Source organism: Mycolicibacterium arabiense, from assembly GCF_010731815.2.
Taxonomy (GTDB): Bacteria; Actinomycetota; Actinomycetes; order Mycobacteriales; family Mycobacteriaceae; genus Mycobacterium; species Mycobacterium arabiense.
Genome location: NZ_AP022593.1, coordinates 2,812,972 through 2,868,433, shown reverse-complemented (window position 1 = coordinate 2,868,433; position 55,462 = coordinate 2,812,972). Strand labels below are relative to the sequence as shown.

The 55,462-nt window shown below is 68.6% G+C and carries 61 protein-coding genes (2 of these 61 running past the window's edge); 39 read left to right on the top strand and 22 right to left on the bottom strand.

The genetic code is table 11. The annotated features are described in order from the left end of the window. On the top strand, nucleotides 1-747 hold the 3' portion of the coding sequence (locus G6N61_RS15500; RefSeq protein WP_163919317.1) for an HAD-IIA family hydrolase. 66 nt of this gene lie to the left of the window's left edge; only the last 747 of its 813 coding nucleotides appear in the window; its start codon lies off the left edge, out of view; its stop codon occupies nucleotides 745-747. On the opposite strand, the gene G6N61_RS15495 is transcribed toward G6N61_RS15500, so the two are convergent. Further along, nucleotides 742-1,203: a GNAT family N-acetyltransferase gene (locus G6N61_RS15495; protein WP_163919316.1), complete on the bottom strand. Its 462-nt coding sequence runs from the start codon at nucleotides 1,201-1,203 to the stop codon at nucleotides 742-744. The genes G6N61_RS15500 and G6N61_RS15495 overlap by 6 nt on opposite strands. Next, the gene (locus tag G6N61_RS15490) at nucleotides 1,203-1,931 is read right to left on the bottom strand and encodes a Type 1 glutamine amidotransferase-like domain-containing protein (protein WP_163919315.1); all 729 of its coding nucleotides are present in this window, start codon (nucleotides 1,929-1,931) and stop codon (nucleotides 1,203-1,205) included. The genes G6N61_RS15495 and G6N61_RS15490 overlap by 1 nt, the downstream gene beginning before the upstream one ends. 73 nt (nucleotides 1,932-2,004) lie before the next feature. Here G6N61_RS15490 and G6N61_RS15485 point away from each other — a divergent pair, with 73 nt between their 5' ends. Next, nucleotides 2,005-2,478, top strand: a complete 474-nt coding sequence (locus tag G6N61_RS15485) for an SRPBCC family protein (RefSeq protein ID WP_163919314.1) — start codon at nucleotides 2,005-2,007, stop codon at nucleotides 2,476-2,478. 96 nt (nucleotides 2,479-2,574) lie between these two features. Continuing rightward, the gene (locus G6N61_RS15480) at nucleotides 2,575-3,408 is read left to right on the top strand and encodes an endonuclease domain-containing protein (protein ID WP_163919313.1); all 834 of its coding nucleotides are present in this window, start codon (nucleotides 2,575-2,577) and stop codon (nucleotides 3,406-3,408) included. A 171-nt stretch (nucleotides 3,409-3,579) separates the two neighbouring features. Here G6N61_RS15480 and G6N61_RS15475 read toward each other — a convergent pair whose 3' ends face one another. Further along, a complete protein-coding gene (locus G6N61_RS15475; protein ID WP_163919312.1) occupies nucleotides 3,580-5,313 on the bottom strand; it encodes a DEAD/DEAH box helicase in 1,734 nt (577 codons plus the stop codon). Between the two features lie 220 nt (nucleotides 5,314-5,533). On the opposite strand from G6N61_RS15475, the gene G6N61_RS15470 reads away from it, so the two are divergent. After that, a complete protein-coding gene (locus G6N61_RS15470; RefSeq protein WP_163919311.1) occupies nucleotides 5,534-8,071 on the top strand; it encodes an excinuclease ABC subunit UvrA in 2,538 nt (845 codons plus the stop codon). On the opposite strand, the gene G6N61_RS15465 is transcribed toward G6N61_RS15470, so the two are convergent. Further along, nucleotides 8,053-8,553, bottom strand: a complete 501-nt coding sequence (locus tag G6N61_RS15465; protein WP_163919310.1) for a cupin domain-containing protein — start codon at nucleotides 8,551-8,553, stop codon at nucleotides 8,053-8,055. The two genes, G6N61_RS15470 and G6N61_RS15465, sit on opposite strands and share 19 nt — an antisense overlap. A gap of 18 nt (nucleotides 8,554-8,571) precedes the next feature. Beyond that, nucleotides 8,572-9,465 (bottom strand): SDR family NAD(P)-dependent oxidoreductase, encoded by an 894-nt coding sequence (locus G6N61_RS15460; RefSeq protein WP_163919309.1) that lies wholly within the window; start codon nucleotides 9,463-9,465, stop codon nucleotides 8,572-8,574. Nucleotides 9,466-9,560: 95 nt separating this feature from the next. Between G6N61_RS15460 and G6N61_RS15455 the strand changes: the two genes are divergently transcribed. The 4 genes from G6N61_RS15455 (at nucleotide 9,561) to G6N61_RS15440 (ending at nucleotide 13,887) form a co-directional block, all read left to right on the top strand. Beyond that, entirely contained in the window at nucleotides 9,561-10,121 is a 561-nt protein-coding gene (locus tag G6N61_RS15455) for a TetR/AcrR family transcriptional regulator (RefSeq protein ID WP_235887557.1), read from the top strand. Between the two features lie 214 nt (nucleotides 10,122-10,335). After that, the gene (gene groL, locus G6N61_RS15450; RefSeq protein ID WP_163919308.1) at nucleotides 10,336-11,961 is read left to right on the top strand and encodes a chaperonin GroEL; all 1,626 of its coding nucleotides are present in this window, start codon (nucleotides 10,336-10,338) and stop codon (nucleotides 11,959-11,961) included. 96 nt (nucleotides 11,962-12,057) lie between these two features. Continuing rightward, entirely contained in the window at nucleotides 12,058-13,065 is a 1,008-nt protein-coding gene (locus tag G6N61_RS15445; protein WP_163919307.1) for a zinc-binding alcohol dehydrogenase family protein, read from the top strand. Between the two features lie 9 nt (nucleotides 13,066-13,074). Beyond that, nucleotides 13,075-13,887, top strand: a complete 813-nt coding sequence (locus G6N61_RS15440; protein WP_163919306.1) for an SDR family NAD(P)-dependent oxidoreductase — start codon at nucleotides 13,075-13,077, stop codon at nucleotides 13,885-13,887. Here the strand turns inward: G6N61_RS15440 and G6N61_RS15435 are convergent. Together G6N61_RS15435 and G6N61_RS15430 are read right to left on the bottom strand one after the other, a co-directional pair. After that, entirely contained in the window at nucleotides 13,873-14,433 is a 561-nt protein-coding gene (locus tag G6N61_RS15435) for a carboxymuconolactone decarboxylase family protein (RefSeq protein WP_163919305.1), read from the bottom strand. The two genes, G6N61_RS15440 and G6N61_RS15435, sit on opposite strands and share 15 nt — an antisense overlap. Next, nucleotides 14,430-16,151, bottom strand: a complete 1,722-nt coding sequence (locus G6N61_RS15430; RefSeq protein ID WP_163919304.1) for an N-acyl-D-amino-acid deacylase family protein — start codon at nucleotides 16,149-16,151, stop codon at nucleotides 14,430-14,432. The genes G6N61_RS15435 and G6N61_RS15430 overlap by 4 nt, the downstream gene beginning before the upstream one ends. 63 nt (nucleotides 16,152-16,214) lie before the next feature. On the opposite strand from G6N61_RS15430, the gene G6N61_RS15425 reads away from it, so the two are divergent. Then, nucleotides 16,215-16,595, top strand: a complete 381-nt coding sequence (locus G6N61_RS15425) for a VOC family protein (protein WP_163919303.1) — start codon at nucleotides 16,215-16,217, stop codon at nucleotides 16,593-16,595. Here G6N61_RS15425 and G6N61_RS15420 read toward each other — a convergent pair. Continuing rightward, a complete protein-coding gene (locus G6N61_RS15420; protein WP_163919302.1) occupies nucleotides 16,592-17,038 on the bottom strand; it encodes a hypothetical protein in 447 nt (148 codons plus the stop codon). The two genes, G6N61_RS15425 and G6N61_RS15420, sit on opposite strands and share 4 nt — an antisense overlap. A 30-nt stretch (nucleotides 17,039-17,068) precedes the next feature. Here G6N61_RS15420 and G6N61_RS15415 point away from each other — a divergent pair, with 30 nt between their 5' ends. The 5 genes from G6N61_RS15415 (at nucleotide 17,069) to G6N61_RS15395 (ending at nucleotide 21,586) form a co-directional block, all read left to right on the top strand. Further along, entirely contained in the window at nucleotides 17,069-17,611 is a 543-nt protein-coding gene (locus G6N61_RS15415; protein WP_163919301.1) for a mycothiol transferase, read from the top strand. Further along, complete coding sequence (locus G6N61_RS15410; protein ID WP_179973633.1) at nucleotides 17,612-18,199, top strand: phosphatase PAP2 family protein; 588 nt, start codon at nucleotides 17,612-17,614, stop codon at nucleotides 18,197-18,199. A gap of 9 nt (nucleotides 18,200-18,208) precedes the next feature. Beyond that, entirely contained in the window at nucleotides 18,209-19,738 is a 1,530-nt protein-coding gene (locus tag G6N61_RS15405; RefSeq protein WP_163919300.1) for an aldehyde dehydrogenase family protein, read from the top strand. Nucleotides 19,739-19,813: 75 nt separating this feature from the next. After that, nucleotides 19,814-20,677 (top strand): polyphosphate kinase 2, encoded by an 864-nt coding sequence (gene ppk2, locus G6N61_RS15400; protein WP_179973632.1) that lies wholly within the window; start codon nucleotides 19,814-19,816, stop codon nucleotides 20,675-20,677. Between the two features lie 36 nt (nucleotides 20,678-20,713). Beyond that, nucleotides 20,714-21,586, top strand: a complete 873-nt coding sequence (locus G6N61_RS15395) for a hypothetical protein (RefSeq protein WP_163919299.1) — start codon at nucleotides 20,714-20,716, stop codon at nucleotides 21,584-21,586. 6 nt (nucleotides 21,587-21,592) lie between these two features. Here the strand turns inward: G6N61_RS15395 and G6N61_RS15390 are convergent, their stop codons facing one another. The 4 genes from G6N61_RS15390 to G6N61_RS15375 all read right to left on the bottom strand — a co-directional run bounded on the left by G6N61_RS15390 (nucleotide 21,593) and on the right by G6N61_RS15375 (nucleotide 25,050). Further along, nucleotides 21,593-21,817: an anti-sigma factor family protein gene (locus G6N61_RS15390; RefSeq protein WP_163919298.1), complete on the bottom strand. Its 225-nt coding sequence runs from the start codon at nucleotides 21,815-21,817 to the stop codon at nucleotides 21,593-21,595. Continuing rightward, nucleotides 21,818-22,453 carry an RNA polymerase sigma factor gene (locus G6N61_RS15385; protein ID WP_163919297.1) on the bottom strand — a complete coding sequence of 212 codons (636 nt, stop codon included), beginning with the start codon at nucleotides 22,451-22,453 and terminating at the stop codon, nucleotides 21,818-21,820. 32 nt (nucleotides 22,454-22,485) lie between these two features. After that, on the bottom strand, nucleotides 22,486-22,968 hold the full coding sequence (locus G6N61_RS15380) for a YkgB family protein (RefSeq protein ID WP_163919296.1): 483 nt from the start codon (nucleotides 22,966-22,968) through the stop codon (nucleotides 22,486-22,488). A gap of 63 nt (nucleotides 22,969-23,031) precedes the next feature. After that, nucleotides 23,032-25,050: a prolyl oligopeptidase family serine peptidase gene (locus tag G6N61_RS15375; RefSeq protein ID WP_235887556.1), complete on the bottom strand. Its 2,019-nt coding sequence runs from the start codon at nucleotides 25,048-25,050 to the stop codon at nucleotides 23,032-23,034. 36 nt (nucleotides 25,051-25,086) lie between these two features. On the opposite strand from G6N61_RS15375, the gene G6N61_RS15370 reads away from it, so the two are divergent. Genes G6N61_RS15370 through G6N61_RS15350 form a run of 5 tightly spaced genes read left to right on the top strand, consistent with a single transcriptional unit; the run spans nucleotide 25,087 to nucleotide 28,044 of the window. Next, the gene (locus G6N61_RS15370; RefSeq protein WP_163919294.1) at nucleotides 25,087-25,590 is read left to right on the top strand and encodes a DUF779 domain-containing protein; all 504 of its coding nucleotides are present in this window, start codon (nucleotides 25,087-25,089) and stop codon (nucleotides 25,588-25,590) included. 28 nt (nucleotides 25,591-25,618) lie between these two features. Then, nucleotides 25,619-25,897, top strand: coding sequence for a putative holin (locus G6N61_RS15365; RefSeq protein WP_163919293.1), 279 nt, complete (start codon nucleotides 25,619-25,621; stop codon nucleotides 25,895-25,897). Then, entirely contained in the window at nucleotides 25,890-26,330 is a 441-nt protein-coding gene (locus G6N61_RS15360; protein ID WP_163919292.1) for a hypothetical protein, read from the top strand. Before G6N61_RS15365 ends, G6N61_RS15360 begins: the two co-directional genes overlap by 8 nt. 45 nt (nucleotides 26,331-26,375) lie before the next feature. Beyond that, nucleotides 26,376-27,770 carry a dihydrolipoyl dehydrogenase gene (gene lpdA, locus G6N61_RS15355; protein WP_163919291.1) on the top strand — a complete coding sequence of 465 codons (1,395 nt, stop codon included), beginning with the start codon at nucleotides 26,376-26,378 and terminating at the stop codon, nucleotides 27,768-27,770. Between the two features lie 4 nt (nucleotides 27,771-27,774). Continuing rightward, nucleotides 27,775-28,044, top strand: a complete 270-nt coding sequence (locus tag G6N61_RS15350; RefSeq protein ID WP_163919290.1) for a hypothetical protein — start codon at nucleotides 27,775-27,777, stop codon at nucleotides 28,042-28,044. A gap of 43 nt (nucleotides 28,045-28,087) precedes the next feature. Here G6N61_RS15350 and G6N61_RS15345 read toward each other — a convergent pair whose 3' ends face one another. Together G6N61_RS15345 and ramB are read right to left on the bottom strand one after the other, a co-directional pair. Then, nucleotides 28,088-28,654 carry a carboxymuconolactone decarboxylase family protein gene (locus G6N61_RS15345; RefSeq protein WP_163919289.1) on the bottom strand — a complete coding sequence of 189 codons (567 nt, stop codon included), beginning with the start codon at nucleotides 28,652-28,654 and terminating at the stop codon, nucleotides 28,088-28,090. Between the two features lie 10 nt (nucleotides 28,655-28,664). Then, nucleotides 28,665-30,080 carry an acetate metabolism transcriptional regulator RamB gene (gene ramB / locus G6N61_RS15340; RefSeq protein ID WP_163919288.1) on the bottom strand — a complete coding sequence of 472 codons (1,416 nt, stop codon included), beginning with the start codon at nucleotides 30,078-30,080 and terminating at the stop codon, nucleotides 28,665-28,667. A gap of 122 nt (nucleotides 30,081-30,202) precedes the next feature. Here ramB and G6N61_RS15335 point away from each other — a divergent pair, with 122 nt between their 5' ends. From G6N61_RS15335 to G6N61_RS15315, 5 genes are all read left to right on the top strand, one after another. Continuing rightward, nucleotides 30,203-30,979 (top strand): acyl-[acyl-carrier-protein] thioesterase, encoded by a 777-nt coding sequence (locus G6N61_RS15335; protein ID WP_163924850.1) that lies wholly within the window; start codon nucleotides 30,203-30,205, stop codon nucleotides 30,977-30,979. A 259-nt stretch (nucleotides 30,980-31,238) separates the two neighbouring features. Then, nucleotides 31,239-32,525, top strand: coding sequence for an isocitrate lyase (gene aceA, locus G6N61_RS15330; protein ID WP_163919287.1), 1,287 nt, complete (start codon nucleotides 31,239-31,241; stop codon nucleotides 32,523-32,525). An 85-nt stretch (nucleotides 32,526-32,610) separates the two neighbouring features. Next, the gene (locus tag G6N61_RS15325; protein ID WP_163919286.1) at nucleotides 32,611-33,465 is read left to right on the top strand and encodes a 3-hydroxybutyryl-CoA dehydrogenase; all 855 of its coding nucleotides are present in this window, start codon (nucleotides 32,611-32,613) and stop codon (nucleotides 33,463-33,465) included. Nucleotides 33,466-33,474: 9 nt separating this feature from the next. Then, complete coding sequence (locus G6N61_RS15320) at nucleotides 33,475-33,723, top strand: hypothetical protein (RefSeq protein WP_163919285.1); 249 nt, start codon at nucleotides 33,475-33,477, stop codon at nucleotides 33,721-33,723. A gap of 73 nt (nucleotides 33,724-33,796) precedes the next feature. Beyond that, nucleotides 33,797-35,119 (top strand): MFS transporter, encoded by a 1,323-nt coding sequence (locus tag G6N61_RS15315; protein ID WP_163919284.1) that lies wholly within the window; start codon nucleotides 33,797-33,799, stop codon nucleotides 35,117-35,119. A gap of 24 nt (nucleotides 35,120-35,143) precedes the next feature. Here the strand turns inward: G6N61_RS15315 and G6N61_RS15310 are convergent, their stop codons facing one another. Further along, nucleotides 35,144-36,010 carry a polyphosphate kinase 2 family protein gene (locus tag G6N61_RS15310; RefSeq protein ID WP_163919283.1) on the bottom strand — a complete coding sequence of 289 codons (867 nt, stop codon included), beginning with the start codon at nucleotides 36,008-36,010 and terminating at the stop codon, nucleotides 35,144-35,146. 4 nt (nucleotides 36,011-36,014) lie between these two features. Further along, the gene (locus G6N61_RS15305; RefSeq protein ID WP_163919282.1) at nucleotides 36,015-36,716 is read right to left on the bottom strand and encodes a TetR/AcrR family transcriptional regulator; all 702 of its coding nucleotides are present in this window, start codon (nucleotides 36,714-36,716) and stop codon (nucleotides 36,015-36,017) included. A gap of 88 nt (nucleotides 36,717-36,804) precedes the next feature. On the opposite strand from G6N61_RS15305, the gene G6N61_RS15300 reads away from it, so the two are divergent. The 6 genes from G6N61_RS15300 (at nucleotide 36,805) to deoC (ending at nucleotide 40,928) form a co-directional block, all read left to right on the top strand. Beyond that, the gene (locus tag G6N61_RS15300) at nucleotides 36,805-38,145 is read left to right on the top strand and encodes a DUF445 domain-containing protein (RefSeq protein ID WP_163919281.1); all 1,341 of its coding nucleotides are present in this window, start codon (nucleotides 36,805-36,807) and stop codon (nucleotides 38,143-38,145) included. A gap of 91 nt (nucleotides 38,146-38,236) precedes the next feature. Beyond that, nucleotides 38,237-38,668: a helix-turn-helix domain-containing protein gene (locus G6N61_RS15295; RefSeq protein WP_163919280.1), complete on the top strand. Its 432-nt coding sequence runs from the start codon at nucleotides 38,237-38,239 to the stop codon at nucleotides 38,666-38,668. 60 nt (nucleotides 38,669-38,728) lie between these two features. Beyond that, nucleotides 38,729-39,451, top strand: coding sequence for a heparin-binding hemagglutinin (locus G6N61_RS15290; protein WP_163919279.1), 723 nt, complete (start codon nucleotides 38,729-38,731; stop codon nucleotides 39,449-39,451). A gap of 51 nt (nucleotides 39,452-39,502) precedes the next feature. Next, a complete protein-coding gene (locus tag G6N61_RS15285) occupies nucleotides 39,503-39,787 on the top strand; it encodes a DUF2516 family protein (protein ID WP_163919278.1) in 285 nt (94 codons plus the stop codon). Nucleotides 39,788-39,792: 5 nt separating this feature from the next. Beyond that, nucleotides 39,793-40,209: a DUF2599 domain-containing protein gene (locus G6N61_RS15280; RefSeq protein WP_163919277.1), complete on the top strand. Its 417-nt coding sequence runs from the start codon at nucleotides 39,793-39,795 to the stop codon at nucleotides 40,207-40,209. After that, nucleotides 40,209-40,928, top strand: a complete 720-nt coding sequence (gene deoC, locus G6N61_RS15275) for a deoxyribose-phosphate aldolase (RefSeq protein WP_163919276.1) — start codon at nucleotides 40,209-40,211, stop codon at nucleotides 40,926-40,928. The genes G6N61_RS15280 and deoC overlap by 1 nt, the downstream gene beginning before the upstream one ends. A 4-nt stretch (nucleotides 40,929-40,932) precedes the next feature. Here the strand turns inward: deoC and G6N61_RS15270 are convergent, their stop codons facing one another. The 5 genes from G6N61_RS15270 to G6N61_RS15250 form a co-directional block, all read right to left on the bottom strand. Beyond that, on the bottom strand, nucleotides 40,933-42,153 hold the full coding sequence (locus tag G6N61_RS15270; RefSeq protein ID WP_163919275.1) for a TerC family protein: 1,221 nt from the start codon (nucleotides 42,151-42,153) through the stop codon (nucleotides 40,933-40,935). 68 nt (nucleotides 42,154-42,221) lie between these two features. Further along, nucleotides 42,222-43,151 (bottom strand): LmeA family phospholipid-binding protein, encoded by a 930-nt coding sequence (locus G6N61_RS15265; RefSeq protein WP_163919274.1) that lies wholly within the window; start codon nucleotides 43,149-43,151, stop codon nucleotides 42,222-42,224. Further along, entirely contained in the window at nucleotides 43,148-43,963 is an 816-nt protein-coding gene (locus G6N61_RS15260) for a carbon-nitrogen hydrolase family protein (protein ID WP_163919273.1), read from the bottom strand. Before G6N61_RS15260 ends, G6N61_RS15265 begins: the two co-directional genes overlap by 4 nt. Nucleotides 43,964-43,983: 20 nt before the next feature. Further along, a complete protein-coding gene (locus tag G6N61_RS15255) occupies nucleotides 43,984-44,772 on the bottom strand; it encodes a class I SAM-dependent methyltransferase (protein WP_163919272.1) in 789 nt (262 codons plus the stop codon). Nucleotides 44,773-44,878: 106 nt separating this feature from the next. Continuing rightward, nucleotides 44,879-45,385, bottom strand: a complete 507-nt coding sequence (locus G6N61_RS15250; protein WP_163919271.1) for a DUF2505 domain-containing protein — start codon at nucleotides 45,383-45,385, stop codon at nucleotides 44,879-44,881. 26 nt (nucleotides 45,386-45,411) lie between these two features. Here G6N61_RS15250 and G6N61_RS15245 point away from each other — a divergent pair, with 26 nt between their 5' ends. Both G6N61_RS15245 and G6N61_RS15240 read left to right on the top strand, forming a co-directional pair. Continuing rightward, a complete protein-coding gene (locus G6N61_RS15245) occupies nucleotides 45,412-46,461 on the top strand; it encodes a UDP-N-acetylmuramate dehydrogenase (protein WP_163919270.1) in 1,050 nt (349 codons plus the stop codon). Nucleotides 46,462-46,476: 15 nt separating this feature from the next. After that, nucleotides 46,477-47,766, top strand: a complete 1,290-nt coding sequence (locus G6N61_RS15240; protein ID WP_235887555.1) for a L,D-transpeptidase — start codon at nucleotides 46,477-46,479, stop codon at nucleotides 47,764-47,766. A gap of 5 nt (nucleotides 47,767-47,771) precedes the next feature. Here the strand turns inward: G6N61_RS15240 and G6N61_RS15235 are convergent, their stop codons facing one another. Further along, on the bottom strand, nucleotides 47,772-48,521 hold the full coding sequence (locus G6N61_RS15235; protein WP_163919269.1) for an SDR family NAD(P)-dependent oxidoreductase: 750 nt from the start codon (nucleotides 48,519-48,521) through the stop codon (nucleotides 47,772-47,774). A 192-nt stretch (nucleotides 48,522-48,713) separates the two neighbouring features. Here G6N61_RS15235 and G6N61_RS15230 point away from each other — a divergent pair, with 192 nt between their 5' ends. The 7 genes from G6N61_RS15230 to G6N61_RS15200 form a co-directional block, all read left to right on the top strand. Further along, a complete protein-coding gene (locus G6N61_RS15230) occupies nucleotides 48,714-50,039 on the top strand; it encodes an ROK family transcriptional regulator (protein WP_163919268.1) in 1,326 nt (441 codons plus the stop codon). A gap of 71 nt (nucleotides 50,040-50,110) precedes the next feature. Continuing rightward, nucleotides 50,111-51,418: a D-inositol-3-phosphate glycosyltransferase gene (gene mshA / locus G6N61_RS15225; RefSeq protein ID WP_163919267.1), complete on the top strand. Its 1,308-nt coding sequence runs from the start codon at nucleotides 50,111-50,113 to the stop codon at nucleotides 51,416-51,418. Further along, nucleotides 51,415-51,933 (top strand): type III secretion system chaperone family protein, encoded by a 519-nt coding sequence (locus tag G6N61_RS15220; RefSeq protein ID WP_163919266.1) that lies wholly within the window; start codon nucleotides 51,415-51,417, stop codon nucleotides 51,931-51,933. The genes mshA and G6N61_RS15220 overlap by 4 nt, the downstream gene beginning before the upstream one ends. 19 nt (nucleotides 51,934-51,952) lie before the next feature. Continuing rightward, nucleotides 51,953-52,702, top strand: coding sequence for a phosphoglyceromutase (locus tag G6N61_RS15215; RefSeq protein ID WP_163919265.1), 750 nt, complete (start codon nucleotides 51,953-51,955; stop codon nucleotides 52,700-52,702). Nucleotides 52,703-52,847: 145 nt separating this feature from the next. After that, nucleotides 52,848-54,044: a sensor histidine kinase gene (locus tag G6N61_RS15210; protein ID WP_163919264.1), complete on the top strand. Its 1,197-nt coding sequence runs from the start codon at nucleotides 52,848-52,850 to the stop codon at nucleotides 54,042-54,044. Further along, on the top strand, nucleotides 54,041-54,727 hold the full coding sequence (gene regX / locus G6N61_RS15205) for a two-component sensory transduction protein RegX (protein ID WP_163919263.1): 687 nt from the start codon (nucleotides 54,041-54,043) through the stop codon (nucleotides 54,725-54,727). The genes G6N61_RS15210 and regX overlap by 4 nt, the downstream gene beginning before the upstream one ends. 197 nt (nucleotides 54,728-54,924) lie before the next feature. Continuing rightward, nucleotides 54,925-55,462 carry the start of a class I SAM-dependent methyltransferase gene (locus G6N61_RS15200; RefSeq protein ID WP_163919262.1) on the top strand. Its footprint extends 719 nt past the window's final position, so the window shows 538 of its 1,257 coding nt (coding positions 1-538); it begins with the start codon at nucleotides 54,925-54,927; its stop codon lies off the right edge, out of view.

Genomic DNA, 55,462 nt, shown 5'->3' with positions numbered 1-55,462 from the left:
GGCGCCGGGGAGACTTTGCGGACCTTGGCGGACCATCAGATCGCGCGCTCGTACCTCACCAACACCACCACTCGCACCCGCGTGCAGATCGCGAAGTTGCTCGCCGAGGCGGGCATGGACGTCACCGCCGACGAGGTCATCACCGCGGCCGTGCTGACCGCCGACTACGTCCGCGACCGCTATCCCGGGGCCAGGTGCTTCCTGGTCAACAGTGGCGAGATCGGCGAGGACATGCCCGGCATCGACGTCGTCTACTCCCACGACGTCGGGGACGCAGAACCCGAGACCCCGGACGTCGTGCTGCTCGGCGGTGCGGGGCCGGAGTACGACCACGTGACGCTCAGCCGGGTCTACGACTGGATGGCGCAGGGGATTCCGGTGGTCGCCATGCATCGCAGCACGGCGTGGAACACCGCCGCGGGACTGCGGATCGACACCGGCATGTACCTGCTCGGCATGGAGGAGACCTGCGGCCGCAAGGCGGTCGCTGTGGGCAAGCCTGCGCCCGAGGGCTTCCTGGCGTCGGCGAACCGCCTGGGGGTCGATCCCGAGGAGATGTACATGGTGGGCGACGACCTCAACAACGACGTGCTGGCCGGGCAGGTCGTCGGGATGACGGGCGTGCTGGTGCGCACCGGCAAGTTCCGCCAGGACACGTTGGACCGTTGGGCGGCAGATGAATTCGCGATGCAGCCCAACCACGTCATCGACTCGATCGCCGACCTGCCCGAGTTGCTTGGGTTATAGGGACGGCGGGTTCGCGGTCATCGCTATGCGCACCTCCGGATGGGCGCCGTCGCGATGTGTCTCGACGAAACCGAGCCGCTTGTATAGCGCGCGTGCGCGGTGATTGACCTCGAGTACGCGCAGGGTCACCGCCTTCGAATGGCGTCGAGCGCGGACCAGGATGTCACCAATGATTGCGGTCCCGATGCCCCGACCCTGGTGGCTGGGCAGTAGTTCGAGCAGCGCGATGAAGACTCGATCGTCGGACTCCTCGAGGTCGAGCCTGCCGGCGTCGACGCCATCGACCATGACGATCCGGGCGCGGTCGAGGTCGAGGTTCTTGGCCAGGTGAGCCCGTTGCTCGTCGTCCCGCCACCCCCACACCTCGTCGACGTAGGGGCCCAGCGAGGCGCGGTGCAGCTCGAACAGGAACTCGTGGTCAGCGGCATCGACCTGGCGCAAGTCGATTCTCGGCATCACGGCAACCGGCGGGTGTCGAGCCGGGTCTCGAGGACGGCGTCGCCGACCTTCTCCACGAAGTAGGCTGCGGCGCCATCGGTTTCGCCGACGGCCTCGACGAAACCCGTGCCGCGGTAGACGACGCCCACACCGTCGTCGGTCGCGTAGCCGGCGGGAAGCGTGCCGTCGCCGATCAAGCGTTGGAACAGCGGCCGGCGTCGCTCCTCGGTGTCGTAGTGCACCCCGTTGGAGAACGGCACCAGGCCCAGGCCGTCGGTCACCGGACGCAGCTCCGGGCCGAACGAGTCGGTGGTGCCCCCGGCATGCCAGCAGATGGAGCCTGCCGAGACGCCGGTGAGCACGACGCCGGCCTCCCACGCGGTGCGCATCGCGTCGTCGACGCCGTGCAGTCGCCACATCGCGAGCAGCCCGGCCACACTGCCGCCGAACACCCACACCACGTCGTGCTCGAGCAGATGAGCTGTGACGTCGTCGACGTTCGGCATCGGGAACAGGACGAGGTGCGACGTCGCGAACCCCCGCTGTTCGGCCGCCTCGGTGAGGTGGTGCAACGTCGCGCGGTCGTCGCCCATGGCGGTCGCGAGCAGGCAGACCCGTGGCGCCCGCCCACTCGTTCCGGACAGCTCGATGGCGTACTCGGTGAGCGCGGTGAACGCCATCCTGGTGCGCCGCCCCGGCCCGACCCCGCCGCTGGTCGCGAGGATCGTGGGTGAGTCGGCGGCCATGCGGCCGACGGTAGGGCCAGTGCGGCGGTGCGGCAACCGATTAGTTCCGCGCGGTTCGTCAGTCGGTACGCGTATGACCACGGATACCTTGATCACGACCCGCATCGTCAACGCTCCCGTCCAGGCCGTCTTCGAGGTGCTGGCCGAGCCCGCCAATCACGCAGCCATCGACGGCACCGGGTGGGTGCGGGAGTCGCTCGACGGAAAGCCGTTGCAGGAGAAAGACCAGATCTTCCGCATCGCGATGTATCACGACAACCTGCCCGAAGGCCACTACGAGATGGCCAACCGCGTCTTCGCCTTCGAGCCGTCCACGACCATCGCCTGGGAACCCGGTCAGGAGGGGCCCGATGGCGAGATCAAGTACGGCGGATGGACCTGGCGCTACGACCTCGAGCCGGTCGGCGACGGGACCCAGGTGACCATGACGTACGACTGGTCGGGTGTTCCCTCGGAGACGCGGGAGCACATCGAGTTCCCGCCGTTCGCGGTGTCGCACGTGGAGAACTCGCTCGCGAATCTGGCCAAGCTGGCCGAAGGGCGCTGACGCTTCCATCCCCAGTGTGGGGCTTATGCACAGGCCGAGCCTTGAGAGCGTGCTCGAGGCCCACGTTCGTCGGCGGTCGAGGCGACCGTTCTCGGCATGCAACCCTTCATCGGCAGCGCCGCGATACGGCGCGGCGAACTCACCCGACGCGGCCTCGCCCGGGAGCACCAGGCGATCTACCGGGGCGTCTATCTCCACCGTGACGTCGAGCTGACGGCACTCATCCGGGCGCGCGCCGCGTGGCTGGCGACGGGCGCCACGCTGGCCGGCGTCTCGGCTGCGGCGGTCCACGGAACCAAGTGGCTCGACGGGTCCGCGCCGGCCGAGATCGTACGTTCCGATCGGCACGCAGCATCCGGGCTCGTCGTCCACTCGTGGACCCTCGGCGTCGACGAACTATGCGTGGTCGGGGGCGTCGACGTCACCACGGCGGCACGGACCGCGTTCGACATCGGACGGACAAAACCTGCGGCGCAGGCCATTCCGATACTCGACGCACTGTTCAACGCCACTGGGTTGAAGCACCGCGAGGTATCGGCGGTGGCCGATGCCCACTCCGGTGTCCGCGGTGTGGCATCGCTGCGCACCGTGCTGCCGAATGTCGACGGCGGGGCAGAGTCGCCGCAGGAGACCAGGCTGCGGCTGCTGCTGGTAGCCGGTGGACTGCCACGTCCCGAGACGCAGATCCGGTTTCCCGAGTTGCACGTCCGCGTCGACATGGGCTGGCGCGAATGGAAGGTGGCCGTCGAATACGACGGTGTGCAGCATTGGATGGACGCGCGTCAGCGGTCGTGGGACATCGAGCGGATCGCGCTGCTGGAGGCAGCGGGCTGGGTGGTGGTGCGAGTCAGCGCCGACATGATGGCGCGGCCCGATCTGATCGTCGCGCGGGTCCGGGAGAAGCTGCGGGCCAGAGGATGCCCGGTGTGAGGCGCGAGTGTGGGGGTTGTGCACGCGAGAACGGCGAAATGCGTGCATAGGGCCCACGCTCGGCGGCGCGGCGGCGAGGGGTTGTGCGCGAGTGTGGGGGTTGTGTACGCGAGAACGGCGAAATACGTGCATAGGGCCCACGCTCGGCGACGGGGGCGCCGAACCCGACGCCTACCCCCGCAGCGTGCGGACCGCTTCGATGCGCGCGGCGATCTGCTCCGAGTTCGCCGCCGCCACAACGGGTCCGCCGCAGATGCGCCGCAGCTCGTTGTGGATCCAGCCGTGCGGCTTGCCGGTGCGGTGGTGTGCGAGCGTCACCAGTGCGTTGAGTTCGCGGCGCAGGTCGCGCAGCTGCCCGTGCGTGGTCGTCGGCGTCGCGACCGCCGTCTGGCCCTCGCCCGCCGCGCTCTCGCCTGCAGCCACACGGCTCCGGCGACCCAGCTGCTCTTCCTGCCTGCGCGACAACAGGTCTCGCATCTGCGTGGCGTCGAGCAGTCCGGGGATGCCGAGGTAGTCGGCCTCCTCCTCGCTGCCGGCCGGGGTGGCCGTGCCGAACGACGAACCGTCGAAGATCACCTGGTCGAGTTCGGCGTCGGCGCCCAGCATCTCGTAGCCGCGATCCATGTCGCTGGCTTCGTCCTTGGTCTTGTTGGCGTCCTCGAGGGCCTCGTCGTCCCACTCGTCGCCCTGGGACTCGCGGTGCGGCTTGCCCAGCACGTGGTTGCGCTGCGCCTCCATCTGGCTGGCCAGCAGCAGCAGGTTGGGCACCGACGGAAGGAAGATGCTCGCCGTCTCGCCTGCGCGACGCGACCGCACGAACCGGCCGATCGCCTGGGCGAAGAACAGCGGCGTCGACGCGCTCGTCGCGTACACCCCGACGGACAGCCGGGGCACGTCGACGCCCTCGGACACCATGCGTACGGCTACGAGCCAGCGACTGGTCCCCGCCGAGAACTGCGAGATGCGGTCCGAGGAGCCCGGGTCGTCGGACAGCACGACGGTCGGCGCCTCGCCGGTGATCTCGGTCAGCAGCTTCGCGTAGGCGCGCGCAGCCGTCTGATCGGAGGCGATGATCATGCCGCCCGCATCCGGCACGTGCTGACGCTTCTGCTGCAACCGCCGGTCGGCCGCCGCAATCACCGCGGGCATCCACTCGCCGACCGGGTTCAGCGCGGTCTTCCAGGCCCGAGCGGTCTGCTCGGCGGTGAGGGGCTCGCCGAGGCGGGCCGCGTGTTCCTCGCCCGCACTATCCCGCCAGCGCGACTCGCCCGAGTAGGCCAGGAACACCACCGGCCGCACGACGCCGTCGGCGAGGGCGTCGGAGTAGCCGTATACGTGGTCGGCCTGGGAGTGCTTGAGGCCGTCGGGGCCCAGTTCGTAGTTGACGAACGGAATGGGGCTGTCGTCGCTGCGGAAGGGCGTACCGGTCAGCGACAGCCGGCGGGTGGCGTCGTCGAACGCCTCGCGGATCGCCTCGCCCCAGCTCTTCGCGTCGCCGCCGTGGTGGATCTCGTCGAAGATCACCAGCGTCTTGCGGTTCTCGGTGCGCACCCGGTGACGCCCCGGATGGCTGGCCACCTGTGCGTAGGTGACGACGACGCCGTGGTACTCGTCGGAGTTCTGCGCCGACGAGTTACTGAACTTCGGGTCGAGCGCCAGACCGATGCGCTGCGCGGCCTGGGCCCACTGGATCTTGAGGTGCTCGGTCGGCACGACGACGGTGACGCGCTCGACGACACCCTCGGACAACAGCTCGCCTGCGATGCGGAGCGCAAACGTCGTCTTGCCCGATCCGGGGGTTGCGACGGCGAGGAAATCGCGGGGAGCAGCCGTCAAGTACTTCACCAACGCCCGACGCTGCCAGCCCCGCAAAGCCTGGGTGCTGGGCGCTGCATAAGCCCGCACCCGAAGACTCCTATCTGGTCGAAGGCCACTCTAGGGCAATGGGTTCCGTCCGCGCATCTCCATACGGCGTGTCTCGAGTGCGAGCGTGTCGGACACTCCGGACGACGGTACATGGTCGCCGCCGGACGCGGCCACGCCACGGCCACCCGGCACGCGACGCAGTGATTTAGAGCAAACGAAGATGGCGCCCGGACCCGCGGTCGAGGCCCACAATGATGGGATGGACCGCCCCGAGAACGACGTCGAGCACGACCCGTACGTGCGGGTGCTCGGCTCCCGCGTACACAACCTACGTGGCGTCGACGTCGCCGCGCCGCGCGACGCGCTGGTCGCGTTCACCGGCATCTCGGGGTCGGGCAAGTCGTCGCTGGCCTTCGGCACCATCTACGCCGAGGCGCAGCGACGCTACTTCGAATCGGTGGCCCCGTACGCCCGGCGACTGCTCCTTCCGGCCGGCGCGCCCAAGGTCGACGACATCACCGGCCTACCGCCCGCCGTGGCGCTGCAGCAGCGCCGCGGCTCGGCCACGTCGCGGTCGACGGTCGGCACGGTCACGACGCTGTCGAACCTGCTGCGGATGCTGTATTCGCGGGCAGGCACGTTCCCCAAGGGCTTCACCGAGCGCCTGGACTCCGACTCGTTCTCCCCGAACACCGCGATCGGCGCGTGCCCGGAATGCCACGGCCTCGGCCGGATCCACCGGGTCACCGAGGAGACGCTGGTGCCCGACCCGTCGCTGACGATCCGCGAGGGCGCCGTGGCCGCGTGGCCCGGCGCCTGGCAGGGCCAGAACCTGCGCGACATCCTGATCACGCTCGGCTACGACATCGACAAGCCGTGGCATCGGCTGCCGAAGAAGGCACGCAACTGGATCCTGTTCACCGACGAGCAGCCCACCGTCGAGATCCATCCCCACCGCCACAACGTCATCGCCGACTACACCTACAACGGCACCTTCTCCAGCGCCGAGCGGCACGTGCGGCACACGCTGGCCAACTCGCAGAGCGCGATGATGCGCCGACGGGTGCTCAAGTACGTCGACAGCATCGACTGCCCGGTGTGCAACGGCTCTGGTCTGCGGCCAGAGGCGCTCGCCGTCACCTTCGCCGGCCGCAACATCGCCCAGCTGGTGACGCTGCCGCTGACCGAACTCGCCGACGTCCTGCGGCCCGCCGCCGAGCGCACCGACTTCGAGGCCGCCTACGAGTCGACGGAGTCGGGCGAAGGCACCGAGGTGGCCACGATGATCGCGGCCGATCTGGTGGCCCGCATCCAGGTGCTGCTCGACCTCGGGCTGGGGTACCTCGCGCTGAATCGACGCACGCCGACGGTGTCGCCGGGGGAGCTGCAGCGGCTGCGGCTCGCGACCCAGCTGCGCGCCGGGCTGTTCGGCGTCCTGTACGTGCTCGACGAGCCGTCGGCGGGGCTGCACCCTGCCGACGCCGAACCGCTGCTCGACGTCCTCGACCGGCTGCGGCGCGCGGGCAACTCGCTGTTCGTGGTCGAACACGACATGGACGTGGTGCGGCGCGCGGACTGGATCGTCGACGTCGGACCTGGCGCCGGCGAACTGGGCGGCGAGGTGCTCTACAGCGGTCCGGTGCCCGGGCTGGCCGACGTGCCTGCCTCGGTGACGCGCGACTACTTGTTCGACCGGGCGGCACCCGAAGCCCGCGCGCCGCGCACGCCGGTGGGTCGATTGCAGTTGCGTGGCATCGACTTTCACAACCTGCGCGACCTCGCCGTCGACATCCCGCTGGGGACGTACACCGCGGTGACGGGTGTGTCCGGTTCGGGGAAGTCGACGCTCGTCTACAAGGTGCTCGGCGACGTCGTCACCCGCGCGCTGGGCGGTGAGACCACCGAGCCGGAGGCCGATGGCGGTGACGGCGATGCGGAGATCGTCGACTTGGACCACGACGCGAGCATCGGGGTGAGCGCCGAGGGCGTCGACCTCATCGGCAGGCTGGTCGCCGTCGATCAGAAGCCGATCGGCCGCACGCCGCGCTCGACCCTGGCCACGTACACCGGGCTCTTCGACGCCGTGCGCAAGGCGTTCGCCGAGACGCCGGCGGCGCGTCGGCGCAAGTGGAGCGCGGGCCGGTTCTCGTTCAACGTGGCCCAGGGGCGGTGCCCGACGTGTCAGGGCGAGGGCTTCGTCTCCGTCGAACTGCTGTTCCTGCCCGGCACCTACGGGGTGTGCCCGACGTGTCACGGCGCCCGGTACAACGAGGACACCCTGAAGATCCGGTATCGCGACCACACGGTCGCCGACGTCCTCGCGATGACCGTCGACGAGGCCACCCCGTTCCTCGCCGACCTGCCCGCCGCCGCGCGCAGCTTGCGCGCCCTCCAGGAGGTCGGCCTGGGCTACCTGCGGTTGGGGCAGCCCGCGACCGAACTCTCCGGCGGCGAGGCGCAGCGGATCAAGCTGGCGACTGAGCTGCAACGGCCCAGGCGCGGGCACACGCTCTACGTGCTCGACGAGCCGACGACCGGACTGCATCCCGCCGACGTCGACCTGCTGGACCGGCAGCTGCACCGGCTCGTCGACGCGGGCAACACCGTCGTCGTCGCCGAACACGACATGCGGGTGGTGGCGGGCACCGACTGGGTGATCGACCTGGGGCCGGGTGCCGGCGACGCCGGTGGCCGGGTGGTCGCCGCGGGGACGCCCGCAGAGGTGGCGCGCGCTACCGGCAGTCGGACGGCGCCGTACCTGGCCGCCCGGATGGGTGCCTACTCCTCGACGAAGTGATTGTCGTTGGCGATGAACCACTCCCGGCGCTCGTCGTCGGTCATGTCGCCGAGCTGGGCGAGGCCCTCGAAGTAGTGCTCCCGCGGCGCGCCGGGGGCGAACAGCATCAGCATCGACGCGGGGTCGTCCGCCTCGTTGCGGAACCCGTGGATGCCCCCGGGCGGCACGTAGAGGAAGTCGTTCTGCTTGGTCGGCGACCACTGCTTGCCGTCGTAGATCGTCACCGACCCGGACAGTACGAAGAACGCCTCGGACATCGTGCGGTGGAAGTGCGGGCCCGGTCCGCCCGCCTTCGGCGCGAGTTCGACGCGGAACAGGCCGTAGTCGCCGTTGGTTGCCTGCTCGTTCGCCAGGTAGTGGTATTCGACCAGCCCGAACGAGTCGTAGTCCGCCGGCGCGTCACCTGGCCGTACCCAGGCGCTGACCTCGGGATCGTCCTTGGTGTACCTGACTGGGGGATATGGCGGCACGATCAGCGACACGCGGTCAGTCTCTCTCGGTCACACCGGAAAGACCACCCCCGTGAGCTGCTCGGAGACCGTCCACAGGCGGCGCTGGACGGCCACGTCGTGCGACCGCCGGCTCGAGGAGACGGCCTCGGGGTAGCCGCGCATCTCGAACGGGCCACCCGGGCCGACGTACTCGCCTCCTGTCACGGCCGGGTCGACAGCGGCGCGCAGCGTGGGCAGCGCGCCCATCTCGGTGCTCTGTTCCAGGCTGCTGAAGGCCAGCTGGAGCACGCTGGGGACGTATCGCGACAGTTCCGAACTCGAGCCGCCGGGGTGGGCGGCCGTGGCCGTGGTCTCGGTGCCTGCGAGCCTGCGTTGCAGCTCGTAGGTGAACAGCAGGTTGGCGAGCTTCGATTGGCCGTACGCGCCGATGCGGCTGTACCGGCGTTCGGACTGGAGGTCGTCGAACCGGATGCGGCCGAGCCGGTGGCCGATGCTGCTGACCGTCACGACCCGCGAGCCGGGCGCGGCGAGCACCCGGTCGAGCAGCCGTCCGGTGAATGCGAAGTGGCCGAGGTGGTTGGTGCCGAACTGCAGCTCGAAGCCGTCCTTCGTCGTGCCCTTCGGCGTCATCATGACGCCAGCGTTGTTGATCAGCAGGTCGATCCGGTCGAGGTCGGCTCGCAGCTGTCCGGCCGCTTCCTCGATCGAGGCGAGGGAGGTGAGGTCGAGTTCCTGAAGCGATACGTCGGCGCCGGGGGTGCGCCGCAGGATGAGGTCGGCGGCGGCCTTGCCCTTGTCGAGGTTGCGCACGGCCAGTACGACGCGGGCGCCACGGGAGGCGAGCGCGGCGGCCGTCTCGTAGCCGAGCCCGGTGTTGGCGCCGGTCACCACGGCGACGCGGCCGGTCTGATCGGGTGCGTTCGCAACGGTCCAGTTGGTCATCGATGCTCCTTGGGTACGATGGATGCGGAACGTCCGCTCCGGTTTCATCGACTATACGGAACGCTCGCTCCGTTTTGTCAACAGAGGAGTGAGAAGTGACCAGCACTACGCGGCCCATGCGCGCCGACGCCGCGCGCAACCGCGCCAAGGTGCTCGAGGTGGCGTACGAGACGTTCGCCGCCGAGGGGCTCGCCGTGCCGATCGACGAGATCGCCCGCCGGGCCGGCGTCGGCCCGGGCACCGTCTACCGGCACTTCCCGACGAAGGAAGTGCTCTTCCAAGCCGTCATCGAAGATCGCGTGCGCAGCATCGTCGAGCGCGCGCACCAGCTGCTCGCGGCGGACCCCGGCACCGCGCTGTTCGAATTCCTGCGCGAGATGGTCCGGACGGCCGCGGCCGACCACGGTATCGCCGACGCCCTGGCCGGCTACGGCGTCGACCTCGATGCGGCGGCGCCCGGCGCCGAGGCTGCGTTCCTCGGCGTGATGGAGGAGATGTTGGCCGCGGCGCAACGGGCTGGCACGGTCCGACCCGACGTCGGAGGCCCAGAAGTGAAGGCCCTCATGACCGTCTGCAAGTCCACCGACCGCTACGGAGACGGCATCGCCGAACGGGTCGCCGAGATCATCGTCGACGGGTTGCGTTCAGCCCGGTGACGACGGCCGTTTCGGGCCATTCGGCGGCGGCAGTAACCTTGCACTCGTCATGGTCGAGTGCTAAGAATGACGTTGGCACTCGCGATCAGTGAGTGCTAGGTCGGGACGGTGAGGCCGGGGCCGCACCTGCGGAGCACACCCAACGCCGTCCGTCGCGGGCACTGATCCCGACCGAAGAGACGTGCAATTCCCAATCCGGAGGAATCACTTCGCAATGGCCAAGACAATTGCGTATGACGAAGAGGCCCGTCGCGGCCTCGAGCGGGGCCTCAACGCCCTCGCCGACGCGGTAAAGGTGACGTTGGGCCCCAAGGGTCGCAACGTCGTCCTGGAGAAGAAGTGGGGCGCTCCCACGATCACCAACGATGGTGTTTCCATCGCCAAGGAGATCGAGCTGGAGGATCCCTACGAGAAGATCGGCGCAGAGCTGGTCAAGGAAGTCGCCAAGAAGACCGATGACGTCGCGGGCGACGGCACCACCACCGCCACCGTGCTCGCTCAGGCACTGGTTCGCGAAGGCCTGCGCAACGTCGCAGCCGGCGCCAACCCGCTCGGCCTGAAGCGCGGCATCGAGAAGGCCGTGCAGAAGGTCACCGAGACCCTGCTGTCCCAGGCCAAGGAGGTGGAGACCAAGGAGCAGATCGCTGCCACCGCGGGCATCTCCGCAGGCGACCAGTCGATCGGCGACCTGATCGCCGAGGCGCTGGACAAGGTCGGCAACGAGGGTGTCATCACCGTCGAGGAGTCGAACACCTTCGGCCTGCAGCTCGAGCTCACCGAGGGCATGCGCTTCGACAAGGGCTACATCTCGGGCTACTTCGTGACCGACGCCGAGCGTCAGGAAGCCGTCCTCGAGGATCCCTACATCCTCCTGGTCAGCTCCAAGGTCTCGACGGTCAAGGACCTGCTTCCGTTGCTGGAGAAGGTCATCCAGTCCGGCAAGCCGCTGCTGATCATCGCCGAGGACGTCGAGGGCGAAGCCCTCTCGACCCTGGTGGTCAACAAGATCCGTGGCACCTTCAAGTCCGTCGCCGTCAAGGCCCCGGGCTTCGGTGACCGCCGCAAGGCCATGCTGCAGGACATCGCGATCCTGTCCGGTGGCCAGGTCATCAGCGAGGAGGTCGGCCTCTCGCTCGAGACCGCCGACGTCGCGCTGCTGGGCCAGGCACGCAAGGTCGTCATCACCAAGGACGAGACCACCATCGTCGAGGGCGCCGGGGATTCCGACGCCATCGCCGGCCGCGTGGCCCAGATCCGTGCCGAGATCGAGAACAGCGACTCCGACTACGACCGCGAAAAGCTGCAGGAGCGCCTGGCCAAGCTGGCAGGCGGCGTTGCAGTGATCAAGGCCGGAGCTGCCACCGAGGTGGAGCTCAAGGAGCGCAAGCACCGCATCGAGGACGCCGTTCGCAACGCGAAGGCAGCCGTCGAAGAGGGCATCGTCGCCGGTGGCGGCGTGGCCCTGCTGCAGTCGGCTCCGTCGCTGGACGAGCTGGAGCTCACCGGTGACGAGGCAACCGGCGCGAACATCGTGCGCGTCGCGCTGTCGGCCCCGCTCAAGCAGATCGCCTTCAACGGTGGCCTGGAGCCGGGCGTCGTCGCAGAGAAAGTCTCGAACCTTCCTGCGGGTCACGGCCTGAACGCCGCGACCGGCGAGTACGAGGACCTGCTGGCCGCCGGCGTTGCCGACCCGGTCAAGGTCACGCGCTCGGCGCTGCAGAACGCAGCGTCCATCGCGGCGCTGTTCCTCACCACCGAGGCCGTCGTCGCCGACAAGCCGGAGAAGGCGTCCGCACCCGCGGGCGACCCGACCGGTGGCATGGGCGGCATGGACTTCTAAGTCCAAGCACTCAACAAGGGGCCCGGTCTGCTTCGGCAGGCCGGGCTTCTTCGTGTTCGGGGAAGAACCCTGCCGTCGGCGAGGTTGTACCGCGACGTGACCACGATGAGAGCCATCGGTTCCTACGCCGGGGGACCGGTGGGCAGCGACCAGACCCTTCGGGACGTCACGGTCGACGTGCCAGAGCTTCGGGAACGCGACGTGCTGGTGCGCGTACTGGCGGTTTCGGTGAACCCCGTCGACGTCAAGCGCCGTTCCTCGCTCGAGCCCTCGCAGGCCCCGACCATCCTCGGCTTCGACGCCGCAGGCATCGTGGAAGCCGTCGGCGTGCAAGTCACGACGCTCGCCGTCGGGGACGAGGTCTGGTACGCCGGCGACATCACCCGGCCCGGCAGCAACGCCGAATTCCAGGCCGTCGACGAACGCATCGTCTCCCGCAAGCCCGCGAGCCTCTCGTTCGCCGAGGCCGCCGCGCTGCCGCTGACCACGATCACGGCGTGGGAATCGCTGTTCGACCGCTTCGGCCTCACCCAGGACTCGACGGGCGACCTGCTGGTGCTCGGCGCCGCGGGTGGTGTCGGGTCGATCATGATCCAGCTCGCCAAGGCATTGACCGGCGTCCGGGTGATCGCGACCGCCAGCCGCGACGAGTCGCGCCGGTGGGCCACCAGCATGGGCGCCGACGCCGTCGTCGATCATCACGACCTGCGCGCCCAGACGCTCGAGGTCGCGCCCGGGGGCGTCGACTACCTCTTCTCACCACATTCCGCGGGCAACGTCGACGACTACGCGGCGATCGTGAAACCGTTCGGGCACATCACCGCGATCGACGAGCCGCCCGGCCTCGACCTCGTCGGACTCAAGGCCAAGAGCATCGCCTGGCACTGGGAGCTGATGTTCACCCGGGCCATGTTCGAGACGCCCGACATGATCGCTCAGCAGCATCTGCTGGCCGCCGCCGCCGCGCTCGTCGACGACGGAACGCTGCGCACCACCGTCACCAAGACCATCGACGACTACTCCTCGGCCGGGCTCGAGGAGGCCCACCGGGACGTCGAATCAGGCCGCATGACCGGCAAAGTCGTCGTCACCCGCACCAGATAGGTTTCCCACATGTCACTTCCCAAGCCCTCCCCGACCAGCACTGCCGTCGTCACCGGCGCCTCGTCCGGCATCGGGGCCGACCTGGCCCGCGAACTCGCATCCCGTGGATACGGAGTCACACTCGTCGCCCGCCGGGAGGACCGGCTCCGCGACCTCGCGGCCGAACTCGGCAGCACGGTCCGCGTCGAGGTAATCGCCTGCGACGTAGCCGATCCCGCAGCGCGGGCAAGCCTGTTCGACGAGGTCGAACGGCGCGGGCTGACCGTGGACGTCCTGGTGAACAACGCGGGCATCGGCACCATCGGCGCGGTGGTCGACGCCAACGTCGACGACGAGATCGCCCAGGTACGCGTCAACGTCGAGGCCGTCATCGACCTCACCACGCGCGCGGTCGGACAGATGGTGGCACGCGGCCGCGGCGCGATCCTCAACGTGGGTTCGACGGCGGGCTTCCAGCCGTTCCCCGGCCAGGCCGGCTACGCGGCCACCAAGGCATTCGTCCGCAGCTACAGCGACGGCCTGCGCGCCGAACTCGCAGGCACAGGCGTGACGGTCGCGACGCTGCACCCTGGCCCGGTGCGCACCGAATTCCTCCAGGCGGCGGGCATGGACGAGAAGACCTTCGCCGACGCGTTCCCAAAGTTCATGTGGATGCCGTCACGCGCGGTCGCGAAGGTTGGCATCGACGCGCTCGAGCACGACCGGGGCAGCGTGATCCCCGGGCTGGCAAGCCAAGTCAGCACCCGTCTGTTCGGGCTGCTGCCCCAGCGGGTCCTGATGCCGCTGCTCGTCAAGCAGCATCCCGCGCTACGGAGCAACTGAACCGGGCCACGCCCGCATCCAGCCCTCCACGGGTAGGTCGAGGGCATTGCACAGCGTGCAGATCGTGCGATACCAGCCGACGGCGATGAGCAGCTCCATGCGCTGCTCGTCGTCGAGGCTGTCGCCCAACGCATTCCACGTCGCGTCGGACCACGACCCGGTGCGCTCGAGTTCGTCGACGGCGGCGATCAGCACGCGCTCGGCGTCACTCCAGGGCGCGTCGGCGTCGGTGACCAGTGCGTCGCACTCGTCCTCGGAGACCCCTGCGATCGGACCCCAGAACGCGGCTTGCCCACCCCACTCGTAGGCGCACCCGACGAGCCCGCAGATGCGCAGGATCGCGATCGTCCGCACCCGCGGCGGCAGCAGCGTGTCGACGTACAGTGCCTCGCCGAGCTTGCGTAACTTGGCGGCGAGCCGGGGATGGCGCTGAACGCACCGCACCAGGAGCAGCGGTTCATACGTGCGGTCGGGGTGCCCCCAGGCCTCGATGCCCTCGGCGTCCGCGTCGCTCCACGGCGGGGCCAGCGGCGCGACCCGCGTCATACGGGCCCGGCCTGGCGCCCGCGCACCAGCTTTCCCGGCCGGGCATCGGTCGGCACGCCGCGCTCGGCGATGACCTCACCGGCGACGATCGTCACCACGTATCCGTCGGCCGTCTGATCGAGGCGACGGCCCCCGGCAGGCAGGTCGTGGGCGACGACCGGCCGATGCAGCGCCAGCGCCGCGTGATCGATGACGTTGACGTCGGCCTTGTAACCGACGGCCAGCCGCCCCCGGTCGCCCAGCCCCGCCACCCGCGCCGGCGCCGACGTCAACTCGCGGACCGCCTCGGCCACCGACAACCGGCCCGAGGCACGGTCGCGCACCCAGTGCGTGAGCATGTACGTGGGAAAGCTTGCGTCGCAGATCATCCCGTAGTGAGCGCCGCCGTCGCCGAGGCCGAGCACCACGTCGTCGCGGCGGATCAGCTCGGCCACCGTGTCCAGCGACCCGTCGCGAAAGTTGGCGAGCGTGACCAGCAGCATCGCGTGTCCGTCGTCGTCGAGTAGGCGGTCATAGGCCTCCTCCAGGGCGGTGACGCCACGCGCACGGGCCCGGGCGGTGATGCTGTCGGACGCGGCGGGCTCGTAGTTCGGCGGATCGCCCAGCGGGAAGATCCAGTCGAAGGCCTGCACCGCGAACATCAGCGGGTGTCCGCCCGGCGCCGGCGAGTCGTTCAGGATGCGTTCGCGCACTTCGGGTTTGCGCATCTCGGCGACACGCTCCGCGAGCGGCAGGTGCGCGATCTCCTGGTAGGCGGGGTACATCACGAACGGGTTGCCCGACAGTTCGAGGCCGATCACCAGGCCGATCGGCCGGGGGAAGATCTGCGCGCTGACGTCCCCGCCGTTGGCGTTCGCCTTCTCCACCATCGTCAACGCGCCGAGGAAGAACGGGTCGCCCGCGTTGCCGATCGCCAAGGTGAACGTGACCGGCAGGCCGACGTCCTCGGCCACGTCGAACACCGTCTTCAGCGCGGGCTCGTAGTCACCCGCGACGATGTCCGGCACGAACTGGATCAACCCGCCGCCACCGTCGTCGATGCCGCGGGCGATCGCCTCGAACTCGGCGTACGCCGCACCGTAACTCGGTATGGGCTGGCCACTTTCGCTCTTGTGCAGCGTCAACTGGGACGAGGCGAATCCCAGCGCGCCCACCCGCACGGCCTCCTCGGCGAGCTTGCGCATCAACTCGAGGTCCTCGGCGGTCGCCGGCTCGCGCTCGACGCCGCGCCGGCCCATCACGTACACCCGCAGCGGCGAGTGCGGCAGGAACGCGGCCACGTCGATGTCGCGGGCACGGCCGTCGAGCGCGTCGAGGAACTCGGGGAACGTCTCCCACGTCCACGGCAGCCCGTCGACCATCACCACGCCGGGGATGTCCTCGACGCCTGCCATGACGTCGACCAGCGTCTCGTGGTCCTCCGGGCGGCACGGTGCGAAGCCGACGCCGCAGTTGCCCATCACCGCGGTCGTCACGCCGTGGGCCGACGACGGCGTCATGCGGTCCGACCAGATCGCCTGGCCGTCGTAGTGGGTGTGCAGGTCGACGAAGCCCGGTGTGACGAGCAGGCCGGTGGCGTCGATCTCGCGCGCGGCGTGCCTGTCGACGGTGCCGATGGCGGTGATGACGCCGTCGGCGATCGCCACGTCGCCGACGTACGGCGCACCGCCGAGGCCGTCGACGATGGTGCCGTTGCGGATGATCAAGTCAGGGGCCATGACCTGAATGTACGACGCCCGAAACCTCAGGACCACGAAGTCGAAGGATGCGAGGATGGGCATGTGATCGACCACTTCGGAATCCTCAGTGCGGACTTCGGCAAGGCCAAGGAGTTCTACGACTCGGTGCTGCGGGTGCTCGACTTCGAGCGGCAGATGGACGTCGGCCCCGCCGTCGGGTACGGCACGGCGGGCAAGCCCGACTTCTGGGTCGAGGACGCGGGCGACCGGCCGGTGGGCGCGCCCCTGCACTTCGCGTTCTCCGCGCCCAGCCCCGAGAGCGTGCAGGCGTTCTATCACGCCGCGCTCGCACTCGGCGCCGAGCCGCTGCACGAGCCGCGGATCTTCGACGAGTACCACCCCAACTACTACGGCGCGTTCGTGCGGGACCCCGACGGGAACAACGTCGAAGCGGTGTTTCACGGGGGTGGCCCGAAGGGCTAGCTCGCCGGGGTCTTTCGGCGCCTGCCGCGGATCAGCAGTGCCAGCAGCGCGATCCACGCCGCTGCGGCGACGACGACCGCCGCCGTGACGATCGCCTGTCCCGCATCGAGCATGCCGGGCCCGAACCAGTGGCTCAGCACGGATTCGGTGTGGCCGTCGTCGTCGAAGTCGGCGATCGCCGCGCCGAACACGACCATCGCCACCCAGATGGCGACCTGCGCGAAGGCCTGCCGGGTCGTGAACCGTCGCCCGGGTTGGCGGAAGGCCAGGAACGTCGTGATGCCGAGCAGGATCAGCAAGACCGGGACCGCGGTGAACAGCAGGATGAGGAACATCCAGCCCCACGGCACGCCGAATGCCGCACGTCCCAGCCACACCCACGCGATCAGGAGCAGGTTGAGCGGGATGGTCAGCAGCAGGACCGACCTGCCGAAGGATTCCATCATCAGAACCTAGGCGTAACTTTGGCGGACATGGCGACCTCATCCAGCGCGTCGGACGCCCCCTCGGATTCCGGGGCGGTCCGCGAACTCCTCCGCGACTCGTTCACCCGGTTGATCGAGCATGCCGACGACCTCACCGACGGGCTGACCGACGAGGTCGCGCTCTACCGACCGACGCCGGAGGCGAACACCATCGCGTGGCTGCTGTGGCACAGCGCGCGAGTTCAGGACGCGCAGCTGTGTGACATCGCAGGCGTCGAGCAGGTGTGGCTGCGCGAGGGCTGGGTGGACCGGTTCGGCCTCGACCTTCCCCGCGACGCGCACGGATACGGCCACACTCCCGCGGAGGTCGGCAAGGTCAAGGCCCCGGCCAGCCTGCTTTCCGGGTACTACCACGCCGTGCACCGCGTGACGCTGGAGTTCGTCGCGAGCGTGACCCCCGAGGAACTCGCACGGGTCATCGACGAGCAGTGGGACCCGCCCGTCACCGCAAGCGCGCGGCTGGTCAGCATCATCGACGACTGCGCGCAGCATCTCGGCCAGGCGGCCTACGTGCGAGGCATCGCGACCTGAATGAGCGGACCCGCGATCCGCTGGTGGCCCGTGGTCGGGCTCTCGGCGGTGTTCCTGCTTGGCCTGGTGGTCGGGAAGCGCTCGACGCCACTCGACGACTGGTTCTCCACCACCGGTGAGCTGCACCCCGATCTGGGGTACCTGCTGTTCTTCACCGACCCGCCCGTCATCGCGGCGCTGTTGGCCGTCGCACTGCTCACCGCGCTGTGGCGCAGGCGGTGGCGGCTCGCCGTCGCGGTGGTGGCCACGCCCGCCGTCGCGCTGGTGCTCATGCGGGTACTCAAGCGCGTGTTCGGGCGGACCAAGGGCGACGACCCGGAGACGCTGGCCTACCCGAGCGGGCACGTGACGGTGACCGTGGCCGTGCTCGGCATGGTGGTCATCGTGGTCGGCGCGCGGCTGTGGGCGGTGGTCGCGGCGTCGGTGGCGGCGGTGCTCGCCGCGGCAGGTCAATCCTTCACCTACCACTACTTCACCGACACGATCGGCGCTCTGCTGCTCGCCACGTCGGTCGTGTGCGTGGCCGCGATGGCCGTCGGACTTGACAGGTGTCAACCCGGGTGCGACGTGCGTCACAGCACTGGCTAGCATGGAGGCATGACAGCAACGCCTGAAGTCGACGCCGGAGCGAATTCGAAGGACGTCGCCACCATCCTCAACCCCGCCACCGGCGAGGTCGCGGGCACGGTCCGCTGGACCGACCCCGCCGACGTCGCCCGCATCGCCACCGGTCTGCGGCAGGCGCAGCGCGAATGGGAGGCCCGCGGCGCCGCGGGCCGAGCCAAGGTGCTCGCCCGCTACGCAGTCTGGCTCGGCGACCACCGCGAGGAGATCGAGTCGCTGCTGATCGAGGAGACCGGCAAGTCCGCCACCGACGCCGCGCAGGAGGTGCCGCTGCTGCTGATGATCCTGTCGTACTACGTCAGGACCATGGAGAAGGCGCTGGCCCCGGACAGCCGTCCTGCCGCGCTGCCGTTCCTGTCGATCAAGAAGATCACCGTGCACTACCGGCCCCGCGCGCTGGTCGGCATCATCGCGCCGTGGAACTACCCGGTCGCCAATGCGCTCATGGACGCGATCGGCGCACTGGCCGCGGGCTGTTCGGTGCTGCTCAAGCCGTCCGAGCGCACGCCGCTGACCGCCGAGGTATTGATGCGCGGCTGGATCGACTCCGGCGCACCCGAGGTGCTCGCACTCGCACAGGGCGCGCGTGAGGTGTCCGAGGCCGTCATCGACAGCTCCGACTTCATCCAGTTCACCGGCTCCAGCGCGACCGGCGCCAAGGTGATGGAGCGCGCTGCCCGCCGGTTGACCCCCGTCAGCCTCGAACTCGGCGGCAAGGACCCCATGCTCGTGCTCGACGACGCCGACGTCGAACTGGCCGCCCACGCCGCGGTGTGGGGCGCATTCTTCAACGCCGGCCAGACCTGCGTGTCGGTCGAGCGGGTGTACGTCATGGAGCAGGTCTACGAGCAGTTCGTCGACGCCGTGGTGCGCGACGTGCGCAAGCTGAAGATGGGCGCCGGCGAGGGCAACGCCTTCGGCGCGCTGATCGACGAGAGCCAGGTCGCCGTCACCGAGAAGCACGTCGCCGATGCGCTGGCCAAGGGCGCCAAAGTGCTGACCGGCGGCAAGCGCCCGTCGGGCCCGGGCACCTTCTACGAGCCCACCGTGCTCGTCGACGTCGACCACTCGATGGCCTGCATGACCGACGAGACCTTTGGACCGACGCTGCCGATCATGAAGGTGTCGAGCGTGGCCGAGGCCGTGCGCCTGGCCAACGACAGCCAGTACGGGCTGAGTGCCGCGGTGTTCTCCCGCAACCTCGAGCGCGCCAACGACGTTGCACTGCAACTGGATTGCGGTGGCGTCAACGTCAACGACGTCATCTCCAACCTGATGTGCACCACCGCGCCGATGGGCGGCTGGAAGACCTCGGGCATCGGCGCCCGGTTCGGCGGACCCGAGGGGCTGCGCAAGTACTGCCGCATCGAGACGGTGGTCGCACCGCGCACCAACGTCGGCGCCGGCGGCAACTACTACAACAACTCGCCGAAGGCGCTCAAGCGGATGAACACGATGATGACCAAGCTGGCGCTCATCCGGCCCAAGCGAATCGCGAAGTAGCGTGCGGGGATTCGACACACCTGCCGTTCACCTCGGCGTCACCGCGGCTTTGGCGGCGGTCGATACGTTCGGGCGGTGAGCTTGGACATCGACATCGACCGCTACACCGTCCGCGACGACGACGACGACGATCCGCAACTGCTGCTCGTCCCGGGTGGCGAGGTCGTCGACACCTGGCGCGAGAACTACCCGTACGACGAGCGCATGCGGCGCGAGGACTACGAGGAGCAGAAGCGGCTGCTGCAGATCGAACTGCTCAAGCTGCAGAAGTGGAGCCAGTCGCACGGGCACCGGCACGTCATCGTGTTCGAGGGCCGCGACGCCGCGGGCAAGGGCGGCACCATCAAGCGGTTCATGGAGCACCTCAACCCGCGCGGCGCCCGCGTCGTCGCGCTGGAGAAGCCCACTGAGCGCGAGACCACGCAGTGGTACTTCCAGCGCTACGTCAAGCACCTGCCCGCCGCAGGCGAACTCGTGCTGTTCGACCGATCCTGGTACAACCGCGCGGGGGTCGAACGGGTGATGGGGTACTGCACGCCCAAGCAGCACGCCGAGTTCATCCGGCAGGCACCGCTGTTCGAACAGATGCTGGTCAACGACGGCATCAGCCTCACGAAACTGTGGTTCTCCGTTACCCAGGCCGAGCAGCGCACCCGGTTCACGATCCGTCAGGTCGACCCCGTTCGGCAGTGGAAGCTCTCGCCCACCGACCTGGCCTCGCTGGACAAGTGGGACGACTACACGACGGCCAAGGAAGACATGTTCGCCTGGACGGACACCGAGATCGCGCCGTGGACCGTGGTGAAGAGCAACGACAAGAAGCGCGCCCGGATCAACGCCATGCGCTACGTCCTCGGTAAGTTCGACTACGGCAACAAGGACCACGACGTGGTCGGCCACGCCGATCCGCTCATCGTGGGGCGTGCACTGGCCGACTGACCGGCCCGCGTCCCCGACCGACAGGAGGACGCGTCCGTGCGCTTCGTCGCGACACTCCTGGCGTGGCTGGTGACAACGGTGGCCCTGGCCATCGCGGTTGCCTCGGGCTGGGCTCAACACACGATCGTCGACCGGGACGGATACGCCGACTTCGCGGCGTCGGCCGCGCGGGATCCGCAGTTGCAGCAGGCGATGGCGTCGCTGCTGACCACCGAGATCGTGTCGTTCGCCGCCGACGAGGGCTATGGCGACCTCAACCCCGTCCTGGTCAGCAGCGTCACCACGCTGTACACGCAGAACGCGGGATTCCCCGGCCAGTTCGCCCAAGCCAATCGCATCGCCCATGGCTTCCTGTTCACCGACACCGTGCAGCGCGACCAGCAGTCCGGTGACCGCTGGCTCGTCGACATCGCACCGATGTTGACCGACCCCTCCCTGCGGGAATCGTTGGGCAACCTCAACCTCGAGGTTCCCGAGACGCTCAACGTCCCCGTCACCGTGCCCGAGTCCTCGGGACTGCGGCCGGGCCAGTTGCGGCCGTTGGCGACGTGGGGTCCGTTCGTCAGCATCGGAGCGGCGGTGCTGACGGCGGTGTTCGCGCTGCTGACGCTGGCGTCGGCCCGGTCACGCGGCAAGGCGATCGGCGCGCTCGGCGTCTCAGCACTCGTCGTCGGAGCGGCGGGGTGGGCTGGGATCGAGGTGGGCCGGACGTACGTCGACGACGCGCTCGCCAAGACCCAGGGCGACGTCCGCGCGCTCGCCGAGACGATGTTCGGCCACGCCGTCGACAGCCTGCACCAGTGGCTCAACCTCACGCTCGCCGCGGGCGCCGCGCTCGTGCTGCTAGGCGTGTTCGTCGCGATGTTCGGCGGCATGCGCAAGCGGACGGTGAGCGAGCCGGTCCGGTAGGGGCCTTCAGTCCCGATCCCGGAACGCGGTCATCAGCCGGTCGCGGAAGGCGGGGTTCAGGTCCGCGTCGTCGACCTTACCCAGCGTGGCGACCGTGGTCCGGAACTGCTGCAGGTAGTTGTCGCAGCCGTCGCATTCGAGCACGTGCGTGTCGAACCGCGACCGGGTCTCGACGTCGAGTGATCCGTCGAGATAGGCCGTGACGAGTTCGACGAATTGGTTGCAGTCCATTCAGCTCACGTCCCTCAGATAGTCTTCGAGGCCCTGCCGGACCGCCGCGCGACCGCGATGCAGGAGTACCCGTTGGTTGGCGACGCTGACGTCGAGCAGCTCGCGGACTTCGGCCGAGTCCATGCCGAGCATGTCGCGCATCGTGACGACGACGCGTTGGCGCTCCGGCAGCTTGTCCAGTTCGCGGCGGGCCACCGCGACCAGCTCGTCGCCGAGCACCGAGCCCTCCGGCGTCTCCGGGAACGGCGTGGGGGCGGCGTCGTCGCGCCAGTGGCCCTGCCATTCCTCGCCGGCCGCCCGGAACCGGGCGGGGTCGACGGTGCCGTCGGTGAACGCCTTGACGGCGAGGTCCGAGTCGCGTTGATCCCGGATGCCGCGCGCCTTGGCGACGTTGATCAGGACGGTGAACAGCCAGGTGCGCAGCGAGGAGCGGCCCTCGAACCCGTCGATGCCCTTGAGCAGCGCGATCCACGTCTCCTGCACGACGTCCTCGGCCACGTCGTGGCTGCGCACGTAACCGCGGGCGACGCGCAACATCGCGGGCGTGTGCAGATCCACCAGACACGCGAAGGCAGCCTCGTCGCCGTTGCGCAGCAAGGCGATGAGGGCTGCTTCGTCGTCACCCGATCGGGGCATGGCCGGCTGATCGTATCCGGATCGATCGCCGCTCAGGCCCGTCTCAGCGCATCCACCAGCGTCCACGCCGCGATTCCGATCAGCGCGACGTCCTTGATCAGGAACTGCCCCGTCGAGGACAGCACCGGGAAGCCACCGGCCGAGGCCTCGAAGACGCCGGGGGTCGTGAACAGGAAGCTCAGCGTCGCCACGAACAAGCCGACGGCGATGGCGCTGCCCAGCGCTGACACCCGTGGCCACCACGGCGCCACCGCGATCAGGGCGGCGGTCGCGAGTTCCAGCACGCCCAGCAGCGACGAGAACGCCGTCACCGAGAACACGTCGTAGACCCAGCTCATCAGCGGGGAGTTCGCCACCAGCGGTTCGATTCCACGCGCCTCGTACTCGGTGAACTTCAGCAGTCCGATCCACGCGATGACGACGACGAGGCCGTACCGGGCCAGGCCTGCGCCGAGTCGCGCTACCGGAGAGTTCGGCTCGATACCGGTGGTGATGTGTTCGCGGACGGTGGTCATGGCTGCTCCTCGTGCTCGTTGGTCTCTGCCTACGAACGGGAGTGCGTCGCCACGGCCCAACCGTTACACGGTGGGATCGAGCGTGCGGTGCAGGAACTCGTAGATCAGTGCCGACCGGAACGCCGTCTGCGCGTTGTCGGCCGCACCGGCGTGCCCGCCCTCCACGTTCTCGTAGTACCGGACCCGGTGTCCCGCGGCCTCCAGCGCTGCCGTCATCTTGCGAGCGTGGCCCGGATGCACGCGATCGTCACGCGTCGACGTCGTCATCAACAGCGGGGGATAGGTGCGCTCGGCCGAGATGTTCTGGTAGGGCGAGTATTCGGAGATGAACGCCCAGTCGTCGGGGTCGTCGGGGTCGCCGTACTCCGCCATCCAGGACGCCCCGGCCAGCAGCAGGTGATAGCGCTTCATGTCGAGCAGTGGGACGCTGCACACCAGGGCGCCGAACAGCTCGGGGTACTTGGTGAGCATGATGCCCATCAGCAGACCGCCGTTGCTGCCGCCCTGGGCGGCGAGTTGGTCGACGGTCGTGATGCCGCGCGCCACCAGATCTGCTGCGACTGCGGCGAAGTCCTCGTGGACCAGGTGCCTACCCTCCCGCATCGCCTGGGTGTGCCAGCGCGGTCCGTACTCGCCGCCGCCGCGGATGTTCGCCAGCACGTAGGTGCCGCCGCGCGAGAGCCACAGCCGGCCGAGGACGCCTGCGTAGCCGGGGGTGTTCGAGTTCTCGAACCCGCCGTAGCCGCCCAGCAGCGTCTTCCCCGGCCCGTCCGCGTCGCGGTGCCCGACCACGAAGTAGGGGATCATGGTGCCGTCGGCCGACGCGACGAAGTGTTGGCGAACCTCGATGTCGGAGGCGTCGAAGAACGCAGGCGCACTCTTGATCTCGGTCAGCTCCCCGCCGGCCCGGCCCCACAGCAGCCGCGACGGCGTGTCGAAGCCGCTCGAGTCGAGCAGGATCTCGTCGCCGTACTCGTCGGCGTCGACCACCACGGTGTTGGTGTTGGGCGGTACGCCCGAAACCGGTTCGCGCTGCCACGTTCCCGGCGTGACGACCTCGATGCGGCTGGCCACGTCGGCCAGGGTGACCAGGATCAGCCGATCGCGCGTCCAGGCGTAGCTCTCCAGACTGGTGTGTTCGTCGGGTTCGAACACCACGGCGAGATCGACTGTCCCGGAGAGGAATTGCTCGTACTCGGTCGCCAGCAGCGTGCCTGCCGCGTACGTCGTGCCGCCGACCGTCCAGTCGTTGCGCGGCCGGATCAGCAGCCACTCGCGGTGGATGGACGTACCCGCATCCGTGGGCACCTCGATCTCGAGCAGCTCGCCGCCGCGCAACTCGTAGCGCTTGCGGTTGAAGAAGTCGAACGACCGTGAGACAAGCAGGCGTTCGAATCCCGGTGTGGGGTCGTAGCCGGCGCCGACGCTCACGTCGGTCACCTCGCCCTCGAACAACGTCTCGGCGGCCGACAGCGGCTCGCCGCGTCGCCAGCGCTTGGTGACGCGTGGATAACCGGAGTCGGTCAGCGAACCCGGCCCGAAGTCGGTGCCCACGATGACCGCATCCGGCCCCTCCCAACCGATGTCGGTCTTGGCCTCCGGCAGCTCGAAGCCGCCCTCGACGAAAGTCCGCGTGCGCATGTCGAATTCGCGTACGACGGTGGCATCCGAGCCCCCGCGGGACAGGTTGACCAGGGCGAGTGTCAGGTCCGGTTCGATGACGTCGGCGCCAGCCCACACCCAGTTCTCGCCATCGGCCTCGGCCAGCGCGTCGACGTCGATCACGACGTCCCAGTCGGGGACATCGGTGCGGTAGCTCTCCAGCGTCGTGCGCCGCCACAGGCCACGCGGGTTGGTCGCGTCGCGCCAGAAGTTGTACAGGTGCTCCCCGCGCCGCCGCACGTACGGAATGCGCGCATCGGTGTCGAGCACCTCGAGCGCCTCGGCGCGCATCCGGTCGAACCGGTCGTCGCAGAGGTCGGCCAGCGTCGGCTCGTTGTGCGCGGTGACCCACGCCAGCGCCTCGTCGCCGGTGACGTCTTCGAGCCAGAGGTAGGGGTCGTCTGCTGCGCGTGATTCCACGCGTCCCATTGTGTCTGCCGCGCGTAGGCTGAGCCGATGGGCGTCCCCAGCCGAGCATTGATCACCGAGGCCGCCGCCGACCTGCTCCGTCGGCTGCATGACCGTCACGGGGCGCTGATGTTCCACCAGTCCGGCGGCTGCTGCGACGGTTCGTCGCCGATGTGCTACCCCGACGGCGACTTCATCGTCGGTGACCGCGACGTGCTGCTGGCGATCCTCGACGTCGGCGATGGCGACGGCGTTCCGGTGTGGATCTCCGGGTCGCAGTTCGAGACGTGGAAGCACACCCAACTCGTCATTGACGTCGTGCCCGGTCGCGGCGGCGGGTTCAGCGTCGAGTCGCCCGAGGGCATGCGGTTCCTGTCGCGCGGGCGTGCATTCACCGAAGAGGAGAACGCCCAACTCTCGCAAGACCCGCCCATCACCGGCGCACGGTTCGAGGCAGGCGCACGGCCACCGCGGGGCGGGTCGCACGTGGTGGCCGAGGCCGCCGACGCATGCGCGATACCCGCGGGGCGCGCCGCCCAGGTTCAGGGCTAGCAGCGCACCGGAGTCTTACCGTGGAGGGGTGATTCCGCTTCCGCGGGCGTGGTGGCTGACCAGTGCGATGCTCATCGGCGTCGCGGTCGGATTCATGGCCGGGATCGCGGCAACCATGGTCGTCACGGCACCCGTGCGGCCGGACGTCGTCATCGGCCTCGTCGTGGCCGTCCCCAGCACGATCGGCCTCCTGCTGGTGCTGTGCTCCGGCCGACGCTGGATCACCACGTTCGGCGTGTTCGTCCTGTCCGTCGCGCCGGGGTGGTTGGGCGTCCTCGTCGCGATGCAGGCGGTGTCCCTTGGCTGACTCGGGTGAGCCCACGTCGAACTGGGCGCCGCTGTTCGACACCGGTGCCCACCAGGTCGCCACCGTCGAACCGCCCGGTGGCTCGTCGGGTCCGATCCCCATCTTCGCGCCGCCCGAACAGGTGCCCGGTGTCCATGCGTTCCTCAAGCGCTGGGTCCTCGGCCTCGTACTCGCAGGAGTGTGGCTCGTGGCGGGCGTCGCGGGCATGGCGCTCTGTGAGTGGTGGTTCGCGTCGCTCGACAAGACCGGTCCGGTGTTCGTGGTGCTCGTATACCTCGTCGTGTGCTCGGTGGCGGGCATGCTGCTCGCCATGGTCCCCGGCAAGCCGTTGATCACGGCACTGTCGATCGCCCTGATGTCGGCGCCGCTGGCGGCCACCGCGGGAGCCGGGCTGCTCTACGGTTCCTACGTCTACGGCTGGTTCGGCCAGTAGCGGATCGGCCGACGGTCCGGCGGCCGAGACCATTAGGCTGGGGCCGTGACTCACTATGACGTCGTCGTACTCGGAGCTGGCCCCGGCGGATACGTCGCGGCCATTCGCGCCGCCCAGCTCGGGCTGAACACCGCCATCGTCGAACCCAAGTACTGGGGCGGCGTCTGCCTCAACGTGGGTTGCATCCCCAGCAAGGCGCTGCTCCGCAACGCCGAACTGGCGCACATCTTCACCAAGGAGGCCAAGCAGTTCGGCATCAGCGGTGAGGCGACGTTCGACTACGGCGCCGCCTTCGACCGCAGCCGCAAGGTCGCCGAGGGCCGCGTCGCGGGCGTCCACTTCCTGATGAAGAAGAACAAGATCACCGAGGTGCACGGCTACGGCAAGTTCACCGACGACAAGACCATCGAGGTCGACCTCAACGACGGCGGCACCGAGACGCTGACGTTCGACAACGCCATCATCTCGACCGGCGCCCACACCAAGCTGGTGCCCGGCACGTCGATGAGCAAGAACGTCATCACCTACGAAGAGCAGATCATGGAGCGCGACCTCCCCGGGTCGATCGTGATCGCCGGTGCCGGCGCGATCGGCATGGAGTTCGGCTACGTCATGAAGAACTACGGCGTCGACGTCACCATCGTCGAGTTCCTGCCGCGCGCGCTGCCCAACGAGGACGCCGAGGTCTCCAAGGAGATCGAGAAGGCCTTCAAGAAGCTGGGCGTGAAGATCCTCACCGGCACCAAGGTCGAGTCCATCACCGACGACGGTGACAAGGTCACCGTGAAGATCAGCAAGGACGGCAAGACCGACGAACTCAAGCCCGACAAGGTCATGCAGGCCATCGGCTTCGTTCCGAACGTCGACGGCTACGACCTGAAGAAGGCGGGCGTCGAGCTGAATGACCGCGGCGGGATCGCCATCGACGACTACATGCGCACCAACAAACCGCACATCTACGCCATCGGCGACGTCACCGGCAAGCTGCAGCTGGCCCACGTGGCGGAGGCGATGGGCGTCGTCGCAGCCGAGACCATCGCCGGTGCCGAGACGCTGCCGCTTGGCGACTACCGGATGATGCCGCGCGCCACGTTCTGCCAGCCGCAGGTCGCCAGCTTCGGCCTCACCGAGCAGCAGGCGCGCGACGAGGGCTACGACGTCAAGGTCGCGAAGTTCCCGCTCACCGCCAACGGCAAGGCGCACGGCCTCGGCGAGCCGGGCGGCTTCGTCAAGGTCATCGCCGACGCGAAGTACGGCGAGCTGCTCGGCGGACACCTGATCGGGCACGACGTGTCCGAGCTGCTGCCCGAACTGACGCTGGCACAGAAGTGGGACCTCACGGTCAACGAGCTGGCCCGCAACGTGCACACCCACCCGACGCTGTCGGAGGCGTTGCAGGAGTGCTTCCACGGCCTGGCCGGCCACATGATCAACTTCTGACCCGTTGAGATCCGTCGTAGTCGCCGGGATCGGCGGGCTGATCATCGGCCATGCGCTGTGGCTGGTGGCCATCTCACTGGCGATCGAGACGACGTCGGTCAGTACCTGGGTGCTGGTGGTGGCGGCGGCTACGGTGCTCGTCGCCGTGGTCGCGGGCCTGCTGGGCAAGCGGTTCCAAGACCGGAAGTCCTACGCCAAGGCGTGGTTCCTGTGGTGCTTACCCATGGCGCCGGTGCTGTTCACGGTCATCGTCCTTGGCGTGACGTATCTCTGACCCCGGGTCGCTTCGCTCCTGCCCGCCGAGCCTCTAGCCGCGCCTAGTCCGGGAAGTCCAGCGGGATGCGCAGCGTCGCCATCGTCGCGGCCAGCCCGTCGTAATTGGCTGCCAGCATGCAGAATTCGATGAGCTGCTTCTTGCTCAGGTAGCTCGACAGCGCGGTCCACGTCTCCGTGGACATGGAGCGGGTGATCACGAACTCGTCGGTCGCGGTGATGAGCACGCGTTGTCGGTCGGTCAGCCCTTCGGCGTCCGGTCCCTCGAAGATGCGTGCCTGCATCTCGGTGTCCACCCCGCGGCTGCGGGCCAGCCTGCGGTGCTGCTGCAGTTCGTACTCGCAGTTGCGCAGGTGCCCGACGCGCAGGATCACCAGTTCGGCCTCCTGCTTGGGCAGCTTGCCCATGCCGAGCAGCGCGCCGGAGTAGGGCAGCCACAGCAGGAACAGCAGGTGGTGCTGCCCGAGGACGTTGAACAGCGCGAAACGCGGCGCGCGGATCGCCCTGGCGCCGAGCTTGGCGATCACCCAGTTGAGGGGGCCGAGTTCGCGGAACCCTCCGGGTTGGACGCGGGCGGGGGCGGCTTCGGGGGTCCGATCGGGTGCGCTCACGCACCCGAGTCTAGGGATGCTTGACCAGGTACGGCGAGACGGTGCTGCGGTGCTCGTCGAGGTCCAGCGCGCGGCCGAGGGCGGGGAAGGCGCGTTGCGGGCAGTTGTCCCGTTCGCACACCCGGCAGCCGGCGCCGATCGGCGTCCCGACCTCGCTGGAGAGGTCGAGCCCCTCGGAGTAGATCAGCCGGTGCGCGTGCCGCAGCTCGCAACCCAGGCCGATGGCGAACGTCTTGCCGGGCTGGCCGTACCGCGCTGCGCGGCGCTCGACGGTGCGGGCCACCCACATGTAGTGCCTGCCGTCCGGCATCTGGGCGATCTGCACCAGGATCTTGCCCGGGTTGGCGAACGTCTCGTACACGTTCCACAGCGGGCAGGTGCCACCGGCCGACGAGAAGTGAAAACCCGTGGCCGACTGCCGTTTCGACATGTTGCCCGCCCGGTCCACACGGACGAACGACAGCGGGACGCCACGCATGGAGGGGCGCTGCAGCGTGGACAGCCGATGCGCGATGGTCTCGTAGCTGACCGAGTAGAACGCCGAGAGCCGCTCGACGTCGTAGCGAAAGTTCTCGGCGACGTCGTGGAACTGGCGGTAGGGCAGCACCGTTGCCGCGGCGAAGTAGTTGGCCAGGCCGAGCCGTGCCAGCGTGCGCGATTCGTCGCTGGTGAAGTTGCCCTCGGCGACGCGCGCGTCGATCAGGTGGCCGAACTCGAGGTAGGCCAGCTCGGCGGCGAGCTTGAACACCACCTGACCCGAGGAGAGGTGCGCGCCGATCTCCAGCGTCTTGGTCTCGGGGTCGAAGCGGTGCAGCACGGTGTCCCCGAGATCGTTGCGCCGCACGATGCGGACGTCGTGCACGGCACGCAGCCGGTCGGACAGTTCGCGGGCCAGCTCGGCGCGGTGCATCCGCATGCGGATCGTCAGATCCTCGGCGGCCGTGTCGAGTTCGTCGAGATAGTTCTGTCGTTGGTAGAAGAAGTCGCGCACCTCTTCGTGCGGCATGGTGATCGACCCGGTGCCGCTGCCGTCGGAGAACCGGTCCTCGGTGGCGGCCGCCAGCTGCGTGGCGGTCAGGCGGTAGCGCTGGTGCAGGTTGACCATCGCGCGGGCCAGCGTCGGGTGGGAGTTCACGATGTCGGCCAGTTCGGACTGGTCCACCTCGATGCCGAGGTCGACGTCGAGGGACACCTCGCGCAGTTCGGCAACCAGTCGGGTGTCGTCCTGCGACGCGAAGAACGTGGCGTCGACGCCGAACACCTCGGTGATGCGCAGCAATACCGAGACGGTCAGGGGACGGACGTCGTGCTCGATCTGGTTGAGGTAGCTCGGCGAGATCTCGAGCATCTGCGCCAGCGCGGCTTGGCTGAACCCGCGCTCGCTGCGGAGCTGACGCACCCGTGATCCGACGAAGGTCTTGGCCACCAGACCAGCGTAGTCAACTCTGCGAAGGGTGCCTTCGCAGTCTTGGCAGACGCGGCACTGTGGCAGTATCGAAGCCCGTGACCACCAGTGGTGCAGGCGTCTCGAAGGGCCTGCTGAAGCCCATGATGCCCGTCCCCGATCCGCACCCCGACGTGTTCGACGTCGAGTGGCCGCTGCGCGTCGCCGACGTCAACCGCGAGGGCAGGCTCAAGTTCGACGCCGCCACCCGGCACATCCAGGACATCGGATCGGATCAGCTGCGCGAGATGGGCTTCGAGGAGACCCATCCGCTGTGGATCGTCCGCCGCACGATGATCGACCTGATCAGGCCCATCGAGTTCAAGGACATGCTGCGGCTGCGGCGCTGGTGCTCGGGCACGTCGAACCGGTGGTGCGAGATGCGGGTCCGCATCGACGGGCGCAAGGGCGGGCTGATGGAGTCCGAGGCGTTCTGGATCAACATCAACCGCGAGACCCAGGGGCCGGCGCGCATCAGCGACGACTTCATCGCCGGGCTGCAGCGCACGACGCCGGTGAACCGGCTGCGGTGGAAGGCCTACCTCAAGCCGGGTAGCCGCGAGGACGCCGAGCACGCGCGCCGGTACCCGGTGCGGGTGAGCGACATCGACATCTTCGACCACATGAACAACTCCGTGTACTGGAGCGTCGTCGAGGACTACCTGCACGAGCAGCCCGAGCTGATGGCGGGCCCGGTGCGGGTCACCATCGAGCACGATCTCCCGGTCGCCCTCGGTGACGAGCTGGACATCATCCGCCACGTGCACCCCGCCGGATCGACCGACCAGTTCGGCGAAGAGCTGACCGACCGGACTGTTACAACGCTCACATATGCCGTCGGCGACGTGACCAAAGCGGTCGCCTGCATCTTCGCGCTGTGACCCCACGGTTCTAACAGTACGAGCGTACTGACCTGCGAAAAGGCGTTACCCAGCGGTAACTTCTGAACCGGTTCAGGCCAGTGTGGCCTTCGCAAACTTCGCAAGTTGTCCGAACTGCTTGGCGAAAATTGGCAAGCGAAACTGGTGGACCTGCGGTTATGCGCTGTGTCATGGTCGATGTAACACTCGACTTGAATCGCTGCGGTGTTAACAAAATGCACCGCGACGACATCGCAAATGAAGTAATCGAAGGAGCATCATGTCCACCGTTGGCACGCCGAAGAGCCCCGAGCAGATCCAGCACGACTGGAACACCAACCCCCGCTGGAAGGGCATCGAGCGCACCTACAGCGCCGAGGACGTCGTCGCCCTGCAGGGACACGTCGTCGAGGAGAGCACGCTCGCCCGCCGTGGCTCCGAGATCCTGTGGGAGCAGCTCCACAGCATGGACTACGTCAACTCGCTCGGCGCCCTGACCGGCAACCAGGCCGTGCAGCAGGTCCGTGCCGGCCTCAAGGCCATCTACCTGTCGGGTTGGCAGGTCGCCGGTGACGCCAACCTGTCCGGTCACACCTACCCCGATCAGAGCCTCTACCCGGCCAACTCGGTGCCGCAGGTGATCCGCCGCATCAACAACGCACTGCTGCGCGCCGACCAGATCGCCAAGGTCGAGGGCGACCGGTCCGTCGAGAACTGGCTGGCCCCGATCGTCGCCGACGGCGAGGCCGGCTTCGGTGGCGCGCTGAACGTCTACGAGCTGCAGAAGGCCATGATCGCCGCCGGTGTCGCCGGTTCGCACTGGGAGGACCAGCTGGCCTCGGAGAAGAAGTGCGGCCACCTCGGTGGCAAGGTGCTAATCCCCACCCAGCAGCACATCCGCACCCTGACCTCGGCCCGCCTGGCGGCCGACGTCGCCGACGTGCCCACGGTCGTCATCGCCCGTACCGACGCCGAGGCCGCGACGCTGATCACCTCCGACGTCGACGAGCGCGACCAGCCGTTCATCACCGGTGAGCGGACCAAGGAAGGCTTCTACCACGTCAAGAACGGCCTGGAGCCCTGCATCGCCCGCGCCAAGGCCTACGCGCCGTACTCCGATCTCATCTGGATGGAGACCGGCACCCCGGACCTGGAGCTGGCCAAGAAGTTCGCCGAGGGCGTCAAGAGCGAGTTCCCGGACCAGATGCTGGCCTACAACTGCTCCCCGTCGTTCAACTGGAAGCAGCACCTGGACGACTCGACCATCGCGAAGTTCCAGAACGAGCTGGGCGCCATGGGCTTCAAGTTCCAGTTCATCACCCTCGCGGGCTTCCACGCCCTCAACTACTCGATGTTCGATCTGGCCCACGGCTACGCCCGCAACCAGATGAGCGCCTACGTCGAGCTGCAGGAGCGCGAGTTCGCCGCCGAGGAGCGCGGCTACACCGCGACGAAGCACCAGCGCGAGGTCGGCGCCGGCTACTTCGACCGGATCGCCACCACCGTGGATCCCACCTCGTCGACCACCGCACTCGCGGGCTCGACCGAAGAGGGCCAGTTCCACTAAGCCCCTTACCGCTCAGCAGACGCCAACTTGCACGCTTGGTACCCCGGGTGTGCGAGTTGGCGTCTGTTCGCGTTAGAAAGTGACCATGACTATTGAACGAGTCGGCGTCGTCGGCGCCGGGCAGATGGGGGCCGGCATCGCCGAGGTGTCGCTGCGGGCCGGTGTGGACGTACGCATCTACGAGCCCACCGAAGCGCTCGCAGAGGCCGGCCGTGGCCGCATCGTCTCGTCGCTGGAGCGTGGCGTCAGCCGCGGCAAGCTCACCGAGACCGACCGCGACGAGGCGCTCGCCCGCTTGAGTGTCGCCACCGACATCGCCGACCTGGCCGACCGCCAACTGGTGGTCGAGGCCATCGTCGAGGACGCCGCGGTCAAGTCGAAGGTCTTCGCACAACTCGACGAGGTCATCACCGATCCCGACGCCGTGCTGGCGTCGAACACCTCGAGCATCCCGATCATGAAGATCGCCGCGGCCACCAAGAACCCCAGCCGCGTGCTGGGTCTGCACTTCTTCAACCCGGTGCCCGTCCTGCCGCTGGTCGAACTGGTGCCGACGTTGGTCACGACCGACGAGGCGCTGGCCCGCGTCGAGCAGTTCGCGGGCGAGACGCTCGGCAAGAAGGTCGTCCGCTGCACCGACCGCTCGGGCTTCGTCGTCAACGCGCTGCTGGTGCCCTTCCTACTCTCGGCGATCCGGATGGCCGAGGCCGGCGTCGCCACCGTCGAGGACATCGACACCGCCGTCGTCGCCGGGCTGTCGCACCCGATGGGCCCGCTCAAGCTCTCGGACCTCGTCGGCCTGGACACGCTCAAGCTCATCGCGGACTCGATGTTCGCCGAGTTCAAGGAGCCGCTCTACGGCCCGCCGCCGCTGCTGCAGCGCATGGTCGAGGCCGGTCAGCTGGGCAAGAAGTCGGGCAAGGGCTTCTACAGCTACTAGGTTGCCCTCATGAGCGAATGGGTTGCACCGGTGCTGACCCTGGCGGTGATTGCGATCGTCATCAGGGGGTTGTTCTGGTATTTCACTCAGATTCGAAAGGGCCGGGCCGACCACCTCGTGAGTCCCGACTGGCCGGACATGGTGCGCCCGGGATCATGGGAGCTGGACGTAGCCGGCCCGCGGAGCGAGACCAGTGAGTTCTATGACCCAGACGATCCGAGCAACCGCCGAGCCGGTGGTGTCGGCGACATCAGCTGAGTAGTCGAACCGGGTCCTCGTCGATGCGCAATGATGTCGGTTAGTCAACGGCGCAGCGCGGGAACCTAGGGACATGGCATCCACGGTCACCCGCGGTGAGGAGCCGGGCTCGCTGCGCCAGGCGGTAGTCGGCGCTGGGGTCGGCAATACGGTCGAGTGGTACGACTTCGCGATCTACGGCTTCCTGGCCACGTACATCGCGGACAAGTTCTTCCCATCGACCAACGACACCGCGGCACTGCTCAGCACCTTCGCGGTGTTCGCCGTCGCGTTCTTCATGCGTCCGCTTGGCGGATTCTTCTTCGGCCCGCTCGGTGACCGGATCGGTCGCAAGCGGGTGCTGGCGATCGTGGTGGTCCTGATGTCGATCTCCACGCTGGGCATCGGTCTGGTGCCGAGCTATGAGTCGATCGGCGTCGCAGCGCCCCTGCTTCTGGTGCTCCTGCGCTGCGTGCAGGGCTTCTCGGCAGGCGGCGAGTACGGCAGCGGAGCCTGCTTCCTGGCGGAGTACGCCCCTACGCGTCACCGCGGACTGGTCGTCGCCTTCCTCGTGTGGTCGGTGGTGATCGGCTTCCTGCTCGGGTCGGTGACGGTCACCGCGCTCGGGGCGATGTTGTCCGACGACGCGATGAACTCCTACGGGTGGCGCATTCCGTTCTTCATCGCGGGCGCTCTGGGAGTGGTGGGCCTCTACATCCGCCTGCGGTTGCGCGACACCCCGGAGTTCGAGGCGCTTCAAGAGACCGGAGAAGTGGCGCAATCGCCGCTGAAGGAGGCCATGCGGACGGCATGGCGGCCGATACTGCAGATCGTCGGTCTGGTCATCGTGCACAACGTCGGCTTCTACGTCGTGTTCACCTATCTGCCGACCTACTTCACGCAGACGCTCGGATTCACCGAGACCGACGCCTTCATCTCGATCACAGTGGCGAGTGTCGTTGCGCTGCTGCTGATCTTGCCCTTGGCCGCACTATCGGACCGAGTCGGCCGCAAGCCACTGCTGATAGCCGGCGCCGTCGGATTCGCCGTCGGCTCCTATCCACTGTTCTCACTGCTGAACTCTGGATCGCTCGTCGCTGCGATCGCAGCGCATGCGGGCTTGGCGGCCATCGAATCGGTGTTCGTGTCGGCGTCGTTGGCAGCCGGCGCGGAGCTTTTCGCGACGCGGGTGCGATCCACGGGATACTCGATCGGCTACAACGTCTCGGTGGCCCTGTTCGGCGGAACGGCGCCCTATGTGGCTACCTGGTTGGCCGATCGGACCGGGAACGACGTCGCTCCGGCGTTCTACGTGATCGCGGCCGCCATTGCGTCCCTGGCGACGGTGTTGACCATGCGGGAGACCGCTGGACGTCCCCTGCGGGCGGTCGATGCGCCGACTGCAACCGCACGCTGAACCACTACCTCTCAGCGCCAGGACCTACGCCTTGGCCAGGCGCTTCTTCTCCGCCTCGACGTCGAAATCAGCTGCGGGCCAGGACAAGTCGAGACCTTTGAGGGCCTCGATCAGCAGTTCGGTGACGGCGAGCCTGCCGTACCACTTGCGGTCGCACGGGATCACGTGCCACGGCGCGATGTCGGTGGACGTGCGTTCGAGCATCGCCTGATAGGCCTCCTGGTACCTGGGCCACAGCATCCGCTCGTCGACGTCGGCGGGGTTGTACTTCCAGAACTTGTCCGGCCGGTCGAGACGCTCGGAGAGCCGCTTCTTCTGTTCGTCGAGCGAGACGAACATGGCGACCTTGACGATCGTCGTGCCGTCGAGCGCCAATCGCTTCTCGAAGTCGTTGATGGTGTCGTAGCGGGTGCTCCAGACCTCGGGCGCGACGAGGTCGTGCACGCGGACGATCAGCACGTCCTCGTAGTGCGAACGGTCGAACACCCCGATGTGTCCTGGCGTCGGGAGCTTCCGTTCGATGCGCCAGAGGAAGTCGTGGGCAAGTTCCTCCTCGGTCGGCTTGCCGAAGTTGGCATACTGAATGCCCTGCGGATTCCCTGCTCCCACAACGTGTTTGACGATGCCACCCTTGCCAGCGGTATCCATGCCCTGCAGCACGAGCAGCACCTTGCGGTTGTCGCCGGCCAGGCTGTTGGCGTAGAGCATCTCCTGCAGTTCGGCGAAGCGTTCGGCACGCTCCAGCAGCAGGTCGGGTGCATCGGACTTGCTGCCCTTGAAGCCCGGCGTGGAGTTCGTCTCGATCGCGGCGACGGAGTCACCCGGCTTGAACTGCAGGTGGACGTGCGGTTCGTGGGTCCACAGCTCGGGCAACTCTGAGGCGTCGGTCACGGGTTCAGTCAAGCACCTGACGCGGCACGATCGGGGACGGATGCGGCATGGAGTTGAACTTCTCCAGCGACCCGCCCACCTCGACGATGCCGCACAACGCATTCCACGACAGCATCGTGAGGTAGTCGATCAGTTCGTCGGACGTCATCCGGGGGTTCGACATCCAGGAGTGGGTGGCCAGTTGCACGCCGCCGACGGTGTGGAACGACCACGGCTCGGCGCCGCTGGTGTCCATGCCCGCCGCGGCCATCCGCCTGCGCAGCATGACGGCGAGCATCCGCGCGATGATCTGCTCCGAGTCGGCGACGGCCTTGCTCTTGGCCGAGCTGTTGGCCATCACGAACCGGTAGGGCTCGGGCTCGGCGGCCACGGTGTCGACGTAGACGCGGATGACCTCGCGCGTGAGTGCGTAGCCGTCGAGGTTCGCCTTCAGCGCCGCGGCCATGTTGGGGATCAGCGTGGTCTGCGCGAAGCGCATCATCACCGCGGTGGTGAGGTCGTTCTTGTCGACGAAGTAGCGGTACAGGACCGTCTTGGAGACGCCGATCTCCGCGGCGATCTCGTCCATGCTGACATTGCTGCCGACCCGACGAATGGCTTCCAGCGTGCCGTCGACCAGTTCGTTCCTGCGATCGACTTTGTGCTGATGCCAGCGCCGTTTGCGGCCGTCGGTCTTCACCGCGGTCGCAGAAGATTGCTGTGCCACTGTTGCCGTTTTCCCATTCCCTCGTCCGAGTCGATGATACGGCGCAGCCCGGGCCATGGGGCGGTGGGCGGAATCCGCCCACCGGGCGATGACGGATGATGGAGGCGTGTCTTTGCGCGAAGTCCCCGGACCCGATCAGGCGACGCGTCCCAGCCTCGCGACCACGCTCGCCGGCGTCGACTCCTCCGCCGATGCCGAACGGGCCCGCTCGCTGCGCCAGATGAAGCTGGTGGCGCTCGGGTTCCTGCTCGGCGCCACCGTGGTGTTCCTGGTCTGCACGTGGGCACAGTCCAACGGTGCCGCGCCATGGGTGGGTTACGTGCGCGCCGCCGCCGAGGCGGGCATGGTGGGCGCGCTCGCCGACTGGTTCGCGGTGACGGCGCTGTTCAAGCACCCTCTCGGCATCCCGATCCCGCACACCGCGATCATCAAGCGCAAGAAGGATCAGCTGGGCGAGGGCCTCGGCACCTTCGTGCGAGAGAACTTCCTGTCCGCCGAGGTCATCGAGACCAAGCTGCGTGATGCGCAGGTCACCGCCCGCGTCGGCAGGTGGCTGGCACACCCGACGAACGCCGAGCGGGTGGCGGCCGAGGCCTCCACCGTCCTGCGGGTACTGGTCGAGATGCTGCGCGACGACGACGTCCAGCAGCTGCTGGACCGCATGATCGTCAAGCGCGTCGCCGAGCCGCAGTGGGGGCCGCCGATCGGCCGGGTGCTCACGTCGCTGCTCCAGGAGGAACGCCAGGAGGCGTTGCTGCAGTTGCTGGCCGACCGCGCCTTCGAGTGGTCGCTGAACGCCGGCGAGACCATCGAACGCGTCATCAACCGCGATTCGCCGACGTGGTCGCCGCGCTGGGTCGACAACCTGGTCGGCGACCGCATCCACCGCGAGCTGATGGACTTCACCGACAAGGTGCGTCGCGACCCCCAGCACGAACTGCGGCAGTCGGCGACGAAGTTCCTCTTCGAGTTCGCCAACGACCTGCAGCACGACGACACGACGATCGCCCGTGCGGAGAAGGTCAAGGAACAGATCATGGCCCGCGACGAGGTGACCCGGGCAGCAGAGACGGCGTGGACGGCCGCCAAGCGGATCATCCTCGAGTCGGTCGACGACCCGTCGTCGGCGCTGCGCGAGCGCGTGGCGGACTCCGTGGTGCGCATCGGGGAGTCGCTGCGAGACGACCCGGAGCTGCGCGACAAGGTCGACAACTGGATCCTGCGCGCCGCGAAGCACCTCGTCTCGCAGTATGGGACGGAGATCACAGCGATCATCACCGAGACCATCGAGCGCTGGGATGCCGAGGAGGCGAGCCGCCGCATCGAACTGCACGTCGGCCGTGACCTGCAGTTCATCAGGATCAACGGCACCGTGGTCGGATCGCTCGCAGGCCTGATCATCTATTCGATAGCTCAACTACTGTTCTGACCTGCGCTAGCAGGTGCTTGCAAAAGTTAGCACCCCGTTCTACGGTTGATTTCGTCATCGAAGATCAATCGCGGATGAGGGGGCAACGTACGTGTCGCAAGACGAGAACATTGCCGCCGTCGTCACCAGTGCGGCGTCCAGCGCAGCACAGGACATCGGCGGCTTCATCCGGGCCAAGCGGGAGGCCGCGCACGTATCGGTGAGGCAACTCGCCGAGCAGGCCGGGGTCAGCAACCCCTACCTGAGCCAGATCGAACGTGGGCTGCGCAAGCCGTCAGCCGACGTGCTCAGCCAGATCGCCAAGGCTCTGCGGGTTTCCGCTGAAGTGCTCTACGTCCAGGCCGGAATGCTGGAGCCGACCGAACGGAGCGAAGTGCGGGACGCCATCGTCGCCGACGCTGCCATCACCGAGCGGCAGAAGCAGGTGCTGCTCGACATCTACACCTCCTTCGTTCAGCAGAACGAGGCGTTGGCAGTCGAAGCGGCTTCCGTCGTCATCGACGAGGAACCGGGGACGGACTGAAGTCCGCGCATCCGATCGACGAAGAAACATCCGAAGAATTCCGAGAAGGGAAACACTGACATGGCCGACAAGAACCAGACCAACATCGAAGACCTCAAGGCTCCGCTGCTCGCCGCCGTCGGTGCGGCCGACCTGGCGCTCGCCACGGTCAACGAGATCGTCGCGACCCTCCGTGAGCGTGCAGGCGACGCCCGCAGCGACGCCGAGGCGCGCGTCGAAGAGGCCCGGGCCAACCTGAACAAGCTGTCCGAAGAGCTGCCGAGCCAGGTGGGCGAGATCCGCGAGCGCCTCAACGCCGACGAGCTGCGCAAGGCCGCCGAGAACTACGCCGACAACGCGACCACCACCTACAACCGGCTCGTCGAGCGTGGCGAGGAAGCGCTTACCCGCCTCCGCAGCCAGCCCGCGATCGAGGATGCGGCCAACCGCGTCGAGAGCGTGACCGACCAGGCCGTCGAGCTGACGCAGGATGCGCTCGGCACCGTGGCCACGCAGACCCGCGCCGTGGGTGAGCGTGCCGCCAAGCTGGTCGGCGTCGAACTGCCGAGCAAAGCCGCCCAGGCGGCCACCCCGGTGCAGCGAGCGGCCAAGAACACTCCCGTGAAGAAGGCCCCCGCCACCAAGGCCCCCGCGGCCAAGGCGCCGGCCAAGGCGACCACCGGCAGCACCCCCGCCAAGGCTCCGGCTGCCAAGGCGCCCGCCGCCAAGGCCACGCCTGCCAAGACCGCCGCGAAGAAGGCCCCGGCCAAGAAGGCTCCGGCCAAGAAGGTCACCCAGAAGTAGCACGCGAGGCCCACGTGGCACAGGAGGGCGTGACCCGCATAGGCTTGAGGCGTGGAGCCTCAGAACCTGGTGGGTTACGTCCTCCTCGTCATTCAGGTGGCGGCCCTGGCGACCGGCGCGTACGCCTTCGTCCACGCCGCCATGCAGCGCCCCGACGCATTCACCGCCGCCGAGAAGATGAGCAAGCCGATCTGGCTCGCCATCATCGGCGGCACCGCCCTGCTGGCCTTCGTCCTCGGCGCTCCCGTCGGTTCGGCCGTCGTCGCGTGTGCGGCAGGCATCTACATCGTCGACGTGCGTCCCAAGGTCCTCGACGTCCAGGGCAAGTCCCGGTAACTCGAGTGCTCCGCCTCCTCGCCGCCGGTCTGGCGGCCGTCGCACTGACCGCGCCCGTCCTCGTGGCGGCACCGGCGTCCGCCGAACCGGCCGCGGGCCCGCCGTTCGTAGCCAGCACGCACTGGGCCAAGTGGGGTGACCTGTCCACGCTGCGCGTGTATCCGACGGCGTCGGCCCGCTCGATCTCGACCCAGCCCGGCACCGTCGTCCAGGCCGACGAGGCGTGGGCCGAGGTCCTGGCCCAGGCGCCCGACGCCGACATCCCCGGCATGCGGGCACAGTTCATGTGTCACTGGCAGTTCGCCGAACTCGTCGAACCCGGCAAGACCAGCTGGAACCTCGAACCGTGGCGGCCCGAGGTCGACGAGGCCACGATGATCGCGACGCGATGCAATCCCGGTGGCACCGAGGAGCCGTTCTGATGGACCGGTGGGCAGGAGCGGAGCGACCGGGGGATCAGACGCGCCAGTGGACCCGCAGTCGCGTGTCCGAACTCGTCGACCACACGCTGCTCAAGCCCGAGGCCACCGAGAACGACATCGCGTTCTTCGTCGAGGAGGCAACCGAACTCGACGTGTACGCGATCTGCGTGTCGCCGTCGATGCTCAAGGCCGTCAGCCGGTGCGGTGCGGTCGGATTGACCACCGCCGCCGTCGTCGGCTTCCCGTCCGGCAAGCACGTCCCGGAGATCAAGGCGCACGAGGCGTCGGTGGCCGTCGCGATGGGGGCGACGGAGATCGACATGGTGATCGATGTCGGTGCCGCCGTCGCCGGCGACTTCGAGACCGTGCGCGCCGAGATCGCCTACGTCCGTGCGGCGATCCCGAACACCGTGCTCAAGGTGATCGTGGAATCCGCTGCGCTGCTTGATCTCTCGGGTGAGCAGACCCTGATCGACGTGTGCCGTGCGGCCATGGCCGCTGACGCCGACTTCGTCAAGACGTCGACGGGATTCCACCCGGCGGGCGGGGCATCGGTCCGTGCCGTCGAGTTGATGGCCGACACCGTCGGTCCCGAGGTCGAGGTGAAGGCCAGCGGTGGCATCAGGACCGCCGCCGACGCCATCGCCATGCTCGACGCCGGGGCGACCCGGCTGGGTTTGTCGGGCACCCGCGCCGTGCTCGACGGGCTGCCCGACTGACCCGCTAGGTCAGCTTCCGGTCGAACGTCTTGGCCTCCCCGCGCTCGACGGCGCCGTCGTGCCGAGCGGCCGCCCGCTCGAGCAGCTCCATCAGCGCAGGCTCGTCGCGCACCATCTGCCGATACTTCGGGCCCAGCGCCAGGATCTGGTCGCGCTCGGCCAACAGCTTGTTGAATATGCGCTCGCGTTCGGCGGCGTCCGTCGTGTACTCCGCGTCGAGGTAGGCCGTGGCGTGGCGCCGCGCGTTGGCGATCGCCGTCTGCGCCTTGCCCTTTCGGCTGACCAGCGATGCAATCACGGTGACGACGAGGACCCCGATGATCACCGACAGGGACACCGCGGTGCTGATCTCGACGACGCTCACCGGTTCGCCGTCGTTTATGAACGGCACGTTGTTCTCGTGCAGCGCGTGCAGCATCAGCTTGACGCCGATGAAGCCGAGGATGGCGGCCAGGCCGTAGGAGAGGTAGATCAGGCGGTCGAGCAGGCCGTCGATCAGGAAGTACAGCTGCCGCAGGCCCAGTAGGGAGAACGCGGTCGCGGTGAACACGATGAAGACGTCCTGGGTGAGGCCGAAGATCGCCGGGATCGAGTCGAGCGCGAACAGGATGTCGGTGCCGCCGATGGCGACCATGACCAGCAGCATGGGCGTCATCGCCCGCTTGCCGTCGACGAGGGTGAACAGCTTGTCGCCGTCGTAGTGCTCGGTGGTGTGAAAGACCTTCTTGGCCAACCGGATGATGAAGTTGTCGGCCGAGTGCGACTCCTCGCCGTCGGGCTTGAGCATGTTGCCCGCGGTCAGCAGCAGGATCAGCCCGAACAGGTAGAACACCCACGCGAAGGAATTGATCAGCGCGGCGCCGAGGAAGATGAACCCGGTGCGGGCGATCAGCGCGAACACGATCCCGAACAGCAGCACCTTCTGCTGGTCCTCACGCGGCACGCGGAAGCTCGCCATGATGATGAGGAAGACGAACAGGTTGTCGACCGACAGCGCCTTCTCGGTGACGTAGCCGGCGAAGTACTCGCCACCGGCCTGGCTACCGCCGAAGACGAGCACTCCGACGCCGAACAGCACCGCGATGCCGACGTAGAGCGCCGACCAGGTGGCCGCCTCCTTGAGCGTCGGCACGTGTGCCTTGCGGACGTGGAAGAAGAAGTCGAACAGCAGCAGGCCGACGATCCCGACGATCGTCAGGCCCCATACCCAGCTTGGAACAACCATGATCAACAGTAAACACGGTCGACGCGTCGGCGCTGGTCAGATGCCATGACGACAGCGTGACGGTCAGGCTAGATGCCCGAGAAGCAGGCGTCGTCGCCCTGGCCGCCGGCAGGCATGGTGGCGTTCTGCGCCGAGAGCTTGGTGACGATGCCCGAGTCGGTGACCTCGATGCTGTCGGCGCGAAGCGCTAGCGGATAGTCCTTGGTCAGCTGGGCGGTGAACACGTCGAGTGCCGGCTGCACTGCCTCACGCGGCAACGTGAAGCCGAGGCCGGTCAGCTCCACCACCTCCAGCGAGATGGCGCCGTCGACGACCCGCGGCTTGGCCACGATGTCGCCGAGCGCGCCCTGCAGCTGCACCGTGCCGTCCGACGGGTCGGTGGTGACGCCGTTGACGAAGCTGCCGATTAGCGGGATGGAGTCCTGAATCGTCTGCTTGATGCCGTCGGACGACCACGTGACGGTCGCGTTCATCGAACCGATGGTGCCCGCCGAGTTGCCGCCCTCGGCGACGCGCACGTCGTCGATGACGATGTCGGCCTTCATGCCCTTGGCCTCGCGCAGCCGGTTGCCCGCGGTCGTGATGTGGATGCCGCTGTAGTGCCCACTGAGGTGTTGCAGCAGGAACGGCCGCGCACCGAACGACACGTCGACGCTGTCCTGCACGACGCACTCGGTGGCCCTGGCGACCTCCTGGTTGCCGAGGTGGCGGGCGTACAGCTCCGCGCCCACCAGTCCGGCGAGTGCCAGCGCGGCCACGATCACCACGACCAGCGTGAGCGAGAGCGGGTCGCGGAACATCCGCTTGCCCGACGAGCCCTTGTCGGTGGGCGGCGGGGGTGGGGTCGAGCCGCCGGTTTGCGTGGGGCCTCCGGGTGGGGGTGGGTAGCCCTGCTGCGGTGCTCCGTACTGCGACGTCGGTTGGTACGAGGGTGCGCCGGTCGGAGGGTTTTGCCCATGCGGTGGCTGGTTGCCCGGACGGGCCCACGGATCGGTCATTGGCGCGATTCTGCCCTACTCCACTGAACGGAGTCCGTGCGGTTGCGCAGCACCCCGATGGATTTGCGGGCCTCGTCGACGGCGTCGGGGTCGACGTCGGCGATCAGCAGACCGGGTTCGTCACCCGCCGAGACCAGCGCCGATCCGGTGGGGGAGGCGACGAGGCTGCCCCCGACGCCCGTCGGTCCCGACGCCGCGATCTCCGACCCGGGATAGGCCTGGTCGACGGCGGCGACGTAGCCGGCGGTGTCGAGCGCGCGGGCGCGGGCCAGCAGCGTCCACTGGTCGAGCTTGCCGGGCCCCGCGCCCCACGACGCGTGCACCGTGATCAGGTGGGCGCCGCGGCGGGCCAGCTCGACGTACAGCTCGGGGAAGCGGATGTCGTAGCAGGTGGTCAGTCCCACGACGACGTCGCCCACCGTGATGACCACCGGCTCCGAACCTGGTGCCACGGTGCGTGATTCGGCGTATCCGAACGCGTCGTAGAGGTAGATCTTGTCGTAGTGCGCGTCGACGCCGGGGCCGGTCGCGATGAGCGTGTTGGTGACCCGCCCGTCGCCGCTGGGGCAGAACATACCCGCCACCACCACGACGCCGGTGCGCTCCGCGATTGCGCGGACGCCCGACGACCAGGGACCGTCGAGGGGCTCGGCAATCGGTTTGAGCGGCACCCCGAACCGGCACATGGTCGCCTCGGGGAACAGCACGAGCCGGGCGCCGGAGTCGGCGGCGCGTTGGGCGTAGTCCTCGACCAGGGTGAGATTGGCCGACGGGTCGGGGCCGGTGGAGACCTGTGCGAGCGCGATCCGCATCCACCGAGCCTACTGCCGGATCAGGTCGGGGCCACCGTGTCCCAGGGGACGCACAGCACGCCGTCGCGCATCCTGCGGCGGGGCGGTTCGACGGGAATCCCCTGGTCGCGCAGCAGTTCGAGCATCGCGCGCCACCGCACCCTCGGTCCGAACACCCCGTGCGCGGCTGCACTGGCCCACGCCCGGTCCGCAGCGGTGAGCAGAGCGTGCACGGGTTGGCCCTCGACGTTGTGGTGGATCAGGACCTTCGGCAGCCGCTCGGCCAGATCCGACGGCTTGTCGATGGCGAACGGGTCGCATGCCAGGACCAGACTCACCGGGCCGAGCGCGTCGAGCAGCACCCAGCAGCACCGCCTGCCCAGTTCGTCGCACGTGCCGTCGACGATCAGGCCGCCGGGTGCGAGCGCCCGCGTCATCACGGCCCAGGCCTCGGGCACGGCGGCGGCGTCGTATTGCCGCAGCACGTTGAATGCGCGCACCAGAATCGGTGTGCGCCCGGCCATTTCGAATCCGCCGAGCCCGAATTCGACGTCCGAGTCGGGGCCCGCGACGGTGCGGGCGGTCTCGACGCGCTCGGGGTGGATCTCCAGCCCCACGACGCGGACATCGTGGCGCACCGTCCGCAGCCGTGCGGCCAATTCGAGCGTGGTGACCGGGAGCGCGCCGTAGCCGAGGTCGACGACCAGGGGATCGGCGGCCGAGAGCAGCGCGGCCCGCACCCGCGGGGAGTGCACCAGCCACCGGTCGCTCCGCCGCAGCCGGTTGTAGCCGGTGGTGCCGCGGGTGAGCTGTCCGATGGGGCCGCTCATGGGTCGATTGTCCACCTCCTCCACCTCGTCGAACGTCGGTTACCGTCACGCCGCGTCGGCGTGTCGCGTGGCGGTAACCAACGTTCGCGGAGACGGGGGCAATGAGTCAGGCGTTGGCCCGCAGCCACTCCGTGGTGAAGCGTTGTTCGGCGCTGAGCAGTTCGACGAGCTGATTGCCGATGAAGTTCTCGACCTTGCCGCCGACCAGCGGGATGCGGACCTCGACGGTGGCGGTGAACTCGAGACGGGAGCCGGATCCGGCGGGCGTCAGCACCGCGGTGCCGGTCAGCGATGCGGGCGCGCCGGGGATCGTGCCCTTCACGGTGCCGGTGGACTGGCCGTCGCGCACGGGCGACCAGATCTCCTCGCGTACGAAGTGCAGGTCGCCGTGGTGGAACTGCGACACCAACCCGGGCAGCCTGCTCGCCCACAGCGTCTGCGTGGTCACGACGTCGATGCCGCCGTCGTCGGTGACCGTCATGGAGTCGAGCGTTGCTTCGTCGGCACCCGAGTCCGCCAGCCGGTCGAGCCAGTACTGCCGATCGCCGAAGGCCCCGTGCACCTGAGTGACAGTGCCGCCGTATTCGGCGGACATGTCGAAGGACCGCGACATAGCCGCCCACGCTACCGTTGGCTCCCGTGGTCACTTCGCACATCGGAGGCGTGGCGGTCGAGGAGGCCGTTCCCCTCGCCCCGCTGACCACCCTGCGCATCGGTCCGGTCGCCCGGCGGTTGCTGACGTGCACGACGACCGATCAGCTGATCGCGGTGCTGCGTGAACTCGCCGATGCCGAACGGGTGCTGGTGCTCGCGGGCGGCTCCAACGTCGTGCTCGCCGACGACCTCGACGACCTCACCGTCGTGCGCATCGCCAACACCGCGGTGACTGTCGAGGGCAACGTGTTGCGCGCCGAGGCGGGCGCGGAGTGGGACGACGTCGTCGCGGCCTCGCTGCGACACGGGCTCGGCGGCCTGGAGTGCCTGTCCGGGATCCCCGGTTCGACGGGCGCCACGCCCGTGCAGAACGTCGGCGCGTACGGCGCCGAGGTGGCCGACACGATCAGCCGGGTGCGGTTGCTCGACCGACGCTCCGGCCGCGACGAGTGGGTGACACCGGACACGCTGGGGTTCGGGTACCGGCACAGCGTCTTGAAGAACTCCGACCACGCCGTGGTGCTCGAGGTGGAGTTCACCCTGGACGTCGAGGGGCGCAGCGCGCCGGTGCGCTACGGCGAACTGGCCAGGACGCTCGGCGTCGAGCCGGGCACCCGCACCGACCCCGCCCGCGTGCGCGCCGCGGTGCTCGAGCTGCGGGCCGGCAAGGGCATGGTGCTCGACGACGACGACCGCGACACCTGGAGCGTCGGCTCCTTCTTCACCAACCCGGTGGTCGGCGAGGCCGACTTCGAGCGGCTGCGCGCCGACGGTCCGCTGCCCAATTACCCGGCGCCCGACGGGGTGAAGCTCGCCGCCGGATGGCTCGTCGAACACGCGGGCTTCGGCAAGGGCTTCCCCGGCAACGGGGCCGCCGCGACGCTGTCGACCAAGCACGCGCTCGCGTTGACCAACCGCGGAACGGCCACCACGGCGGACGTCCTCGCACTGGCCAGAACCGTTCGCGACGGGGTCCGGGACCGGTTCGGGATCGATCTCACACCCGAGCCGTGCCTGATTGGCTGCTCCCTCTAGGTACTCTTGGTCCACGTGACCATCAACCGCCGCCAGGCACTCACTGCGCTCGCGGTCGGTACGTCCGGATTCCTCGCCGCATGCTCGGGCAAATCGATCACCGGTTCCGGTGGAACGCCCGAATCCGAGGCGCCCGCACCCGCCAAGGTGACGTTCTCCCCGGCCACAGCCAGCGCCGACGTCGTCCCCACGACGCCGGTGGCCGCCGAGGTCGAGAACGGGTGGTTCCAGCGCGTCACGCTCACCAATCCCGAGGGCAGGGTCGTCGCGGGGGTCGTCAACCGCGACCGCACGTCGTTCACGGTCACCGAGCCGCTCGGCTACGGCGTCGAGTACACCTGGGGAGGCTCTGCGGTCGGCAACGACGGCAAGGCGATCCCGGTGCAGGGCAGCTTCACGACCGTCAACCCGCAAGTTCAGGTCAGCGGCCAGTTCCAGCTCGCCGACGGTCAGACGGTCGGCGTCGCTGCGCCGATCATCATCCAGTTCGACGCCGATATCGCCGACGAGGACAGGGCGACCGTCGAGAAGGCGCTGAACGTCACCACCGAACCCCCGGTCGAGGGCAGTTGGGCATGGCTGCCGAACGAGGCAGGCGGCTCCCGCGCGCACTGGCGCACCCGCGAGTACTTCCCGTCCGGCACGCAGGTGCACGTCAAGGCCAACCTGTACGGCGTGCCGTTCGGCAGCGGCGCGTACGGCGCTCAGGACGTCACGCTGGACTTCGGCATCGGCAGGCGCCAGGTGGTCAGGGCCGAGGCGTCGAGCCACCGCATCCAGGTGCTCGACGAGGCGGGCGCGGTGATCATGGACTTCCCGTGCAGCTACGGCGAGGGCGACCTCGATCGCAACGTCACGCGTAGCGGCGTCCACGTGGTCACCGAGAAGTACGAGGACTTCTACATGACCAACCCGGCCGCCGGCTACGCCAACGTGCGCGAGCGGTTCGCGGTGCGCATCTCCAACAACGGCGAGTTCATCCACGCCAACCCTGCCAGCTCGGGCGCCCAGGGCAACAGCAACGTCACCAACGGGTGCATCAACCTGTCGATCGGCGACGCAGAGCAGTACTTCAACACCGCCATCTACGGCGACCCGGTCGAGGTCACCGGCACCCGGATCGACCTGTCGTACGCCGACGGCGACATCTGGGACTGGGCCGTGCCGTGGGAGGAGTGGAAGTCGATGTCGGCGCTGTCCGATCAGGCGCCGCCGTCGAACATCCCGGTCAACGCCCCGATCACGCCGAGCGGTGCACCGACGCCGTCGGGCACCAGCACCCCGGTTCCCGCTCCCGGCGGCTAGCGACGTCAGGTCGTCCGGTTGAACCTGCCGTTGGGCGCCTGATCCCGCGGGCGGATGACGATCTGGTCGAGGTTGACGTGCGACGGCTGCGACGCCACGAACCCGATGACCTCGGCGACGTCCTCGGCCACCAGCGGCGTGATGCCGCGGTACACGTTGTCGGCCCGGTCCTGGTCGCCGTCGAAGCGCACCAGCGAGAACTCGGTCTCGACGGCGCCGGGCGCGAGTTCGGTGAGCCGCACCGGCCTTCCGAGCAACTCGCCCCGCAGCGTGCGGTGCAGCGCGCCCTGCGCGTGCTTGGCCGCGGTGTAGCCCGAGCCGCCGTCGTAGGTCTCGAACGCGGCGATCGAGGTGATCGTGACGACCAACCCGTCACCCGAGTCGATCAACATGGGCAGCAGTGCCCGCGTGACGCGGAGCGTGCCGAGCACGTTGGTCTCCCACATCCAGCGCCAGTTCTCCTCGTCGGCGTCGAGCACCGGCTCGAGACCCTTGGCGCCGCCGGCGTTGTTGACGAGCACGTCGACGCGGTCCAGGCCGGCCGCGAGCGCATCGATCGCAGCCTGGTCAGTGACGTCCGCCACAATGGCGGTGCCGCCCACCTCGTCGGCGACCGCCTGTATGCGGTCCTTGCGCCTACCCACGCAGACCACGTGGAAGCCAAGCGCGGCAAGGGTTTTGGCAGTGGCAGCACCGATGCCGGAGCTGGCGCCGGTGACCACTGCGACACGCTGTCGAGTTTCAGAAGCCGTCATTCCCACGACTCTAGCCAGCGTGCTAAATTCTGGTCGTGTCCCTTAGTCAGGCTTCGCGTATCGCCGTCCGGCGTGCGTGTTGTTGTCGTCGCTCGACACGCTGCGCCTGACTGAACCCGGACTCCTTCGTCCTGCTGAGTCGCCAGGTGTGGCCCGAAAACCCACCAGCCGACTTCCCTCAAGGACGACAACGTGTCTACTCCCACCTCCCTCTCCACCACCGCCCTCCTCACCGCGTCGGCCGGTAGCCGCCAGACTGCGGCATCGCACGCCAAGCGCGCACTGCTGGCCCGCCACCACATCGTGGCTCCCTCGCTCCGCGTCGCCGACGCCGCCGCGGCCGCCGTCTTCGGCGCCGCCCGGGTGCGCGGGCCGATCGCCCGCGACGTCATCGCCAAGGTCACCGGCCTGAGCATCGCGACCGTGAACCGCCAGGTCACGGCCCTGCTGGACGCGGGAATCCTGCGTGAGCGCGCCGACCTCGCAGTCTCCGGAGCGATCGGCAGGCCGCGCGTGCCCGTCGAGGTCAACCACGAGCCGTTCCTGACGCTCGCCGTCCACATCGGCGCCAAGACCACGAGCATCGCCGCCACCGACCTGCTCGGGCGGACGCTCGACGTCGTCGAGACGCCCACGCCGGTCGGCAACCAGAGCGCGGCGCTCGCATCGCTGGCAGGCAGTGCGAGTCGCTACCTGAGCCGTTGGCACCGGCGCAGGCCGCTCTGGGTCGGCGTCACCGCAGGCGGCGCGGTGGACAGCGTCACGGGACTGGTGGACCACCCGCGGCTCGGCTGGACGGGTGCACCCGTCGGCGCCGTGCTCGCCGAGACACTCGCGCTGCCGGTCTCCCTCGCCTCGCACGTGGATGCCATGGCCGGTGCGGAACTGCTGCTCGGCGCCCGCAGGCGCGACGGCCGCACCACGGACGCCTCGGCGCGCGACACGGGCACCAGCCTCTACGTCTACGCCCGTGAGACGGTCGGTTACGCGCTGTCGATCGGTGGCCGCGTGCACTCGCCCGCCAGCGGGCCAGGCACGATCGCCGCGCTGCCCGCGCAGTCCGAATTGCTGGGCGGCAGCGGACAATTGGAGTCCACGGTCAGCGACGAGGCAGTGCTCTCGGCAGCGCGACGGCTCCGCATCGTGCCCGCCGGCGGGCCGTCGTCGACCATCGCCGCCGTCTTCCGCGCCGCCCGCGGAGGCGACGAACGGGCGACCGGTCTGCTCGCCGAACGCGCCCGCGTACTGGGTGAGGCCGTGGCGCTGCTGCGCGACATGCTCAACCCCGACGACCTCGTGGTCGGCGGTCAGGCGTTCACCGAGTACCCCGAGGGCTTCCCGCTCGTCGAGTCCGCGTTCGCGCAGCGGTCGGTGCTCGGCGCCCGCGACATCCGCGTGACGTCGTTCGGCAACCGCATCCAGGAGGCCGGGGCCGGGGTCGTCTCGCTCGGCGGGCTGTACGCCGACCCGATTGGCGCCATGCGGCGCGCGCAGAGCCGCCGGCCCGAGTCGGCCTGACCGCAGGCGCGCGATCGGCCGCACGGGCACCGGGCGACGAGGCCGGATCCGCACCGGTGTAAGGATGGGGTGTGCGCGTCGCCGTCCTGTCGGTCCATACCTCGCCCCTGGCGCAGCCGGGAACCGGTGATGCAGGCGGCATGAACGTCTACGTGCTGCAGAGCGCGCTGGAACTCGCCCGCCGCGGCGTCGACGTCGAGATCTTCACCAGGGCCACCGCCTCGACCGACCCGCCGATCGTGCGGGTCGCACCCGGGGCGCTGGTGCGCAACGTCGTCGCCGGACCGTTCGAGGGGCTCGACAAGAACGACCTGCCGACCCAGCTGTGCGCCTTCACCGCGGGCGTGCTGCGCGCCGAGGCCACCCACGAACCCGGGTACTACGACGTCGTCCACTCGCACTACTGGCTCTCCGGCCAGGTGGGTTGGCTGGCCCGCGACCGTTGGGCAGTGCCGCTCGTCCACACCGCGCACACCCTGGCCGCGGTGAAGAACGCGTCCCTGGCGGAGGGGGACAGGCCCGAGCCGCCGCTGCGGTCGGTCGGTGAGCAGCAGGTGGTCGACGAGGCCGACCGCCTGATCGTCAACACCGAATACGAAGCGCGAGAACTGGTTTCACTGCATCGTGCCGATCCCGAGCGCATCGACGTGGTGCACCCCGGCGTCGACCTCGCGATGTTCACCCCTGGCGACAAGCGCGCCGCGCGTAGCGTTCTGGGCATCCCCGGTGACGAGCCGATCGTCGCGTTCGTGGGCCGCATCCAGCCGCTCAAGGCGCCAGACGTCCTGTTGCGTGCCGCGGCAAAACTCCCGGGAGTGCGCGTCGTGATCGCAGGCGGGGCGTCCGGATCGGGCGTCGTCACGCGCCCCGACACCGGCAGCGCCGCCAATCCCGAGGGATTGGTTCGGCTTGCCGAAGAGCTGGGTATCACCGACCGGGTGACCTTCCTCCCCCCGCAGAGCCGTGACCGCCTGGTCGACGTCTATCGCGCCGCCGACGTGGTGGCCATCCCCAGCCATGCCGAATCCTTCGGGCTGGTGGCCGTCGAGGCGCAGGCGTGCGGCACCCCCGTGGTCGCCGCTGCCGTCGGCGGTCTGCCCGTCGCCGTGCGCGACGGCGTCACGGGAACCTTGGTCGCCACGCACGAGGCCGACGACTGGGCCGCCGCGATCGGCGGTGTCCTCGACGGCGACCGCGACGCGATGTCGTCGGCCGCCCAGGCGCACGCCGCGACGTTCTCCTGGGGCCACACCGTCGACGGGCTGCTGGCCAGTTACGGCCGCGCCATCAGCGACTACCGGGCGCGGCATCAGCGCGTCGAACCACCGCCGCGGCGAGACCGGCGCCGGCTCTCGATCCGACGCGGGGTGCGCGCGTGAGCGTCACCTCCGACGTCCGCCAGACCATCGAGAACACGCTCTCCGAGCACGATCTCGAGTACACGTTCCACGACAGCGCAGGCAACGGGCAGCCCGGCGTCGTGGTCGCGCTGCCCGGGGAGCGCAAGCTCAAGACCAACACCTTGCTGCGCATCGGCGAGCACTCCGTACGGGTCGAGGCGTTCGTCTGCCGCAGGCCCGACGAGAACAACGAGGGCGTCTACGGCTTCATGCTGCGCCGCAACCGCAAGCTGTACGGCGTGGCCTACACGCTCGACAAGGTCGGCGACATCTACCTGGTGGGGCACATGGCGCTGCACGCCGTGACGCCCGACGAGGTGGACCGCGTGCTCGGGCAGGTGCTCGAGGCCGTCGACGCGGACTTCAACACCCTGCTGGAACTGGGTTTTCGCACCTCGATCCAGAAGGAATGGGAGTGGCGTGTGGCCCGGGGTGAGTCGCTGAAGAACCTCAAGGCGTTCGAGCACCTCATCGAGGACCACGACGAGGACTGACCGCTGACTCCGTGACAGGATGGGCGTCATGGCCACGCTGGTGCTGCTCCGCCATGGCGAGAGCGAATGGAACGCGCTGAATCTGTTCACCGGTTGGGTGGACGTCGACCTCACGGACAAGGGCAGGGCCGAAGCCGCGCGCGGCGGCACGCTGCTCGCCGCCGAGGGCGTCCTGCCCGACGTGCTGTACACCTCGCTGCTGCGCAGGGCCATCACCACTGCCAACCTCGCGCTGGACAAGGCCGACCGGCACTGGATCCCGGTGCACCGCAACTGGCGGCTCAACGAGCGGCACTACGGCGCGCTGCAGGGTCTCGACAAGGCGGCGACCAAGGAGAAGTACGGCGAAGAGCAGTTCATGGCGTGGCGACGCAGCTATGACACGCCGCCCCCTCCGATCGAGAAGGGCAGCGAGTTCAGCCAGGACGCCGAGGCGCGGTACGCCGACATCGACGGCGGCCCGCTCACCGAGTGCCTCGCCGACGTGGTGGCCCGCTTCGTGCCGTACTACGAGCAGACGATCGTGCCGGACCTGCGTGCCGACCGGACCGTGATGATCGCCGCGCACGGCAACTCGCTGCGCGCGCTGGTCAAGTACCTCGACGGGATGTCCGACGCCGACGTCGTCGGGCTCAACATCCCGACCGGCATCCCGCTGGTCTACGAACTCGACGCCGATCTCAAGCCCACCGTTCCCGGCGGCCGGTACCTCGATCCGGACGCCGCAGCGGCGGGTGCGGCCGCGGTAGCCGCCCAGGGCGCGAAGTAATACCGGCGCCATCGGAGACCTCCGTGGCGAACAGCGGGTGAACTCGGGTGAACGGCGACCGAACTCCTGTGTTTGAGTTTGTGACTTGTCCCGAATTGGCCGCACGCTGCTGGGATGACGTTCACCCGCTGCGTACGATTTGCCCGTGAGTGTGGCGTCCGCACTGCTGCTGACGGCAGTCGTGGCACTGCTCGCGCTGGCGCTCGGCGCAGCGGTCGGAGCGGTGCTGGTACCGCGTCTTCGCGACCGCCGGGAGCGCCGCACCGCCGATCAGGCAGGCATCACGATCTCGGAGATGCTGCAGCACGTCGTGGCGCTCTCCCCAGTGGGAATCGTGGTGGTCGACGTCTACCGTGACGTGGTCTTCATCAACGACCAGGCCAAGGCGCTCGGTCTGGTCCGCGACCGGCTGCTCGACGACCGCGCCTGGGCCGCCGCGCAGCGCACGCTCGCCACCGGCGACGACGTCGAGGTCGACCTGTCGCCTGCGCGCAGGCAGAACCCCGGCAGGTCCGGGCTGCACGTCCGCGGCCACGTCCGGCTGCTGACCGAGGACGATCGCCGCTTCGCCGTGGTCTACGTCGACGATCAGTCGGAGCACGCGCGGATGGAGGCCACCCGCAGGGACTTCGTCGCCAACGTCAGCCACGAACTGAAGACACCGGTCGGCGCGATGGGACTGCTGGCCGAGGCGCTGCAGGCGTCGGCCGACGACCCGGAGACCGTGACCCGGTTCGCCGACCGGATGGTCGTCGAGTCGAACCGGCTGGCGAACATGGTCGGCGAACTCATCGAGCTGTCGCGCCTGCAGGGCGCCGAGCCGCTGCCCGAACTCGACGCCGTCGACGTCGACACGGTGGTCAACGAGGCTCTGTCGCGTTACAAGGTGGCCGCGGACAACGCCGACATCGAGATCACCACCGACGCTCCCACCGGGTACCGGGTCTACGGCGACCAGGCGCTGCTGGTCACCGCGCTGGCGAACCTGGTCTCCAACGCAATCAACTACTCGCCGAAGGGTTCTCCGGTGTCGATCTCGCGCAGGCGCCGAGGCGACGACGTCGAGATCGCGGTGACCGACCGCGGCATCGGCATCGCCCGCGCCGATCAGGAGCGGGTGTTCGAGCGGTTCTTCCGCGCCGACAAGGCGCGGTCCCGGGCCACCGGCGGCACGGGGTTGGGGCTCGCGATCGTGAAGCACGTCGCGGCCAATCACAACGGATCCATCCGGCTGTGGAGTCAGCCGGGCACCGGGTCGACGTTCACGCTGTCGATACCGGCCTATCCCTACCACCACGACCCAGACGAGCATGACGAACGAGAGGGCCTAGAGCTCAAATGACCAGTGTGTTGATCGTGGAAGACGAGGAGTCGCTGGCGGACCCGTTGGCGTTCCTGCTGCGCAAGGAGGGCTTCGAGGCGACGGTCGTCACCGACGGCCCGTCGGCGCTGGCCGAGTTCGAGCGGTCCGGTGCCGACATCGTGCTGCTCGACCTGATGCTGCCCGGAATGAGCGGAACGGACGTCTGCAAACAACTGCGTTCGCGCTCCAGCGTGCCTGTGATCATGGTCACCGCGCGCGACAGCGAGATCGACAAGGTGGTGGGCCTCGAACTCGGTGCCGACGACTACGTCACCAAGCCGTACTCGGCGCGCGAACTGATCGCCCGCATCCGCGCGGTACTGCGCCGTGGAGCGGACCCGGACGACTCCGGCATCGCCGATGGCGTCCTCGAGGCTGGGCCCGTCCGGATGGACGTCGAGCGGCACATCGTGTCGGTCGACGGTGATCCGATCACGTTGCCGCTCAAGGAATTCGACCTGCTCGAGTACCTCATGCGCAACAGTGGCCGGGTGCTCACCCGCGGCCAGCTGATCGACCGGGTGTGGGGCGCGGACTACGTCGGCGACACGAAGACCCTCGACGTCCACGTCAAGCGCCTGCGCAGCAAGATCGAATCCGACCCCGCCAACCCCGTACACCTCGTCACGGTGCGGGGCCTCGGCTACAAGCTCGAGGGCTGACCCGCAGCGCGCCTCTGTGTAAAAAGTCGCGAGCGTGCATTTCTAGCAACGTTCGCCAACTTAGCTAGACCTTGCTACTCTCACTCTCGTAGCCACGCGCTGCGGGGGGCTCTTCGGCCATCGCGGACGCACGGCACCGCGCGGACCCGACCGGGGACACGTGCCCTGGACGTCGAGTCGGAAGCAAAGGTCCGCCCGTGCCGTGCCGAGTGTGTGAATCAGACCAACTGCTCAGTGTGCTCGACCTGGGTGCGACGCCGCCCTGCGAGAAGTTGCTCGATGATCAGGCGCTCGACCAGGCAGAAGTCACCTACCCGCTGCACCTGAGGGTCTGCGCCGACTGCCTGCTGCTGCAGATCCCCGCGCTGATCACCCCCGAGGACACCTTCACCGAGTACGCCTACTTCTCCTCGTTCTCCGACAGTTGGGTCGAGCACGCGCGCCGGTTCGTCACCGATGCCGTCGACCGCCTGGATCTGAACGGCGATTCATTTGTCGTCGAGGTCGCCAGCAACGACGGCTACCTCCTGCGCCACGTCCTCGACGCCGGCGTGCGGTGCCTGGGCATCGAGCCGTCGGTCAACGTGGGGGCCGCCGCCGTCGAACGCGGCGTCCCGACGGTCACTGCCTTCCTGGACGAGGCAGCCGGTCGGCGGGTGCGCGCGGAGCACGGCCCTGCCGATCTCGTGGTGGCCAACAACGTCTACGCCCACATCCCGGACGTACTCGGGTTCA

Coding starts and splice junctions, on each gene's coding strand:
- G6N61_RS15495 (WP_163919316.1), bottom strand. CDS start 1,203: ATGCCGAGAATCGACTTGCGCCAGGTCGATGCCGCTGACCACGAGTTC.
- G6N61_RS15490 (WP_163919315.1), bottom strand. CDS start 1,931: ATGGCCGCCGACTCACCCACGATCCTCGCGACCAGCGGCGGGGTCGGG.
- G6N61_RS15485 (WP_163919314.1), top strand. CDS start 2,005: ATGACCACGGATACCTTGATCACGACCCGCATCGTCAACGCTCCCGTC.
- G6N61_RS15480 (WP_163919313.1), top strand. CDS start 2,575: ATGCAACCCTTCATCGGCAGCGCCGCGATACGGCGCGGCGAACTCACC.
- G6N61_RS15470 (WP_163919311.1), top strand. CDS start 5,534: ATGGACCGCCCCGAGAACGACGTCGAGCACGACCCGTACGTGCGGGTG.
- G6N61_RS15460 (WP_163919309.1), bottom strand. CDS start 9,465: ATGACCAACTGGACCGTTGCGAACGCACCCGATCAGACCGGCCGCGTC.
- groL (WP_163919308.1), top strand. CDS start 10,336: ATGGCCAAGACAATTGCGTATGACGAAGAGGCCCGTCGCGGCCTCGAG.
- G6N61_RS15440 (WP_163919306.1), top strand. CDS start 13,075: ATGTCACTTCCCAAGCCCTCCCCGACCAGCACTGCCGTCGTCACCGGC.
- G6N61_RS15435 (WP_163919305.1), bottom strand. CDS start 14,433: ATGACGCGGGTCGCGCCGCTGGCCCCGCCGTGGAGCGACGCGGACGCC.
- G6N61_RS15430 (WP_163919304.1), bottom strand. CDS start 16,151: ATGGCCCCTGACTTGATCATCCGCAACGGCACCATCGTCGACGGCCTC.
- G6N61_RS15420 (WP_163919302.1), bottom strand. CDS start 17,038: ATGGAATCCTTCGGCAGGTCGGTCCTGCTGCTGACCATCCCGCTCAAC.
- G6N61_RS15415 (WP_163919301.1), top strand. CDS start 17,069: ATGGCGACCTCATCCAGCGCGTCGGACGCCCCCTCGGATTCCGGGGCG.
- G6N61_RS15410 (WP_179973633.1), top strand. CDS start 17,612: ATGAGCGGACCCGCGATCCGCTGGTGGCCCGTGGTCGGGCTCTCGGCG.
- G6N61_RS15405 (WP_163919300.1), top strand. CDS start 18,209: ATGACAGCAACGCCTGAAGTCGACGCCGGAGCGAATTCGAAGGACGTC.
- G6N61_RS15390 (WP_163919298.1), bottom strand. CDS start 21,817: ATGGACTGCAACCAATTCGTCGAACTCGTCACGGCCTATCTCGACGGA.
- G6N61_RS15385 (WP_163919297.1), bottom strand. CDS start 22,453: ATGCCCCGATCGGGTGACGACGAAGCAGCCCTCATCGCCTTGCTGCGC.
- G6N61_RS15380 (WP_163919296.1), bottom strand. CDS start 22,968: ATGACCACCGTCCGCGAACACATCACCACCGGTATCGAGCCGAACTCT.
- G6N61_RS15370 (WP_163919294.1), top strand. CDS start 25,087: ATGGGCGTCCCCAGCCGAGCATTGATCACCGAGGCCGCCGCCGACCTG.
- G6N61_RS15335 (WP_163924850.1), top strand. CDS start 30,203: ATGATGCCCGTCCCCGATCCGCACCCCGACGTGTTCGACGTCGAGTGG.
- aceA (WP_163919287.1), top strand. CDS start 31,239: ATGTCCACCGTTGGCACGCCGAAGAGCCCCGAGCAGATCCAGCACGAC.
- G6N61_RS15325 (WP_163919286.1), top strand. CDS start 32,611: ATGACTATTGAACGAGTCGGCGTCGTCGGCGCCGGGCAGATGGGGGCC.
- G6N61_RS15320 (WP_163919285.1), top strand. CDS start 33,475: ATGAGCGAATGGGTTGCACCGGTGCTGACCCTGGCGGTGATTGCGATC.
- G6N61_RS15315 (WP_163919284.1), top strand. CDS start 33,797: ATGGCATCCACGGTCACCCGCGGTGAGGAGCCGGGCTCGCTGCGCCAG.
- G6N61_RS15300 (WP_163919281.1), top strand. CDS start 36,805: ATGACGGATGATGGAGGCGTGTCTTTGCGCGAAGTCCCCGGACCCGAT.
- G6N61_RS15290 (WP_163919279.1), top strand. CDS start 38,729: ATGGCCGACAAGAACCAGACCAACATCGAAGACCTCAAGGCTCCGCTG.
- deoC (WP_163919276.1), top strand. CDS start 40,209: ATGGACCGGTGGGCAGGAGCGGAGCGACCGGGGGATCAGACGCGCCAG.
- G6N61_RS15270 (WP_163919275.1), bottom strand. CDS start 42,153: ATGGTTGTTCCAAGCTGGGTATGGGGCCTGACGATCGTCGGGATCGTC.
- G6N61_RS15265 (WP_163919274.1), bottom strand. CDS start 43,151: ATGACCGATCCGTGGGCCCGTCCGGGCAACCAGCCACCGCATGGGCAA.
- G6N61_RS15260 (WP_163919273.1), bottom strand. CDS start 43,963: ATGCGGATCGCGCTCGCACAGGTCTCCACCGGCCCCGACCCGTCGGCC.
- G6N61_RS15255 (WP_163919272.1), bottom strand. CDS start 44,772: ATGAGCGGCCCCATCGGACAGCTCACCCGCGGCACCACCGGCTACAAC.
- G6N61_RS15250 (WP_163919271.1), bottom strand. CDS start 45,385: ATGTCGCGGTCCTTCGACATGTCCGCCGAATACGGCGGCACTGTCACT.
- G6N61_RS15235 (WP_163919269.1), bottom strand. CDS start 48,521: ATGACGGCTTCTGAAACTCGACAGCGTGTCGCAGTGGTCACCGGCGCC.
- G6N61_RS15215 (WP_163919265.1), top strand. CDS start 51,953: ATGGGCGTCATGGCCACGCTGGTGCTGCTCCGCCATGGCGAGAGCGAA.
- regX (WP_163919263.1), top strand. CDS start 54,041: ATGACCAGTGTGTTGATCGTGGAAGACGAGGAGTCGCTGGCGGACCCG.